A 55,376-nucleotide genomic window follows, 5' to 3' on the forward strand; every position below is an offset into this window, starting at 1 on the left:
CGCCCGGGTAGCGGAAGTCCGCGCTCCTGACCTCCAGACGACCGCGCCGGACCGCCGGCCTCACCGGGTCCACCGGAGGGGCGACGGACGGGCGGGTGTCGAGCACCTCGCGGACGCGCTCGGCGCCCGCCTCGGCCCGGGGCAGGTTCATGAGCAGGAAGAGGACCATCATCACGGACATCGAGGTCTGGAGCAGATAGCCGAGGAAGGCGACGAGCCCGCCCGGCTGGAGGGCGCCGGAGTCGATGCGGTGGGCGCCGACGTACACGAGGGCGACGGTCGTCAGCTGCCAGACGATGAGCACGGTGGGAAACATCAGGGCCTGGAGGCGGCCGGCCCGCAGCCCGACGGAGAGGAGTTCGTCGTTGGCGGCGGCGAACCGTTCCCGCTCGTGCCGGTCGCGGACGAAGGCGCGGACCACCCGGACGCCGGTGATCTGCTCGCGCAGCACCCGGTTGGCTCCGTCGACGCGCTCCTGCATGCCCCGGAAGAGCGGCCTCATGCGCAGCACGACGGCCCCGACGGCCCCGGTCATCACAGGCACGAAGAGCAGCAGGACCAGGGCGAGCGGCACGTCCTGGCGCAGGGCCATGGCGATGCCGCCGAAGCAGAGGAGGGGCGCGGCGACCAGCATCGTCAGGACGAGGACGGTGAAGGTCTGGATCTGCTGGACGTCGTTGGTGGTGCGGGTGATGAGGGAGGCGGCGCCGAAGCGGCCCCGCTCCCGGGCCGAGAAGTCCTGGACGTGCCGGAAGACCTCGGAGCGCAGGTCGCGGGCGACGCCCATGGCGATCCGGGCGCCGGTGCAGGTGGCGGCGGCAGCGGCCACCGCCTGGAGCAGGGTGACGGCGATCATCGCGGCGCCGCCGTGGAGGACCCGGTCGGTGTCCCCGCGCAGGACGCCCTGGTCGATGATCCCGGCGTTGAGGGTGGGCAGGGCGAGGGAGGCCAGTGTCTGGACGAGCTGGAGGCCGACGAGGAGGGCGAGGAGGCGCCGGTGGGGCCGGAGGCGGGGCGCGAGAAGTCGCAGCAGCATGGTGGCGGCTCCTCACTTGCCGTACGGGTGGACGGACTTGGCGTTCTTGAGGGCGCTGCCCCACCAGGCGAGCTGATCGAGGAGGGCCTTGGCGGCGATCTCGGCGCCGGCCGGGTCCTTGTGGCGGCCGTCCTCGTCGAACTGCCCGTGGGCGTGGTGGAAGGAGACGGTGTCGCGGACGGTCACGGCGTGCATCTCGGCGTAGACCTGGCGCAGTTGCTCGACGGCGCGCAGGCCGCCGGAGATGCCGCCGTAGGAGACGAAGCCGACGGGCTTGGCCTGCCATTCGGTGTAGTGCCGGTCGATCAGGTTCTTGAGCGAGGCGGGGAAGGAGTGGTTGTACTCGGGGGTGATGACGACGAAGGCGTCGGCCGCTTCCAGCACCGGGGTGACCTTGGTGAGTTCGGCGCGGACGGCCGGGGAGGGCCGGTGGGTGAGGGTGGTGGGGAGGTCGACCTCGGCGAGGTCGACGAGGGTGACGGCGAAGTCCTCGCGCTCGGCGAGGCGGGAGCGGAACCAGTCGGTGACGACGGGGGCGAAGCGGCCTTCGCGGTCGCTGGCGACGACGAGGGCGAGCGTGAGGGGCTGGGCCTGGGTGGAGTTCGTGATGTCCATGCCGAGGATCGTGGTACCTCAAGTTTGGTTGAGGTCAAGCGCCGATCGCGGGAACTTCCCCTGGACGTACGGTGAGCGCATGACGACTCCCCCTCCGCACATCGAGATCGACGGCGCCCCCGCGGCCGACCCGGGGCTGCTGGCCGCCGTCATGACCGGCTTCGGGCACTTCACGGCCATGCAGGTGCGGGACGGCCGGGTGAAGGGGCTCGGCCTCCACCTCGCCCGCCTCGACCGCTCCACCCGGGAGCTGTTCGGCCGGGGGCTGGACGGCGAGGAGGTCCGCGCGCTGGCCGCCGGAGCCCTGGAGCGGGCCGGACGGCGGGACGCCTCGCTGCGGGTGTACGTGTACCCGGGCGTCCGCGTCGCGGTGACGGTCGCCGCGCCGGCCCCGGACGGCCCCGGCGCCCCGCAGCGGCTGACGACCGCCGAGTACTGGCGCCCCGCGCCGCACATCAAGCACCTGGGCGGTTTCGGCCAGAGCTACCACCGCGAGGCGGCCGTGCGGGCCGGCTTCGACGAGGCCCTGCTGACCTCCCCGTACGGTGAGATCGCCGAGGGCGCGATCACCAACATCGCCTTCTGGGACGGCACTTCTCTGGTCTGGCCGTCGGCGCCCTGCCTCGAAGGGATCACGATGGCCCTGCTGGCGCCCCGGCTGGGCTCGGTCAGGCGCCCGGTCACCCTGGCGGACCTGACGGGGTACCGGGCCGCCCTGGTGACCAACTCCCGGGGCATCGCGCCCGTGACGGCGATCGACGAGGTCGTGTTCGCGGTGGACGAGGAGCTGATGGGGCGGGTGTACGCGGCGTACGACGCGGTGGAGCGGGACGAACTCCGGCCCTGACGCGCCACGGAGCCCCTCGGCACACACAACGCCCCTCCCCGCCACGCCGGTTCGGCACATCCCCCGCTGGTAACACCGTTACCAGTCAGATACGGTGTTACCCATGAGCACGCCCTACCAGGATGCCCAGCGCCTCGGCCAGAACGCCGTGCGCACCACGATCCTCGACCGCGCCATCGCCCTGCTCGTCGCCGAAGGCCCCGCTGCCCTGACCGTCCGGCGGATCTCCACCGACATCGGCGCGTCGACCAAGGTCATCTACACGATGTTCGGCGGGAAGGAGGGACTGATCGACGCGCTGTACCGGGAGGGCTTCGCCCGGCTGCGCCGCGCCCAGGAGGGCATCCCGCGCGGCGACGACCCGCTGGCCCACCTCACCGCGCTCGGCACGGCCTACCGGCGGCACGCCCTGGCCGAACCGGCCTACTACCGGGTGATGTTCGAGCAGCCCGTGCCGGGCTACCGGCCCAGCCCGGAGGCCCTCGCCGTCGCCGGGACCGCCTTCGAGACCTCGGCCGCCGCCATCGCCGCCTGCATGGACGCCGGGGTCCTCCGGCCGGGCGACGCCCATGAGGTCTCCAAGATCTTCTGGGCCGCCTCGCACGGCGCGGTGAGCCTGGAGATCGCCGGACACTTCGACCCGGAGGAGGCCGGCCCGCGCTACGACGCGCTGATGGCGGCGGTGGCACGGGCGTTCGCCCCGGAGCGGGAGCCCACAGCACCGAAGCCCACAGCACCGAAGCCCACGGACCCGGGCCCGACGCGCCCGGAGTCGGGACCCGCGCGCCCGGAACCGGAGCCCACCCGCCCCGAGCCGGGACCCACGGACCCGCAGCCGGCACCCGCGACCGCCGGAGCCGCCCGATGACGACCACCCGCCGCAACCGCTACCTCTCCGGAAGCTTCGCCCCCGTCACCGAGGAGGTCACCGCCCACGACCTGCCGGTCACCGGGCGGATCCCCGCCCACCTCACCGGCCGCTACTTACGGAACGGCCCCAACCCCCTCGGCGTCGAGGACGCCGCCGCCCACATCTGGACCCTCGGAGCGGGCATGGTGCACGGCGTCCGCATCCGGGACGGGCGCGCCGAGTGGTACCGCAACCGCTGGGTCCGCTCCGGCTCCGTCGCCGACCGGCTGGGCGAGCCGCGCCGCGGCACCCCGGTCGACGAGCGCCTCGACGTCTCCCCGAACGTGCAGGTCGCGGGGCTCGCGGGCCGCACCTTCGCCCTCGTCGAGGGAGGCATCCGCCCGTACGAGCTCGGCTACGAGCTGGACACGGTGGGCCCCTGCGACCTGGGGGCGACCCCCGAGGGGTACAGCGCCAACGCCCACTCCCTCTTCGACCCGCACACCGGCGAACTGCACTCGCTCGCCTTCCTCTACGGCTCCGACGACATCCAGCACATCGTGATGGACGCCACCGGGACGGTACGGCGCACCAGGACCGTCCGGGTGCCCGGCAACCCGTACATGCACGACTTCGCGCTGACCGAGCACCACGTCCTGCTCTTCGACTCGCCCGTGGTGTTCAGCCCCGCCCATCTGGCCACGGGCGTGCCCTTCACCTGGGACGAGGGGCGCGGGGCACGGGTGGGCGTGCTCCCCCGCGACGGCGGCGGGGCGGTCCGCTGGTTCGGCCTCGCGCCCGGCCTGGTGGGGCACACCCTCAACGCGTACGAGACAGGCACCGGGGAGATCGTCGTCGATGTCGTCCGGCACGGCGAGGGCTTCGACATCAGGGACGTGGGCGCGAGCCGCCCGACCCTGGACCGCTGGACGCTCGGCCTCGCGCGGGGGACCGTACGGGAGGACCGGCTCGACGACCGCGTCCAGGAGTTCCCGCGCGTCGCCTCCCTGAGCACGGGCCGCCCCTATCGGTACGGGTACACCGCCGCCGTCGAGCTGTACGCCGCTCCCGCCGGCCCTGGGGACGACCGGCCGGAGGAGGGATTCAGCAACGCCCTCCTCAAGCACGACCTGGAGCGCGGCACCACGGAGGCGCACGAGTTCGGGCGGTACGGGACCGTCGGCGAGGGGGTGTTCGTGCCCGCCGAGTCGCCGGGGGCCGAGGACGACGGGTACGTGATGGCGTACGTCTTCGCGCCGGAGCGGGCCGCGACCGATCTGGTGATCCTGTCCGCCCGCGACTTCTCCGGCGCACCGGTCGCCCGGATCCATCTGCCGGTCCGGGTCCCGCTGGGGCTGCACGGGAACTGGGTCCCTGACCCCGTCACCCGTTCGGCACCGGGTGTCAGCTGACGCCACGAAACCCGGCCTGACCTGCGCAGACACCGGGGATCCAGTCGACACACCGTATCGGACGGCCCAATCCTGATGCCTCATCAGCAGGCGCGGGGCACGCGGCGGCTCTTATCTCGGTCTCAGAAGGTCGTTTCCGGGAAGTCCCTCCCGGGAGGACCGCACGGCATGACCGCTCGCGCGCCCCGGAGGCCCCCCATGCGCACCACTGTCCGTCTGTTCACCGGTACCGCGCTGGCGGTCGCCGCGCTGGGGGCGGTCGCCGCTCCCGGCGCGTACGCCAACAACAACCGTCCGGAGTCGCTCGAAGTCTTCCCCTCCTCCGCCTCACCGGGTACCACCGTCACCGTCAACACCCTCGCCTGCGGGGAGCACGGTCATGGTGTCGGGGACGCGAACTCGCTCGGCGCGGGCGAGTTCCAGCTGAACCCGAGCACCCACAAAGAGGTCGTCGTCGGTCAGTTCAACGTGCCGGAGCACGCCAAGCCCGGCACCTACGGCATCAGTGTGGCCTGCGACAACGGCAGGACGGCCCGGGGCGACCTGACCGTCAAGCACCGGAGTCCGAGCGGCCACGTCCAGACCGGTGTCGGGGGCAGTGTGGGCCCCGACACCGCCCAGGTCACGGCAGGTGCGGCGGTGCTGGCCGCGGCTGCCGTGGGCGGGGTCTGGCTTCTGCGCCGCCGGGCGAGCGGCGCGCAGGGGCACTGAGACCCCGCCCGCCCTGCCCCCGCCGAGCGCCCGAACACGGCCCGGCGGGGGCAGGGCCACATCACCACCGGCCCGTGAGGACACGAAGGAAACCAGGTGAGCAACAGGACGAAGGGCTGGGGCATAGCCATGGCCGCCTGCGTCGGGTTCTGGCTCGTCCAGAACGGCTCGCAGCAGGTCACCCCGCCCGTTCCGTCGGCCGCGCAGGCCTTCGCCGCCGGGCCGAGCGTGCACACCGACGCCGCCGCCGACCCGCTGCCGCCGTCGCCGCCCGTCCGGCTGCGCATCCCGGAGACAGACGTGGACACCCCGATGATGCGGCTCGGTCTGGCCCCGGACGGCTCGCTCGACGTGCCGCCTGCGCGGGACCGGAACATGGCCGGCTGGTACGGGGACGGCACCACGCCCGGTGCGAAGGGCACGGCGATCGTCGCGGGTCATGTCGACAACGCCGACGGGCCGGCCGTCTTCTACACGCTCGGCGCGCTGAAGAAGGGCCACCGGATCGAGGTGGACCGGCAGGACGGGCGTACGGCGGTGTTCACCGTCGACGCGGTCGAGGTCTACGAGAACCGGGCGTTCCCGGACCGGAAGGTGTACGACGAGGCCGGCCGGGCCGAGATCCGGGTGATCACCTGCGGCGGCGGCTTCTCGAAGAAGAACGGCTACCAGGGGAACGTCGTCGCCTTCGGGCACCTCATCGGGGTCCGATAGGCCGCGGAGGTCACGCCCACTGGTCGAAGGCGAGCTTCGCGACCAGCGACAGCACGACCACCAGCAGCACCCCACGCACGAACTCGGCGCCCTTGCTGAGCGCCATCCGCGCCCCCACGGTCCCGCCCACCAGGTTGAAGACCGCCATGACGGCGGCGAGCTGCCAGTACACGCTGCCCTGGTAGGCGAACATGGCGAGCGCGCCCGCGTTGGTGCAGACGTTGACGATCTTCGCGGTGGCCGAGGCCGTCACCAGGTCGAGGTGGAGCACGGCGGTCAGCGCGAGGACCAGGAAGGTGCCGGTGCCGGGCCCGAACAGGCCGTCGTAGAAGCCGATCCCGCCGCCCACGACGACGATCGCGGTGACGATCCTGGCCCGGGTCAGCGGCGCCCGCTCCTCCCCCTCGGCCTTCGCTCCGAACGAGGGCCGCAGCATCACGAAGGCCGCCACCGCGAGCAGCACCACCATGATGACCGGGCGCAGCACCTCGCTGCTGATCCCGGCCGCGAAGAAGGCGCCGACCATGGAGCCGGTGAGGGCGGCGAGCCCGATGCGGAACGCCGTCCAGACCTGCACGGGCGCCTTCCGTACGTAGGTGACGGCGGCCCCGGTGGTGCCGACGATCGCGACGGCCTTGTTGGTGCCGAGGATCTGCGCGGCCGGGACGTGCGGGAGCCCGAGCAGCAGGGCGGGCAGGAGGAGCAGCCCGCCGCCGCCGACCACGGCGTCGATCCAGCCCGCCACGAGCGCGGCGAGGCAGAGCAGGACAAGGGTGGTCAGTGAGATCTCGGGCATGTCCGAGAGCCTAGGGAGACGGTCGTTGCCCCGTCCATCAATCCCTGGAGAGTTGAGCTACGTCTGAGCTTGCGGCGCCCGGTTCCCGGTCGGGGGCCGGCGGGGCGGCCGGGCTGACCGAGGCCGTGAGGAAGGTCGCGGCCAGCGCCCCGGCGCCGATCAGCGCGGCGGCGAGCCGGCGCCGCGCCTGGCGGACGGTGGAAGCGCGGGGTACGCCGTGTCTGGGGACGCGGGGTGCGCCGTGTCTAGCCATGGTCGAAGTCCTCGCTGTGGATGCGGGAGGCCGGCACCCCGGCCCGGATCAGATGGGCGGTGGCGGCCCGTGCCATCGCGGGCGGCCCGCACAGGTACACGTCGTGGGCGGCGAGTCCGGGCACGAGGTTGCGCAGCGCGCGGGGCGCGAGCGGGTCGAAGGAGTCGTCGGAGGGGCCGAGGAGGAAGTGGAGCGCGGCCTGCCGTTCGCGGGCGATGGCCTCCAGTTCCGTGCGGAGGACGAGTCCGGCCGCGTCCGAGGCCCGGTAGAGCAGGGTCACGTCGCCGGGCCCGCCGGGCAGGGTCTCGAAGAGGGCGCGCAGCGGGGTGATGCCGACGCCGCCGGCGAGCAGCAGGACCTTGCGGCGGGTGCGGCGGTGGGCGGTGAGCGCGCCGAACGGTCCGGCGGCCAGGACCCGGGTGCCGGGGCGGAGCCGCCGGATGCGGCGGGTGTGGTCGCCGAGCGCCTTGACGGTGATCCGCAGGGTGTCGTCGCGGACGGGCGCGGAGAGGGAGAAGGGCAGGGCCGTCGACCAGAGTCCGCGCCGCAGGAAGCGCCAGCGGAAGAACTGGCCGGGTTCGGCCTGGAGCCGGGCCACTCCCCTGCCCCGGACGAGGACGGAGACGACTCCGGGGCCCTCGTCGCGGACCTCGACGACCCGCAGTTCGTGGCGGAGGGCGGCGCGGACGGGGACGACGACCCGGTACCAGAGCAGGAGGACGGCGACGGTGCCGTGGGCCATCGACCAGAGCCAGCGGGTGAGGAGGCTGTCGGCGAGGTCGGGTCCGGCGAGCTGGTGGACGAAGCCGAGGGCGGCGGCGAGGAGCCCGCCGAGGTGCACCGCCCGCCAGGTCTCGTGACCGACGCGCCGCCGTACACCCCGGGCGGAGGTGACGCCGACGGCGACGAACAGGAGGGTGCCGGCGGTGGCGGCGGCGATGGCCCCGTATCCGAGGAGGCCCCCGGTGGCGGTGACGAGGTCGGTACGGGTGTGCACGGCGTAGCCGATGAGGGCGAGGAGCGCGTGGGCGCCGATCAGGCCGAGGACGTACCGGCCGCCGAGGGCGTGCCAGCGGGCGAGCCGGTCGGCGCCGACGCCGTGTTCGACGGCGGGGACGCGGGCCATGAGGAGCAGGAGGACCAGGACGCCGTAGCCGGCGAGGAGGCCGGTGAGGTGGGCGCCGGTGGCGAAGAAGGCGTCGAGCCGGGCGGAGGGCCTGGCCTGGAGGCCCCAGAGCAGGGCGACGGCTCCGGCCCCGGCGAGGATGCCGGTCCGCAGCCGGTCGGGGGCGAGGCGGAGGACGGGGGCGGGGGCGTGGTCTGCCTCTGCCGGAGGGGCGGGCGCCGGGGCGGCGGCCGGCCGGCCGGGCAGGGGCACATAGAGCGGGTGGGGGCGGGCCTCGGAGGTCACATCCGGCACCCTAGGGTCCCCCGTATACGGGAATCCGCAGCTCAGGCCCTCCGGCCCGATCCTTAAGGCGGGCTTGAGCCGAGCCTGACCACGGGTTAACCCTCGACCCTGTCCTCGACCCTGTCCTCGACACGTTCCTCGGCCCGACCGGCGGCCCGACCGGCGGCCCCGGACTGCGGTCCGGCCGCCCTCGCCCTCCCCGCGCCCTCACAGCCCTCCGGGCCGGGCACGGAGATCAGCGTTCCGTACGGGAAACAGCCGGGATGCCGCCGGGTAACACCGGCCGCGCACGCTTCCCGTCATGAGTACACGGATCGTGGTGGTCGGGGGCGGAACGGCGGGCGCCCGGCTCGCCCAGCGGCTCCCCGTCACCCTCCTCGGAGAGGAGCGGCACGCCCCGTACAACAGGGTGCTGCTCGCCGAAGTCCTCGCCGGGCGGTACGCCCCCGAGGTGATCGCCCTGCCCGGGACCCGGGAGCCCGCGCGGCTCGGGGCGCGGGCGGTGCGGATCGACCGGGCGGCGAGGACGGTGGAGTGCGCGGACGGCTCCCTCGTCGGTTACGACCGGCTGGTCCTGGCCACCGGCTCCAATCCGGTGCTGCCGCCGCTGCGCGGGGTGCGCGGGGCGGAACTGCCGGAGGGCGTCCACCCCTTCCGTACCCTCGACGACTGTCTGGAGCTGCGATCCGCCGTCCGGCCGGGAGTACGGGCGGTGGTCATCGGCGGCGGTCTCCTCGGCGTCTCGGCGGCCCGCGCCCTCGCCGCGCTCGGCGCGGACGTGGTCCTGGCCCAGCAGGGCGAACGGCTGATGGATCGTCAACTCGACGTCCATGCCTCGGCCCTGCTCCACGGCCATGTCACGGCGCTCGGCGTCGAGGTGCACACCGAGTGCCGCGTCAGTGGCCTCCGGCAGCGCGACGGGGCCGTCACGGCCGTCGAACTCGCCGACGGTTTCGTCCTCGACGCCCAGGTGGTCGTCCTCGCCTGCGGGGTGCGCCCCCGCGTCGCCCTCGCCCGTGAGGCGGGCCTCGACATCGCCACCGGCATCGTCGTCGACGACGAACTCCGCACCTCCGACCCGTACATCCACGCGGTCGGCGACTGCGCGGAGCACGGGGGACGGAGTTACGGCCTCGCCGGCCCGGCGCTCGAACAGGCCGACGTGCTGGCGGACCTGCTCACGGCCGAACTCCCGGGCGCGCGCTACACCGGCACCCGCGCCCTCACCCGGCTCACCCTCGGCGGTGCCCGGCCACTCGACCTCGCCGCCTTCGGCGAGGTCACGGCGCTGCCGGGCGACGAGGTCGTCCAGCTCACCGACGCCACGCGCAGCGCGTACCGCAAGGTCGTCGTCCGCGGTGACCGGCTCGTCGGGGGCCTCCTCCTCGGCGATCTGGCCGCGGTCGGGACGCTCGCCCGCGCCTGGGAGGGCGACGAGGCCCTGCCCGACGACGCGCCCCTGCTCCATCTGCTCACCCACGACGGAGGCTCCTCATGACCACCCCCACCATCGTCCTGGTCGGCCACGGGATGGTCGGCCAGCGGTTCCTCGAGGCGCTCGCGGACCGTGGCGTCACCGCGCGGGCCCGGATCGTGGTCCTCTGCGAGGAGCCCCGCCCGGCCTACGACCGCGTACGGCTGACCTCGTACTTCTCCGGGAAGACCCCGGACGACCTGTCGATGGTCGAGGCCGGCTTCCTGGAGAAGCACTCCATCGAGCTGTACGTGGGCGACCCGGCCGATGCGGTGGACCGGGAGGCCCGTACGGTCACGGCCCGCTCGGGGCGGGTCTTCGCGTACGACACGCTGGTCCTGGCCACCGGCTCGTACCCGTTCGTGCCGCCCGTCCCCGGCAAGGACTCCCGCGGCTGTTTCGTCTACCGCACGATCGAGGACCTGCTCGCGATCGAGGAGTACGCGCGGACGGCGACGACCGGCGCGGTCGTCGGCGGCGGACTGCTCGGCCTGGAGGCGGCGGGCGCGCTCAGCGGGCTCGGACTGGACACCCACGTCGTGGAGTTCGCGCCGCGCCTGATGCCGGTGCAGGTCGACGAGGGCGGCGGCGCGGCCCTGCTCCGTACGATCGAGCGGATGGGCCTGACCGTGCACACCGGCACGGGCACCCAGGAGGTGGTGGCGGCGGACGGCGCCGTGACCGGGATGAAGCTCTCGGACGGCTCCGAACTGCCCACGGACATGGTCGTGTTCTCCGCCGGGGTACGGCCCCGGGACCAGCTGGCCCGGGACTGCGGGCTCACGGTCGGGGAGCGCGGCGGTGTCGCGGTCGACGAGCGGTGCCGCACCTCCGACCCGGCGGTCTTCGCGATCGGCGAGTGCGCGCTCGCCTCGGACGGGCGGGTGTACGGCCTGGTGGCGCCGGGCTACGAGATGGCGCAGACGGCGGCGGCGACGATCGCCGACGAGGAGGCCGGGGACGGCTTCACCGGTGCCGACATGTCGACGAAGCTGAAGCTGCTCGGCGTGGACGTGGCCTCCTTCGGCGACGCGCACGGCGCGGCCGAGGGCTGCCTCGACGTCGTGTACTCCGACTCCCGCTCGGGCGTCTACAAGAAGCTGGTGATCTCCGGCGACGGGGTGCTGCTCGGCGGTGTACTGGTCGGCGACGCCGAGCAGTACGGGCTCCTGCGTCCGCTCACCGGTTCCGTGCCGCCCGTCTCCCCCGAGCAGCTGGTGCTCCCGGCCGGCGCGGGCGCCCCGGTCACGCTCGGCCCCTCGGCGCTCCCGGACGACGCGGTGATCTGCTCCTGCCACAACGTGACCAAGCACGCGATCGGACAGTGCTCCTCGCTACCCGAGGCGAAGAGGTGCACCAAGGCCGGTACGGGCTGCGGCAGTTGCGTGAAGACGATCGAGAAGCTGCTGCCGGCCGCCGCGGACGAGGGACTCTGCGGCTGCTTCCCGCACACCCGGAGCGAGCTGTACGAGATCGCCCGCACCCTGCGGCTGACCTCCTTCGCCGCACTGCTCGACTCGCACGGGCGGGAGGGGGCACGGGGCGGCGAGGGCTGCGAGGTCTGCAAGCCGACCGTCGGCTCGATCCTGGCCTCCCTGGCCCCGGCACTCGGCATCGACGGCTACATCCTGGACGGCGAGCAGGCCGCCCTCCAGGACACCAACGACCACTTCCTCGCCAACATGCAGCGCAACGGCTCCTATTCGGTCGTGCCGCGCATCCCCGGCGGCGAGATCACCCCGGAGAGACTGATCGTGATCGGTGAGGTGGCCCGGGACTTCGGCCTCTACACGAAGATCACCGGCGGCCAGCGGATCGACCTCTTCGGTGCCCGCGTCGACCAACTACCCGCCATCTGGACGAGGCTGGTGGACGCGGGCTTCGAGTCGGGGCACGCGTACGGCAAGGCGCTGCGCACCATCAAGTCCTGCGTCGGGCAGACCTGGTGCCGCTACGGCGTCCAGGACTCGGTGCGGACGGCGATCCGCCTCGAGCTGCGCTACCGGGGGCTGCGCGCCCCGCACAAGCTCAAGTCGGCGGTCTCGGGCTGCGCCCGCGAGTGCGCCGAGGCCCAGTCGAAGGACTTCGGGATCATCGCGACGGCGAACGGCTGGAACCTCTACGTCGGCGGGAACGGCGGCGCGACCCCGCGCCACGCGGACCTGCTCGCCCAGGACCTCTCGGACGCCGAACTGGTGCGCCTGATCGACCGGTTCCTGATGTTCTACATCCGGACAGCGGACCGCCTTGAGCGGACGTCGACCTGGCTGGAACGCCTGGAGGGCGGGCTCGACCACCTCAAGGACGTGGTGGTGCACGACTCGCTCGGGCTCTGCGACGAACTGGAGGCCCTGATGGCGGCGCACGTCGCCGGCTACCGGGACGAGTGGGCGCAGACCCTGGACGACCCGGAGCGGCTGCGGCGCTTCGTCTCCTTCGTGAACGCGCCGGAGGCGCCGGACCCCACGGTCCGGTTCGTCCCGGAGCGCGACCAGATCAAGCCGGACCTCACGGTCCTGACGCTCGGCAGGACGAACAGCGCGCTGGAAGGGGCCACTTCCCGATGACGACGACCCTCGAACTCTCACCGTCCCCCGACGCCTGGCTGGCGGTCTGCGAGGAGTCCCGGCTGACCCCCGGCCGGGGGGTGGCGGCGCTGCTGCCGGACGGCGGGCAGGCGGCGGTCTTCCGGGACCGCTCGGGCCGGACCTACGCGATCGACAACCGCGATCCGTTCACGGGGGCGCAGGTGCTCTCCCGGGGGCTCGTCGGCTCCTCGGACGGGCGGCCGTTCGTGGCCTCGCCGCTCCTGAAGCAGCGCTTCGACCTGGAGACGGGCCGGTGCCTGGACGACGACGGGGTGACGGTGGCGGTGTATCCGGTGCGGTCGGTCTAGCGCGGCCCCCGAGCGCCCCCCGAAGCGGTCCCGCGGTCGCCACGGGCTCTCTTGACCGATCGTTCCAGTTGGTCGTACGGTCCTCTCGTGGCCAGGACCAAGGGATTCGACCCCGACGCCGCACTCCAGGCAGCCCTCGAACTGTTCTGGGCGCGCGGCTACGAGGCGACAGCGATGTCGGACCTCGTGGAGCACCTCGGCATCGGCCGGGCCAGCCTCTACGCGACCTTCGGCAACAAGCACGAGCTGTACCTGAAGGCGATGGACCGCTACCTGGAGACCCGCGACCCGCGGATCGTCGAGGAGCTGTCCACACCGGGCCCGGCCCTGCCGGCCGTCCGCGCGCTGGTCCGCCGCTTCGCCACCGAGGCGATGACCGACGGGGAGCGGCTGAGCGGCTGTTTCGTCACCAACTCGGCGGCGGAGCTGGGACCGCACGACACGGCGGTCGCCCGCCGGGTCGAGCTCAGCTGGGAACTGGTCGAGACACTCCTCCACGGGGCGCTCACCCGGGCCCGCGCCGGGGGCGAACTCCCGGCCGACCGGGACCCCCGGGCGGTCGCCCGGATGCTGCTCGTGCTGATGCAGGGCATCCGGGTGGTCGGCAAGGTGTCGAGCGACCCGGCCAGGGTCCGCGACGCGGCGGAACAGGCCCTGGGCCTGCTGGACTGAGGACGGACGCCCGCGGGGGGCGCCCTTTCTTCGGACCTCATTATGGAACGTACGGTCAAGTTCAAACGCTCCCCCGCACGTCACGAACACGGGCCCGAACGCACCACCCGCACCACCCACTGACCATCACAGGGGAGTCACCCATGTCCGCACGCTTCACCGACCGCGTCGCCCTCGTCACCGGGGCCGGTTCCGGTCTCGGCCGGGCCATCGCACTCGCCTTCGCCGCCGAGGGCGCGAAGGTCGTCGTCGCCGGCCGTACGGAAGGGCCTCTGAAGGAGACGGTGGCCCTGATCGAGGCCGCCGGGGGCACGGCCGCGGCCGTCACCGCCGACGTGTCCGGCGCGGCGTCCACCCGGGAGCTGGTCCGGCGCACGGTCGAGCTGTTCGGCGGTCTCGACGTGGCCGTGAACAACGCCGGGGTCTTCCGGGGCGGGTACAGCGCCGCCGACTTCCCCCTGGACGACTGGCGGACGCTGCTCGACGTCAACGTGACGGGGGTGCTGCACGCCCTCCAGGCCGAGGTGGCGCACATGCGGGCGCACGGCGGCGGGGCCATCGTGAACATCGCGTCGAACCTGGGCCCGCACGTCCGCATCCCCGGCGTCTTCGGCTACCAGGTGTCGAAGGCGGCCGTGTCGGCGCTGACCAGGGCCGCGGCCCTGGACCACATCGCCGACGGGGTCCGCATCAACGCGGTGAGCCCCGGCGCCTCGGAGTCCACGATGTCGCTGCGGCCCGGCGAGACGGAGGCCGAGCGGGAGGTACGGATGAAGGAGGAGTCGCCGCTCGGCAGGATCTCCTCCGCCGCGGAGGTGGCGGCGGCCGTGCTGTACCTCGCGTCGGACGACGCGGGCTCCGCCGTCGGCACGGACCTGGTGATCGACGGCGGCGTCTCCGCCTGAGTACGTGGCCGGGGGCCCTGCCCCCGGCCCGGTCGCAGCCCGGTCCGGCTCCGGGGGCTCAGCCCTGGGCCGCCGCCGGGTCCATCCAGAAGATCTCCCAGTGGTGGCCGTCCAGGTCGGTGAACGAGCGGCCGTACATGAAGCCCAGCTCCATCGGCTCCTTCGCCGGGGTGCCACCGGCCGCGAGCGCGGCGTCGGCCAGCTCGTCGACCTTCTCGCGGCTCTCGGCGCTCAGCGTGACCAGCACCTCGGTGGCCTTGGTCGCGTCGGAGATCTCCTTGCCGGGGGCCATGAAGGACTGGAACTTGGGCTCTTCGAGCAGCATCGCGAAGATCGTGTCGCTGATGACCACACAGCCGGTGGTCTCGTCGCTGAACTGCTGGTTGATGGAGTAGCCGAGCTTCTCGAAGAAGGCCTTGCTGGCGGAGACGTCCTTCACGGGCAGGTTCACGAAGATCATCTGCGGGGCCATGATGTGCTCTCTTCCCTCGTGCGGTGCTGTCGAGAGGTAGGACGGGCCCGCCCCTCGGAACTCATCGCTCTCCCGGGGATTCTTTTCGCTCAGGCGACGGAGCGCAGCTCCAGGGCCGCCAGCGGGACGAACCCGCCGCCCGTGCCGCCGGTGCCCGCGCCGGTCCCGGCGAGCCGCCGCAGCAGGGCGAGGGCGATCCGTTCGCCCTGCGCCTTGGCCCGCTCGGCCCGGGGCCCGGAGTGCAGCCCGTCGACGGTGGCCCGCCAGAGCTGCACCCAGCGGCCGAAGTGGGCGGCGGTGAGGGGCCGCGCGGCGTGCAGGGCGGCGTGCGGGGCGAAGGCGTCGCGCCGGTACTCGGCGGTACGGAGGAGGGCCCGCTCCCAGAAGTCCACGATGTGCGGCAGATGGGCCTCCAGGTCGGTCCCGGCGACCTCGGTGAAGTAGGGCCCGATGAGCGGATCGGCGAAGGCGGCGCCGTAGAAGCGCCGCAGCAGCACGTCGAGGTCGTCGCGGTCGCTGATGTCCCGGGTGGCACGCATGCCCCCCAGTGTCCCCCGCCGGCACCCGCATCCCAAGGGCCGAAGGCCCCGGGCCTCAGAGCGCCGAAGGCCCCGGACGTCAGACCGACCAGCGGTGGAGCGCCCCGCCCGCCTCGTCACAGGTGAGCCAGCTGCCGTCGCCGAGGGGGTGGGCCGGGCTGTCGACGGGGCCGCCGGGATACGTGACGGTTCCGCGTATCTCCAGGGTGCGGGCGTCGAGGAGCCAGTGGCGGGGGCCCGCGTCGTCGACGTCGTACTCGACGCCGGTGGTCGCGATGACGGTGCCCGCGTCGACGAAGCCGGGCCGGTGGTCCCACGGCAGCTCGTCCTCCTCGGACTCCTCCGCCGCCGGGACCGGCCCCCGCTCGGCCAGGACCGTGCCGTCCAGGGCGTGCAGCCGCAGGTCCTCCCCGTAGTGCTCGATGGTCAGGAAGCCCTCGTGGGCCGGGTGGACGTCCGCCAGGATGCGGTCGAGCGTCTCATTGAGACCCCACACGGTCGGCCGCTCGCCGTCCCAGCGCGCCCAGTACAGCAGGACCCCGTCCTGGCCCATGCCGATACAGAGCCCCATGTGGACGCCGTCGGGGTGGGAGAGGTGGGAGGAGCCGGCGGCCGCGCTGTCGTCGAGGGGCAGCCGGGCCAGCTCGCGGCCGTCCCGCGCGTCGAGGACGGACCAGCACTCGACGTACTCCTCCCCCGGGGTCAGGGCGTGCGCCCAGACGAAACGGCCGTCGTCGGAGATCCGGCAGGAGCCGTGCTCGAAGCCGCCGCAGACCTGCTGCTCGTCCCCGGTGTGCGAGTGGGCCGGCTCAGGGCCCCAGCAGGGGTGCCGGTGCTCCCACAGCGTCGCGCCGTCCGCGCCGACGGCCCGGACCGCCCGCTGGCCGGAGAAGACCGCGAAGGTGCCGTCCGGGCTCACCGAGGCCCCGCCCCCGGCCCAGCCCGGCCAGGGCACCGGGAAGACGGTCCCCGGCGCCCGTTCCCCGGCGAACAGGTCCTCCAGGTCGTGGACCTCCAGGCCGTCGCCGTGGAACAGCAGGGCGCGGCGCGGGCCGTCGGCGCGGGTCTCGAAGGCCGTGTTCCGGAGCAGTCCCGAGGCGCCGGGCAGCCGTACCGAGCCGAGTGGACGGGCGAGGATCGGACGTGCGGAGAGCGACATGGCCTGAAGGTAGCGGCCGGCACCGACAGGCGGGTGCCCGCCCGCCGCCCGCCGCTTCCCCTTCACCGCTTGTTGATGCACAGTCAATTCCGTACTCCTAGGTTCCGGAAGCGCGCGACCCCGTCGCCCGACCGGCGTGACGGGGCGGTTCACCACCCTTCTCAGGAGTGAGACGTGGAGCGACGCACTTTCCTGCGTGGAGCGGTCATCGGCACCTCGGCCGCCGCCTTCGGTGGCAGCCTGTGGCACGGCGCGGCCTTCGCCGCCCCCGCCCAGCCCGGCGCCGGCCCCTACGGCGCGCTCGGCGCGGCGGACGCCAACGGCATCCTGCTGCCCGCCGGGTTCACCAGCCGGGTGATCGCCCGGTCCGGCCAGCCGGTCCCCGGCACCTCGTACGCCTGGCACAGCGCCCCCGACGGCGGCGCCTGCTTCGCCGACGGCACGGGCTGGATCTACGTGTCGAACTCGGAGATCAACCCGAGCGGCGGCGCGAGCGCGGTGAGGTTCGACTCGGCGGGCGCGATCACCGGCGCGTACCGCATCCTCTCCGGCACGCGCCAGAACTGCGCGGGCGGCGCCACCCCGTGGAACACCTGGCTCTCCTGCGAGGAGGTGTCCCTCGGCTACGTCTACGAGTCGAACCCCTGGGGCGGCACCGCCTACCGCCGGGACGCCATGGGCCGCTTCAAGCACGAGGCCGCCGCCGCCGACCCGGTCCGCAAGGTGATCTACCTGACCGAGGACGAGACCGACGGCTGCTTCTACCGCTTCATCCCCACCACCTGGGGCAACCTCTCCGCCGGCACCCTCCAGGTCCTCAAGGCCTCCACCGCCACCTCCGGCACCTTCACCTGGCAGAACGTGCCGGACCCGGACGGCTCCCCGGCCACCACCCGCACCCAGGTCTCCGGCGCGAAGCACTTCAACGGCGGCGAGGGCTGCTACTACTCCGACGACACCGTCTGGTTCACCACCAAGGGCGACAACCGGGTCTGGCAGGTCGACCTCGCCGCCGGCACCTACGAGCTGGCCTACGACGACTCGCTCGTCTCCGGCGGCGGCGCCCCGCTCACCGGCGTCGACAACGTCACCGGCAGCGCCTCCGGCGACCTGTTCGTCGCGGAGGACGGCGGCAACATGGAGATCTGCCTGATCACCCCGGACGACGTCGTCGCGCCGTTCCTGCGGATCAGCGGCCAGTCCGGCTCCGAGATCACCGGCCCCGCCTTCTCCCCCGACGGCAGGCGGCTGTACTTCTCCAGCCAGCGCGGCACCAGCGGCAGCTCCTCGGGCGGCATCACCTACGAGGTGACGGGGCCGTTCCGCGCGTAGCAGCGCAGGTCCACCGTCCGTTGGGCGCCGCCGAGCAGGGCGGCGCCCAACGGCGTCAGGGTGTGCAGGACCGCGTTGCCGTGGCGGAGGGTCGCGATGAGCCCGGCCTCGCGCAGCACGCCCGCGTGCTGGCTCGCCGAGGCGAGCGACACCCCGGCCCGGCGAGCCAGCTCGCTGGTCGTACCGCCGTCCCCGATCGCGTGCAGGACCGCCGAGCGGGTCTGCCCGACCAGCTTGGCGAGCGAGGAACCGCCCGGCGCGCGGACGGTCGGCGCCTCGCCGTGGGTGACGGGGTAGACGAGGACCGGCGGCAGCACGGGATCGCGCAGCACGACGGGGGTCCCCCGGCAGAAGTACGAGGGCTGGAGCAGCAGCCCCCGCCCGTCGAGGTGGACGTCCCGGTCGACCGGGTAGTCCGCCTCCAGGACGGGCGCCTTCCAGCGCAGCATCGGCGGCAGCGAGGCGAGGAGTTCCTCGGCGCCGCCGTCCAGGAGCGCGCGGCCCCGGCGGGCCCGGTCGGCCTCGACCCTGGCCCGGATGTGCGGCCAGAACGGCTCGACGGCCGCCCGGTGATAGCTCCGCAGCGCCCCCATGAGCCGGTCGAAGGGTTCCGAGCCGCCGTCGGCGAGGGCGCGCAGCGAATGCGGTACGGTCCGCCCGCCCGAGCGGTCGGCGGCGAGCAGCGAGAGTTCGCCGCGCAGCCGGCCGGCGTCGGTCGCGCGGATCGCCTGGAGTCCCTCGTCGAGCCCTTGGACGCCTTCCGCGGGCGTCAGGAAGTCGGGAAAATAGCCGCGGCTGGGAACGAGCGCGGCGAGCAGCCTCGTCTCACCGCCGAGCCGCATCCGCGTTTCGGAGCGCCATTCTCCGAAGACGACGGGTCCGCGCCGGTCCCTTAAACGATGAAAGCTCAGAATCGTTTCCCACAGAACGTCCGGCCGGGCCGCCGTCCGCACCCCCGCCAAGTCGATTCCGGTGAAATGAATCCGCAGCATGACGTCCCCACCTGTGCACTCGCAACCACCCCCGACAACGAGTATGCACAGCATCACTGCAGGTTACCAGGGTGTTTCAGCCACAGTTGAAAGGCGTCGCGGCAATCACCGGGGAACCGAAAAGCTGTACGGGTCGGGCAGGAAACCTTCAGGACCGAGGTGACGTGGTGAAGACCGTGGGGGGCTTTGCCCGTCCGGCGGCGGTCGGCGAGGTTGCGGCTCACCTGCCCGGCAACGGTAAAGGGCGCGGCCTCCGGGTGGGGATCCGGGGGTCGCGCCCGCTCCATTCTTTTCGGTACGGAACCGGGGAAGTTCAATGGCCAATAATTCGATCAGGCGCAATTGAACATTGACTCACATCAGCTCTACCGGCAAACAAACAACGGGACGGACACCTCCGCACAAAGGTGTCCGTCCCGTCTCTTTTTGTGAATCCGGTGCCGCCGCCCGCCGGTGAGGGTCGCAGAGCTGACCGACGGCGGCCCCGGAGGTCGAGCGGGGCTCGGCGCCCGCGGCTCGGAGCCGGGGCCCGGAGCCCCGTGGCTCAGCGGCTGTCGCTGCCCTTCGACTCGGCCGCCGCGCGGCCGGCCTCGAGTCGCGCCACCGGGATCCGGAAGGGCGAGCAGGAGACGTAGTCGAGACCGACCTCGTGGAAGAAGTGCACCGACTCCGGGTCGCCGCCGTGCTCGCCGCAGACACCGAGCTTGATGTCGGGGCGGGTGGCGCGGCCGGCCTGGACGGCGCTGCGCACGAGCGCGCCGACACCGTCCTTGTCGATGGTCTCGAAGGGGCTGACGCCGAAGATGCCCTTCTCCAGGTACGCGGTGAAGAACGAGGCCTCCACGTCGTCGCGGGAGAAGCCCCAGACCGTCTGGGTCAGGTCGTTGGTGCCGAAGGAGAAGAACTCCGCGGCCTCGGCGATCTGACCGGCGGTGACGGCGGCGCGCGGCAGCTCGATCATGGTGCCGAGCGCGAGCTTGAGCTCGACGCCGGTCCGGGCCTGGACCTCGGCGATGACCGTCTCGGCCTCCTCGCGGACGATCTCCAGCTCCTGGACGGTGCCGACCAGCGGGATCATGATCTCGACGCGCGGGTCGCCCTTGGCGTCGAGGCGCTGGGCGGCGGCCTCGGCGATGGCCCGCACCTGCATGGTGAACAGGCCGGGGATGACCAGGCCGAGGCGGACACCGCGCAGACCCAGCATCGGGTTCTGCTCGTGCAGCCGGTGCACGGCCTGGAGCAGGCGCAGGTCGTTCTCGTGCGGCTCCTTGCGGGACTCCGCGAGGGCGACGCGTACCGAGAGCTCGGTGATGTCGGGCAGGAACTCGTGCAGCGGCGGGTCGAGCAGCCGGACCGTGACGGGCAGCCCGTCCATGGCCTCGAAGAGCTCGACGAAGTCCGTCTGCTGGAGCGGGAGCAGGGCTTCGAGCGCCTGGTCGCGCTCGATGTCCGTGTCGGCCAGGATCAGCCGCTCGACGAACTGGCGGCGCTCGCCGAGGAACATGTGCTCGGTGCGGCAGAGGCCGATGCCCTGGGCGCCGAAGCGGCGGGCGCGGTTGGCGTCCTCGGCGTTGTCGGCGTTGGCGCGGACCCGGAGGCGGCGGACGCGGTCCGCGTAGGCCATGATCCGGTGGACGGCGGCGACCAGCTCGTCGGCGTCGTCGGCGCCGGCGTGCATCCGGCCCTCGAAGTACTCGACGACCGGGGACGGTACGACGGGTACCTCACCGAGGTAGACCTTGCCGGTGGAGCCGTCGATGGAGACGACGTCGCCCTCCTCGACGACCTGGCCGTCGGAGGTGGTCATCCGGCGGCGCTTGGTGTCGACCTCCAGCTCCTCGGCACCGCAGACACAGGTCTTGCCCATGCCGCGGGCGACGACGGCGGCGTGCGAGGTCTTGCCGCCGCGGGAGGTGAGGATGCCCTCGGCGGCGATCATGCCGTCCAGGTCGTCCGGGTTGGTCTCGCGGCGGATCAGGATGACCTTCTCGCCGGAGCGGGACCACTTCACGGCCGTGTACGAGTCGAAGACGGCCTTGCCGACGGCCGCGCCCGGGGAGGCGGCGATGCCGCGCCCGATCTGGTCGACCTTCGCGTTCTCGTCGAACTTGGGGAACATCAGCTGGGCGAGCTGAGCGCCGGTGACGCGCTGGAGCGCCTCGGCCTCGTCGATCAGGCCCTGGTCCACGAGCTGGGTCGCGATGCGGAAGGCGGCACCGGCGGTGCGCTTGCCGACGCGGGTCTGGAGCATCCAGAGCTGGCCGCGCTCGATGGTGAACTCGATGTCGCAGAGATCCTTGTAGTGGGTCTCCAGCGTGTTCATGATGTGCATGAGCTGGTCGTACGAGGTCTTGTCGATCGACTCGAGGTCGGCCAGCGGCACGGTGTTGCGGATACCGGCGACGACGTCCTCGCCCTGCGCGTTCTGCAGGTAGTCGCCGTAGACGCCGGCGTGGCCGGAGGCGGGGTCGCGGGTGAAGGCGACGCCGGTGCCGGAGTCGGGGCCGAGGTTGCCGAAGACCATCGAGCAGACGTTGACGGCGGTGCCGAGGTCGCCCGGGATGCGCTCCTGGCGGCGGTACAGCTTCGCGCGGTCGGTGTTCCAGGAGTTGAAGACGGCCTCGATGGCGAGGTCCATCTGCTCGCGCGGGTCCTGGGGGAAATCGCGGCCGGTCTCGGCCTTCACGATGCCCTTGAAGTGCTCGACGACCTTCTTGAGGTCGGCGGCGTCGAGGTCGGTGTCGCTGGCGACCTTCTTCTCGGCCTTGGCCTCGTCGAGGGCCTCCTCGAACAGCTCGCCGTCGACGTCCAGGACGGTCTTGCCGAACATCTGGATGAGGCGGCGGTACGAGTCCCAGGCGAAGCGCTCGTTGTCGGCCTGGCGGGCGAGTCCGGTGACGGACTCGTCGGAGAGGCCGATGTTGAGGACCGTGTCCATCATGCCCGGCATGGAGAACTTGGCTCCGGAGCGGACGGAGACGAGCAGCGGGTCGTCGGCCTGGCCGAGCTTCTTGCCCATCTGCCGCTCGAGGGCGTCGAGGTGCGCGCTGACCTCGTCGCGGAGCTCCACGGGCTCCGAACCGCTCTCGAGGTAGACCTTGCACGCCTCGGTGGTGATCGTGAAGCCGGGGGGGACCGGCAGACCGAGGTTGGTCATCTCGGCCAGGTTCGCGCCCTTGCCACCGAGCAGGTCCTTCAGGTCCCTGTTGCCCTCGGTGAAGTCGTACACGAACTTCTGATCATTGTTTTCCGACACGGGTCCCGACTCCTCGATGACTCGGTTGGCTGCCCTGACGGCGAGGAACATACCCAGATCGAAGGCTTCTGGGGAGGTACGCCTAGCGGACACGTGGTCTTAACCACCCGTCCGCCAGCACTTCGAAAGTTACCGAGGCGAAGCTTCCGCTTTCAGACCCCGAAGGCAGAAGGGGCCGAATCGACGGGATTTCGCTCATCCGAGCACACCCTTCGCCCACTTGCGTTCAACCCTTGAACGCAAAAAGGGTGGCACCCAGTGCCACCCTTTCAGGCAGTGCAGCCGCTCGTAACCTGCTCATCTGAGCGCCACCCCCCTCAAGGGTGGTGAGGATCACTCCCCCGGAAAGGCCTGATCTCAGCCGCCGGACGTGTCCAGCTCGGCGTCCTCGCTCACCCCGGAGCAGTCGTAGGGGTCCTTCAACCAGCCCTCCGGCAGGACAACTCGGTTGTTTCCGGACGTACGACCCCGAGGGCCGTCCGCACCCACCGGCCACGGCTGGTCCAGGTCCAGCTCGCTCAACTGAGCGCTCAGTTCGTCCAAGGACGAGGTGATCGCCAGCTTCTTGCGCATCTCGGAACCCACCGAGAAGCCCTTGAGGTACCAGGCCACATGCTTGCGGAAGTCGATGACACCGCGTGCCTCGTCGCCCAGCCACTCGCCGAGCAGCCGCGCGTGCCGCACCATCGCGTCCGCGACCTCCCGCAGACCGGGCGCCGCGTACGCCTTCGTGCCCTCGAAGCCCGCCACCAGGTCCGCGAAGAGCCACGGGCGTCCCAGACAGCCGCGCCCGACGACGACGCCGTCACAGCCCGTCTCCCGCATCATCCGCAGGGCGTCGTCGGCCGACCAGATGTCGCCGTTGCCGAGCACCGGGATCTCCGGCACGTGCTCCTTGAGGCGCGCGATGGCGTCCCAGTCGGCCGTACCGCCGTAGTGCTGGGCGGCCGTCCGCCCGTGCAGCGCGATCGCCGTGACGCCCTCCTCCACCGCGATCCGGCCCGCGTCGAGGAAGGTGATGTGGTCGTCGTCGATGCCCTTGCGCATCTTCATGGTGACCGGCAGGTCGCCCGCGTTGGTCACGGCCTCGTTGAGGATCGCGCGCAGCAGCGGCCGCTTGTAGGGAAGGGCCGAGCCGCCGCCCTTCCGCGTCACCTTGGGGACCGGGCAGCCGAAGTTCAGGTCGATGTGGTCGGCCAGGTCCTCGTCGACGATCATCCGCACGGCCTTGCCGACGGTGACCGGGTCCACCCCGTACAGCTGGATCGAGCGCGGCTGCTCGGTCGCGTCGAAGCGGATGAGCTGCATGGTCTTCTCGTTGCGCTCGACCAGGGCGCGGGTCGTGATCATCTCGCTCACGAACAGCCCCTTGCCGCTGCTGGCTGCATCCTTCGGGGGACGACCCCCGAGCCCCCGAACGCCTTCGGCGTATTCGCGGCAGAGGGTACGGAAGGGGGCGTTGGTGATGCCGGCCATGGGGGCGAGCACCACCGGCGGCTGCACGATGTGCGGCCCGATGGCGAGGGGGGAGAACGCGGTCATGGGGACATTGTCGCGTACTGCGGCGGTCATTAGTTAGCCGTACTATCCGAACATGCCCGAGCTCACACGCTCGCCGCTCCCCCGGCGCCGGCAACTCCTCGTCCTGGCGATCTGCTGCATGAGCCTGCTGATCGTCAGCCTGGACAACACCGCGCTCAACGTCGCCCTGCCCACCCTGCGGCGCGACCTCGGCGCCTCCGTCACCGGCCTGCAGTGGGTCATCGACGCGTACACCCTGGTCCTCGCCTCGCTGCTCATGCTCGCCGGCTCCACCGCCGACCGCATCGGCCGCCGCAAGGTCTTCGTCACCGGCCTCGTCGTCTTCGCGCTCGGCTCGCTGCTCTGCTCCCTCGCACCGAACCTGGAGGCGCTGATCGCCTTCCGGGCCGTCCAGGCCGTGGGCGGCTCGATGCTGAACCCGGTCGCCATGTCGATCATCACCAACACCTTCACCGAACCCGCAGCACGCGCGCGTGCCATCGGCGTCTGGGGCGGGGTCGTCGGCGTCTCCATGGCCGCGGGCCCCCTGGTGGGCGGTCTGCTCGTCGAGTCGGTCGGCTGGCGGGCGATCTTCTGGGTCAACCTGCCGGTCGCCGGCCTCGCGCTGCTCCTCACCCTGCGGTTCGTCCCCGAGTCCCGCGCGCCCCGGCCCCGGCGCCCCGACCCGGTCGGGCAGCTCCTGGTGGCGGCGCTCCTCGGCTCCCTCACGTACGCGATCATCGAGACCGACCCGCTCTTCGCCGGCATCGCGGCCGGGGCGCTCGCCGGGCTCCTCCTGTACGAGCCGAGGCGCCGCGAACCCCTCATCGACCTGCGGTTCTTCCGCAGCGCGCCGTTCAGCGGTGCCACGGTGGTCGCGGTCTGCGCCTTCGCGGGGTTCGGCGGCTTCCTCTTCCTGAACACGCTGTACCTCCAGGACGTGCGCGGCCTCTCGCCGCTCCAGGCCGGTCTGTACATGCTGCCGATGGCGGGCATGACCTTCGTCTTCGCCCCGCTGTCGGGACGGCTCACGGGCGCGCGTGGACCCAGGCTCCCGCTGCTCCTCGCGGGCACGGCGATGGCGACGGGGGCGCTGCTCTTCGCGGCCTTCGGGGCCGAGACGAGCGATCCGCTGCTCTTCGCCGGATACGTGGTGTTCGGCATCGGCTTCGGCCTGGTGAACGCCCCCATCACCAACACGGCGGTCTCGGGCATGCCCCGCGCGCAGGCCGGGGTGGCGTCGGCGGTGGCCTCGACGAGCCGCCAGGTGGGGCAGACGCTCGGGGTGGCGGTGGTGGGCGCGGTCCTGGCGGCCGGGGTGGGGACGGGGGCGTCCCCGGACGCCTTCGTGGCGGCGGCGCGGCCGGCCCACTGGGTGGTGACGGCCTGCGGACTGGCCGTCCTGGCGGTCGGGGCGCTGACGAGCGGCAGCTGGGCGAGGCGCACGGCGGAACGGACGGCGAGGTGCCTGGCGGAGGAGGGAGAAGGGGGCGGGGTGGCGTCGGAGAGGGCCACGTCGCGGTGAAGGGGGCCGGTGCGGCGTGCGCCCCGGGCAGGAGGAAGGGCCCGGGGCGGGCCGGGAGGCGCCCGGGCAGGGCGAAGGGGCCCGGGGCGGCGTGCGCCCCGGGCCCCTTCGTGGTTGCTACTGCCGACCGGTGTCGGCGTCGGCGGGCTCGGCCGCCCGCGTGGTGTCCGCGGCGTCGGTGCTCTCCGCTGCCGCCTGCGCGCGCTCGCGCATCTTCTTCAGCAGCTCCTGCTTGCGGTCGTCGGCGGAGCTTCGGGCCGCGTTACGGCCCTGGCCGGTGCCGTGCTGGTCGGCGCGGGACAGCTTCTTGCGCTGTCCGCCCACGCCGAGGAGGTTGTTGTTGCGGGTCTTGGACACGGTGTTCTCCCGTCAGTGAGGTGGGCTTCGATCGGGCTCGGCCTGGCGCCGAAGGCGCTCACTCGTAGATCTGGAAGAACGAATACATGCCGGCGACGCTACCCCCGGCACGCGTCCGTCTGCACCCGGTTTTCCCCGCGCCGTCCCGGTACTCACCGCTGCCGGGACCGCGCGGGGACGGCACTTGAAGATCATTTGGCGCGGAATTTCCCGTTCCTTGTCTGGGACATGACTAGCGTTCTCCCGCACCGCGCCCGACATCACCACCAGGGGGAACCATGTCCGAAGCCGTGTCCGCACCCGGCGGGCCACCGGCCGCACCGGCCGACGGACGACCGGGTCGGCCCGCCCGCTCCGGAGGCTCCGCCGCTCTCGGCTGGATCCTGACCATCGGCCTCAACGTCGTCGCGCCGATCGTCACGTACAACACCCTGACCGAGAACCACGGTTGGTCCGAGTTCACCGCCCTGCTCGCCGGAAGTGCCTGGCCGGTCCTGGACAGCGCAGTCATGGTCGCCTGGCGGCGCAAGGTCGACGAGTTCGCCGTCGTCACCCTGGTCTTCCTGGTGATCACGGCCCTGGTCTCGCTGATCGGCGCGCACACCGCCCGCGCGCTGCTCATCAAGGACTCGGGCGTGACAGGGCTGTTCGGGCTGCTCTGTCTGGTCACGCTGCTGGCGCCGCGACCGCTGATGTTCTACTTCGGCCGCAAGTTCGCGACCGACGGCACTCCGGCCAGCACGGCCTGGTGGAACGGCATGTGGCAGTTCGAGGGCTTCCGCTCCACGATGCGCACGATGACGCTGGTGTGGGGCGTGGCGTACGTGACCGAGGCGCTGGTGCGGATCGGTCTGGCGTACACGCTGAGCACCTCGACCATGGTGACGCTCAGCCCGCTCATGATCTACGGCGTGCTCGGCGTCCTGGGCGTGTGGACGGCCTGGTTCGGCAAGCGCCGCGCGGCCGAGGGCGCGAGGCGCCAGGCGGAGGCCCAGGCGGCAGCGGCGGCGGGAGCGGGCACGGGGGCGGAAGCCCCGGTCTGACCGGCGCGGCCCCCCGACCCCACGGGAAAGCCCCCGGTTCCGTCGTCCGGAACCGGGGGCTTCCGCGTGCCGCGCGAGCGGGTCAGCAGCCGATCAGGCGGCTGCCCAGGTAGCTCTGGATCTGGTCCAGGGAGACGCGCTCCTGCTTCATGGTGTCGCGCTCGCGCACGGTCACCGCGTTGTCGTCGAGGGTGTCGAAGTCGACGGTCACGCAGAACGGGGTGCCGATCTCGTCCTGGCGACGGTAGCGGCGGCCGATGGCGCCGGCGTCGTCGAACTCGATGTTCCAGTTCTGGCGCAGGTCCGCCGCCAGGCCCTTGGCCTTCGGGGAGAGCTGCGCGTTGCGGGACAGCGGCAGGACCGCGGCCTTGATCGGCGCCAGGCGCCGGTCGAGGCGCAGGACGACGCGCTTCTCCATGACGCCCTTGGCGTTCGGGGCCTCGTCCTCGGTGTACGCGTCGAGCAGGAACGCCAGCATCGCGCGGCCGACACCGGCGGCGGGCTCGATGACGTACGGCGTCCAGCGCTCGCCGGACTCCTGGTCCAGGTAGGTCAGGTTGGCGCCCGAGGCCTTGGAGTGGGCGTTCAGGTCGTAGTCGGTGCGGTTGGCGACGCCTTCCAGCTCGCCCCACTCGCTGCCGCCGAAGGAGAAGCGGTACTCGATGTCGGCGGTGCGCTTCGAGTAGTGGGAGAGCTTCTCCTGCGGGTGCTCGAACCAGCGCATGTTCTCCTCGCGCAGGCCCAGGCCGGTGTACCAGTTCCAGCGCTGCTGCATCCAGTACTCCTGCCACTCCTCGTCCTCGCCCGGCTTGACGAAGAACTCCATCTCCATCTGCTCGAACTCACGGGTGCGGAAGATGAAGTTGCCCGGAGTGATCTCGTTCCGGAAGGACTTGCCCACCTGCGCGATGCCGAACGGGGGCTTCTTGCGCGAGGTCTGCAGCACCTGGCCGAAGTTGGTGAAGATGCCCTGCGCGGTCTCGGGACGCAGGTAGGCGACGGAACCTGAGTCCTGGGTCGGGCCGAGGTGGGTGGAGAGCAGGCCGGAGAACTGCTTGGGCTCGGTGAAGGTGCCCTTGTTGCCGCAGTTGGGGCAGTTGAGGTCGACGAGGCCGTTCTCGGGGAGGCGGCCGTGCTTCTCCTCGTACGCCTCCTCCAGGTGGTCGGCGCGGTAGCGCTTGTGGCAGGAGGTGCACTCGGTGAGCGGGTCGGTGAAGGTGGCGACGTGGCCGGAGGCCTCCCAGACCTCGGTGGCCAGGATGACCGACGAGTCGATGCCGACCACGTCCTCGCGCGCGGTGACCATGTAACGCCACCACTGACGCTTCAGGTTCTCCTTGAGCTCGACACCCAGCGGTCCGTAGTCCCAGGCGGCCTTCTGGCCGCCGTAGATCTCACTGCACGGGTAGACGAAGCCACGGCGCTTGCTCAGGCTGACGATGGTGTCGATCTTCTCGGCGGCCACGGTGCTCTCTTCATTACGACGACGAAGTGCGAATGCCTCAGGTTACCGGCGCCCGCACCCCCCGTATCAAATCGGTTCGGCGACGAGGGCCCGCGAGGAGCGCGTGGGGGGTGCGCGCGGGAGCGCGTGGGGCGGGCCACAGCTACGACAATTGACAATCGTTTCCATCTTTGTTGAAAATGGGTGTCATGAACGTACGCCGCCTCATACCCCGTTCCGCGCTCGCCGGAGCCGTCGCCCTCGGTGCCGTCACCCTCTCCGCCTGCGGCGGAACCTCCGGTGCGGCCGACAAGGGCAGCGACGGCAAGCTGGACGTGGTGGCGTCCTTCTACCCCATGCAGTACCTGGCCGAGCAGATAGGCGGCGCGCACGTCGCCGTCGACACGCTCACCAAGCCCGGCGTCGAACCCCACGACCTGGAGCTCAAGCCGAAGCAGATCGGCGAGCTCGGCGAGGCCGACGTCGTCCTCTACCTCAAGGGCATCCAGCCCGCCGTCGACGACGCGATCGCCCAGGCCGGCGTCAAGAACACCGTCGACGCGGCCACCCTCACCACGCTGGAGAAGCACGGCACCGAGGTCGGCCACGACCACGGCTCCGAGGAGGCCGGTCAGGACCACGGCTCCGAGGCCGGCGGGGACCCGCACATCTGGCTCGACCCCGTGAAGTACGCCGAGGTCGCCAAGGGAGTCGGCGCCGCGCTGGAGAAGGCGGACCCGGACCACGCCGCCGACTACGAGAAGAACACCGCCGTCCTGGTGAAGAAGCTCGGCGACCTGGACACCGCCTTCGAGACCGGCCTGAAGAACACCGCGACGAAGACCTTCGTCACCACCCACTCCGCCTTCGGCTACCTCGCCGAGCGGTACGGCCTGGACCAGGAGGGCATCTCCGGCGTCGACCCCGAGTCCGAGCCGAGCCCCGCCCGGATCAAGGAGATCCAGGACATCGCGAAGAAGGACAAGGTCACCACCGTGTTCTTCGAGACCCTCGCGAGCGACAAGACCGCGAAGACCCTCGCCGGCGACACCGGTCTCAGGACCGACGTGCTCGACCCGCTGGAGGGAATCACGGACAAGTCGAAGGGCGACGACTACATCGAGGTCATGCAGTCCAACCTCACCGCGCTGCAGAAGGCCCTCGGCGCCAAGTGATCACCGCATCCCAGGAGGTACGAGCGATGGAACCGGAACCCGTCATTTCCGTCCGCGGAGCCTCGGCGGCCCTCGGCGCCCGGCCCGTCCTCCGGGGCGTCGACCTCACCGTGCGCCGCGGCGAGGTCGTCGCGCTGCTCGGCGCCAACGGCTCCGGCAAGTCCACCGCGGTCCGCTCGGTCATCGGCCAGGTGCCGCTGACGGGCGGCACGATCGAGCTGTTCGGCACCGACCGGAAGCGGTTCCGCGACTGGGCCCGGGTCGGCTACGTGCCGCAGCGCACCACCGCCGCCGGCGGCGTGCCCGCCACGATCCGCGAGGTCGTCTCCTCGGGTCGGCTGTCCCGCAAGAGGCTCGGCTGGCTGTCCCGGCAGGACCGGGCCGCCGTCGAGCGGGCCATCGACCTCGTCGGCCTCGCCGACCGGGCCGGGGACTCCGTCTCCGCGCTCTCCGGCGGCCAGCACCAGCGGGTCCTGATCGCCCGCGCGCTCGCCTCCGAACCCGAACTCCTGATCATGGACGAGCCGATGGCGGGCGTGGACCTCGCGAGCCAGGAGATCCTGGCCGCGACCCTGCGCGAGCAGGTCGCGGGCGGCACCTCGGTCCTCCTCGTCCTGCACGAGCTGGGCCCCCTGGAGCCGCTGATCGACCGGGCGATCGTGCTCCGCGACGGCTGCGTCGTCCACGACGGCCCGCCGCCCGAGGCCGTCGGCCAGCACGCCCTGCCCGGCCACGACCACGTACATCCGCACGCGGCCGGCGAGCCGCTCCGCACGGGACTGCTGAGCTGATCATGGACTTCCTCGAACCGGCCTTCATGCAGCGGGCGCTCCTCGCGGCCGTCCTCGTCGGCATCACCGCCCCCGCCGTCGGCATCTACCTGGTGCAGCGCCGCCAGGCACTGATGGGCGACGGCATCGGCCATGTCGCCATGACCGGCGTCGGCCTCGGCTTCCTCCTGAACTCCAGCCCGGTCTGGATGGCGACCCTGGTCGCCGTCGTCGGCTCGGTGGCGATGGAGCTGATCAGGGCGTACGGGAAGACCCGCGGCGACCTGGCGCTCGCGCTGCTCTTCTACGGCGGCATGGCGGGCGGCGTCCTGCTGATCAACCTCTCGCCGACCGGCTCCAACGCCAACCTCAGCTCGTATCTCTTCGGCTCGCTCTCCACGGTGTCCACCGAGGACATCACCGCGATCGGCATCCTGGCGGCCTTCGTCGTCCTGGTCACCGTCGGTCTGCGCCGGCAGCTCTTCGCCGTCAGCCAGGACGAGGAGTTCGCCCGGGTCACGGGTCTGCCGGTGCGCGCCCTCAACCTGCTGATCGCGGTCACGGCGGCGGTGACCGTCACGGTCGCCATGCGGGTCGTGGGCCTGCTCCTGGTCAGCGCGCTGATGGTGGTGCCGGTGGCGGCGGCCCAGCAGCTGTCGAAGTCCTTCCGCGCGACCTTCGTCCTCGCGGTGGCGACCGGCATCGTGGTCACCCTGGCCGGCACGGTCACCTCGTACTACCAGGACGTACCGCCCGGCGCGACGATCGTCCTGTACGCGATCGGGGTCTTCATCGTCCTGACCCTCCTCGCCACCCCGCTCGCGAAACGGCGGGCGCGGGCGGCGGAGGTGGCCGCGGCCGGGTGCGACGTACCGGTTCCGGCCACCCGGCGGCCGACGGACGACGTGAAGGTCTGATCCGGTCAGGCCTCGGCACCACGGGGGACTGGCAGAATGGCGGGGGCAGACAAGCATTCAAGGAGGCCCCCGTGGTGACGGCAGGACCCCCCGTACAAGGCCGTTCGACCAAGCAGCGGGCCGCCGTGTCGGCGGCGCTGAACGAGGTGGACGAGTTCCGCAGCGCCCAGGAGCTGCACGACATGCTCAAGCACCGCGGCGACTCGGTCGGCCTCACCACCGTCTACCGCACGCTCCAGTCCCTGGCGGACGCGGGCGAGGTCGACGCGCTGCGCACGAGCGAGGGCGAGACGGTGTACCGCCGCTGCTCGACCGGCGACCACCACCACCACCTGGTCTGCCGCGTCTGCGGCAAGGCCGTGGAGGTGGAGGGCCCGATGGTGGAGCAGTGGGCCGAGACGATCGCCTCGGAGCACGGCTTCGTGAACGTGGCGCACACGGTGGAGATCTTCGGGACGTGCGCGGACTGCGCGGAGAAGTGACCCGAGCGGTGACCTGAGAGGTGACCCGAGAGGTGACCTGACATACGAGGGGCCGCACCGAATCGCTTCGGTGCGGCCCCTCGTCGTCTCAGGCGTGAGTGATGTTCCGGTCCAGGATCGCCCGCAGCCGGTCGGCGTCGGCCGGGCCGGCGAGCCCGTGCTTGGGCAGGTACGCGAAGCCGGTGCCGGACTGCTGGGCCGTGAGCAGCACGAAGAGCCGGGGTGTCTCCACGTACCGCGGCAGCAGCCCCCACCGGATCGTGGTCTCCGTGTCCCGGGAGGTCCACCGGGCCCCGTCCTCGCCGACGACGGCCGTGGCGTCGCCCTGGGACCTGATCAGCCGGAAGACGATCCGGGCCGTCAGCCAGGGCAGCGACTCCGCACAGCCCACGGCGAGGAGGCCGAGCGCCAGCAACAGGGCCGTCGTACCCGGTTCCGGCGAGGGCGGCAGCAGGGCCAGGCCGGCGACCAGGAAGGCGAGCACGCCGCCGCCCCAGGCCGTCCACCGCAGCAGCCGCCACCAGACGGTCGCCCGCAGCCGGACCCGTACGGCCTCCTTCACGTCGCCGAGGTCGGGCGAATAGGCGAGTACGAGCTGTTCGTCCATGGTGATCCCCCCGGGTTCCGCTCAGGCCTTGTCGAGTACGGCCATGTCGGCCGGGTCGACGCCGCCGAAGCGGCGGTCGCGCTGGGCGAACTCGACGCAGGCCCGCCACAGGTCGCGCCGGTCGAAGTCGGGCCACAGCACGTCCTGGAAGACCATCTCGGCGTACGCGCTCTGCCAGATCAGGTAGTTGGAGGTGCGCTGCTCGCCGCTGGGCCGCAGGAAGAGGTCCACGTCCGGCATGTCCGGGTAGTACAGGTACTTCTGGATCGTCTTCTCGGTGATCTTCGCCGGGTCGAGCCGGCCCGCCTTGACGTCCTCGGCCATCGCCTGCGCCGCGTCCGTCAGCTCGGCGCGACCGCCGTAGTTCATGCAGAAGTACAGCGTCAGCTTGGTGTTGTCCTTGGTCTGCTCCTGGGCGACCTGGAGCTCCTTGGCCACCGACTTCCACAGCTTCGGCATGCGGCCCACCCAGCGCACCCGGACGCCGAGCGAGTCGAGCTGGTCGCGGGACTTGCGGATGAAGTCGCGGTTGAAGTTCATCAGGAAGCGGACCTCTTCGGGCGAGCGCTTCCAGTTCTCGGTGGAGAAGGCGTACAGCGAGATCGACCCCACGCCCATCTCGATCGCGCCCTGGAGCACGTCGAGGACCTGCTCGGCGCCGACCTTGTGTCCCTCGGTGCGCGGCAGCCCGCGCTCCTTCGCCCAGCGGCCGTTGCCGTCCATGACGATCGCGACGTGTTCCGGGACCAGCTCCGACTGGAGCTTCGGCGGGCGGGCGCCGGACGGGTGCGGCTCGGGGGTGCTGTACTCCCGACGCTGGCGCCCGAGAAGTCGTGCGATGGCCATGGCGATGGATCTCCTAGCTCTTCTCTACGTACCGCAGGGAGCGCAGGCCGCGCTCCAGGTGCCAGTGCAGATAGGCGGACACGAGCCCACTGCCCTCCCTGACGTGACGCGGCTCGCACGCGTCCGCCGTCTCCCAGTCGCCGGTGAGCAGCGCGCTGAGCAGGCCGATGGCCTCCGCAGAGGGTACGACGCTTCCGGGCACCCGGCAGTCGCCGCAGATGACGCCGCCGGCCGCGACCGAGAAGAACCGGTTCGGCCCGTGCATTCCGCATTTCGCACAGTCCTCGAAGCTCGGCGCGTAGCCGTTCACGGCGAGGGAGCGCAGGAGGAAGGCGTCCAGGATGAGGTGGGGGGCGTGCTCGCCCCTGGCGAGGGTCCGCAGACCGCCGACGAGCAGCAGGTACTGCTGCACGGCGGGCTCGCCCTCGTGGTCGGTGAACCGTTCCGCCGTCTCCAGCATCGCGGTGCCGGCGGTGTACCGGGCGTAGTCGGTGACGATCCCGCCGCCGTAGGGGGCGATCGTCTCGCTCTGGGTGCAGAGCGGCAGCCCGCGGCCGACCAGCTCACTCCCCCGGGCGAAGAACTGCACGTCCACGTGCGAGAACGGTTCGAGTCGCGCGCCGAACTTCGACTTGGTCCGCCGGACGCCCCGCGCGACGGCGCGTACGCGTCCGTGACCGCGCGTGAGGATCGTGATGATGCGGTCCGCTTCACCCAGCTTCTGGGTGCGCAGCACGATGCCGTCGTCGCGGAACAGACTCATGGGCCCATTCTCGCGTACGGGAGGAAGGACCCTGACCGGGAGTCGGAGGCCGGGCGCTTCCCCGCCCGCGTCAGGGCACCTCGCCCCGGCTCCGCGCGTTCACATGCGCGGTGGCCGCGCTCAGCCGCTCGGCCGAGGTGGCCTCCCGTACGTCCTCGGGCTCCACGTCCCACTCGCGCCCGCCGCCCAGCGACCGGATCTGGACGTAGGGGCCCTCGTGGCCCATGACCCTTCCGACCCGCCCGGTGCGGATCTCCACGACGTACGACCCGATGGGCAGCGTCATGACCTGCTCTCCTCCTCCGGCAGTAGGGCGGCGGCGAGGAGCCGGGCCGTTTCCACCGTGCAGCGTCCCAATTCGACGAGCGGCCTCGGGGTCTCCGCGGAGAGCGTGACGGCGTCGAGCCCGAGCGAGGGAAGCGTGATTCCCGCCCTGGCGAGCGCCTCGCGCAATTCCGTCACGGCCTCTTGTGCGGCTTCGAGTGTCCCCGTGGTCGTCTTCATGATGTCTTCCTTCACCAACGTATGCCTTTCTGAATCCATTTCCCGCTTCGCCTCACCAGGGTGGCGGTGGATCCGTAGAATCGACAGATGCGCAGGTCGCACAACTGCGGCGTAGCATCAGGGAGTTAGTTCATGGCCAAAGGCGGGCGGCGGGGCGGGGCTCCCCAGGGGAACAGGCTGCACGGGTGTTCGTTTCGGGTGCGCACATCGGCCTGTTCGAGCAGGGAATTCGAAAGCCGCGGTGGGATGTGGTGATGAGAATCGAGGAGTCCTGCAAACCGGCGGTATTTTCGAACGAGCCCTATTTCCATCGGGAACGCTCCCCGATGATCCGGCGGCGGTGAAGCGCACACGGCCCGGACCCTCGTCGCTCTACAGAATCACCCGGTCACTTGGCACCAGGATCCCGGGCGTTGCGTGACGGAGGCCCGGGAGAGCGCGGAGGCACTCGAAGCCCACGCCAAGGCCTTCGGCCCGGTCCTGGCCGACCTCGGCCAGGCGGGCATCCGGCCCACGATCATCCCGGCGCACAACGTCGTCGTCGGCCAGGGCCCGAATTGCCAGACAGGCCCCGGCCAGGGGCGGGCGGGATCACCGCGGTCACCGAGACGCCCACCGGCTGACCGGACACCGCCTGATCGCCCGTACGACACACAGGTGGACTTATGGAAGTCATAAGTCCACCTTATGGATTCATAGACCAGGGGCGGGTACCGGTCCGCGTCCGGCATTATTTAGGGTGGCCTAAGTGTCGGCGGCTTCGCCGCCACCTCGCTTGCGAAGGGAAACCCAGTCATGCCCCGCCCCCTCCGGGTCGCGATCGTCGGCGCCGGCCCCGCCGGAATCTACGCCGCCGATGCGCTGCTGAAGTCCGAGGCCGCCGCCGAGCCGGGTGTGTCCATCGACCTCTTCGAGCGGATGCCGGCCCCCTTCGGTCTCATCCGCTACGGCGTGGCCCCCGACCACCCCCGAATCAAGGGCATCGTCAACGCCCTCCACCAGGTCCTCGACAAGCCGCAGGTCCGCCTCTTCGGCAACATCGACTACGGCACCGACGTGCACCTCGACGACCTGCGCGCCTTCTACGACGCGGTGATCTTCTCGACCGGCGCCATGGCCGACCGCCCGCTGGGCATCCCGGGCGTGGAGCTGGACGGCTCCTACGGCGCCGCCGACTTCGCCTCCTGGTACGACGGCCACCCCGACGTCCCGCGCACCTGGCCGCTCGAAGCGGAGAAGGTCGCCGTCCTCGGCGTCGGCAACGTGGCGCTCGACATCGCCCGCATCCTCGCCAAGACCGCCGAGGAGCTGCTGCCGACGGAGATCCCGGCCAACGTCCACGACGGCCTCAAGGCCAACAAGGCCGTCGAGATCCACGTCTTCGGGCGCCGCGGGCCGGCCCAGGCGAAGTTCAGCCCCATGGAACTGCGCGAGCTGGACCACTCCCCCACGATCGAGGTCATCGTCAACCCCGAGGACATCGACTACGACGAGGGCTCGATCGCCGAGCGGCGCAGGAACAAGCAGACCGACATGGTCGCCAAGACCCTGGAGAACTGGGCGATCCGCGATGTCGGCGACCGCCCGCACAAGCTCTTCCTGCACTTCTTCGAGTCGCCCGTCGAGATCCTCGGCGAGGACGGCCGGGTCGTCGGCCTGCGCACCGAGCGCACCGAGCTGGACGGCACCGGGAACGTGAAGGGCACCGGCACGACCACCGACTGGGACGTCCAGTCCGTCTACCGCGCCGTCGGCTACCTCTCCGACGAACTGCCCAAGCTGCCCTGGGACACCACCACCGGCACCGTCCCGGACCAGGGCGGCCGGGTCGTCGAGGAGACCGGCGAGCACATGGCCTCCACCTACTGCACCGGCTGGATCCGGCGCGGCCCGGTCGGCCTCATCGGGCACACCAAGGGCGACGCCAACGAGACCGTGGCGAACCTCCTGGACGACTTCGCGAACGGGCGGCTGCTCACCCCGGACGCCCCGGAGGAGGACGCCGTCGTGTCGTTCCTGGAGAGCCGGGGCCTCACGTACACGACGTGGGAGGGCTGGTACGCCCTGGACGCCGCCGAGAAGGCACTCGGCGAGCAGCAGGGCCGCGAGCGCGTGAAGATCGTCGAGCGCGAGGACATGCTGCGCGCGAGCGGCGCGATCGAGTAGGTCCTTCACGACGAGCCCACGCCCCTTCCCGGTCCTACCCTGAAAAGGACCGGGAAGGGGCGTGAGCCATGTCCGCACCCACCATGCACGGCCCGCCCGCGGCCGACGCGGTCGCACGCGCTCGTGACGCGGCCTCCCGTGAGGCCTGGGCCGAGGCGTACACGCTGCTCCACGCGCACGACCGCCACCCGTCGCGCGGCCTGACCGCCGACGACCTCTCCGTCCTCGCCGACGCCGCCTGGTGGTCCGGACACGTCGAGGAGTCCGTCACCGCCCGGCTGCGGGCGCACGCCGCCCATGTCGCCGCCGGGGACCACCGGGGCGCCGGGCTGGCCGCCTGGTGGCTGTCGGAGGAGTACCGGGGCCTCGGACGGCCCGCGGCGGCTGCGGGCTGGCTGCACCGGGCGGGGCACCATCTGGAGGACCTGCCGGACTGCCCCGAGCAGTGCTATCTCGCCTGGACGGCGGCCGAGGAGGCCGAGGCCCGGGGCGACCCCGGGGCCGCGCTCGGCTCGGCCCGCCGTGTGACGGATCTGGCCCTGCGCTCCGGCAGCCCCGATCTGCTGGCCCTCGGCCTCCAGGCCGAGTCGGGCGCGCTGCTCTCGGCCGGCCGCAGGACCGAGGCGCTCGCCCTCCTGGACGAGGCGATGCGGATGGTGGCGGCGGGAGAACTGAGCGGCATGTTCACGGGCCGCCTGTACGAGCTGAGCCTCGCCCGGTGCATGGAGACGGCGGCCCTCGGCCGGGCGGCGGAGTGGACGAACGCGGCGATGGAGTGGTGCGCGCCGCCGTGGTCGGGCCGCCGGCCGGAGGAGGACGGCCTCCCGACGGACAGCCGCACGGCGGACGGCCTTCCGGCCAACCGCTTCCCGGCCGACGGCCTCCCGGCCGACGCGCCCGTGCCGCCCATGGCCGTGCCCGCCGGCGAGAACCCCTTCCGGGGGGTCTGCCGGGCCCGTCGGGCCGAGGTGCTCGACCTCCTCGGCGCCTGGGCGCTCGCCGAGGCCGAGGCACGCCAGGCCTGCCGGGAAGTGCCCGTGGACCGGCTGGAGGCCGCCGCCGCCGCGTGCTACACCGCCGGTGAGATCCAGCGGCGCCAGGGCCGTACGGACGCCGCCGCCGTCTCGTACGGGCACGCCCACGACCTGGGCCGCGTCCCGCAGCCGGGCCTCGCCCTGCTGCGCCTCGCGCAGGGCCGGACCGACGCGGCCGTCGCGGGCGTCGAACTCGCCCTGGCCCACCACGCCACGGCCGGCCGTGACCTGATGGGCCGGGCCCGGCTGCTCGCCGCCCGCACCGAAGTGGCGCTCGCCGTCGACGACATGCCAGGGGCGGCTGAGGCGGCGGCCGAACTGGACGCCCTCGCCGACGACGTACCGCTGCCGCGTGCCCTCGCCGACACGGCGCTCGGCTCGGTCGCACCGCCCCGGGAGGCCCGGGAGGTGCTGCGGAGGGCACTCGCGGGCTGGCGGGAGCTGCGTGTGCCGTACGAGGCCGCCCGGGTACGGACGCTGCTCGCGGTCGCCCACCGGGCGATGGGCGACGAAGCGGAGGCGCGCAGGGAGCTGGGCACCGCGCGGGCCCTGTTCGAACGGCTCGGAGCCGTACCGGACGCCCGGCGCGCGACGATGCTCGGCGCCGCCGGAGCGGTACGGCGCTGAGGGCCGGGCCCTACGAAACGGTCCTGGCCGAGGCCAGGAGCCGGGTCACGTCGTCGGGGGTGAGCGCGAGCGCGTTGCCGACGGTGCCGAGGACCTCGCGCTCGCACGGGCTGTAGGCGCCGTCCGCGAGGGCGATCCGGGCGGCCTGGACGAGGATCGACTCCCGCCCCGAGGGTGCCAGGTGCGGGGTGAGCGGCTCCAGGGCCTCGTGCAGCTCGATCGCGAGGAGCGCCCCCTCGGGGTTCACCTCGGGCATGAACCGCCCGGTGTCGGCCTCCAGGGCCTCCACGAGGTCGACGAGCTGGACGGCCGTGCAGTCCGCGAAGCCGGCGGACCGGACCGCGTGGACGGCCCGGTCCAGGACCTCGCGGGAGTCGGTGCCGCCGGCCGCGAGCACGGCCAGGGCGACGGTGTGCACCGCGTCCCGCAGCATCGCGGAGAAACGGCTCGTCGTCGGGTGGTCGAGCACCTCCGTGCCGAAGTGGGTGTGACAGGCCGCGCACTCGACGACGGGCCCCGTACAGCCCCGGGGCAGGACGGGGACCCCGAGGACGGCGAACCTGCGGCGGCCGGTGCGCCGCCGGTAGTTGCGGTCGCCCCCGCACTCCTCGCAGAAGAACTCGCCGTCTCCGACGGTGTTCCAGGAGGTACGGATTCCGCAGACGCCCACTTTCCCACCACGTGAATTCCGGGCAGACCGCACACGCACCTCCTCAACGGCCCGGCTGCACTGCCGGCGTTGGCGTGATGTTAGCCACATCCTTGATGTGGCGTCAGCACCCCGTCAGGAGTTCACTCAGGAGTTGGCCGAGACACGACACGCTTCCGGAATCGGTCAGGAGGCGCGGCGACGGCGCTTTGCGAAGGCCAGGAAGCCTCCGCCGACGAGGACGGCGGCCACGGCGGCGCCGATCACGCCCGGTCCGATGGCCGAACCGGTCGTCGCGAGATCACCCTCCGGGGTGGCGGACGGCGCCGGGGTCGGCGTCGTCGCCGGGGCAGTGGTGGCCTCACCCGGACCGGCCGGGGTGGACGGGGAGGCGGAGCCGCCCGGCGTCGACGGCGTCGCGGTGGGGGTGGAGCCCCCCTCGCTGGGGGTGGGCTCGGGGGTGGCCGGCGGGGTGGGGACGGGGGTGTCGGTCGGCTTCGGGGTCTCCGGGGTGACGACCGGGCCCGGCGTCTTCTCCCCCGGCAGGCAGCCGGTGAAGTTCATCTGGTGGGTCTCGGCGCCGGGGACGGTGACGAGCTCCTCGGCGACGACCGAGCCGTTGACGTGGCCGGGGCCGATGTTCTTCCCGCCCATCTCGACCTTGGCGTTCGGCGCGAAGATCGTGCCGGGCCACGAGGTGTAGTTCTTCTTCACGCTCTCGGCCTGCGGGAAGTTCCACAGCAGCTTGGAGCGGATCTGCCGGTACTCGTCGCGCGGCACCGCGTAGTCGTCGACGACCGGGGCGCCGCCGTCGAGGTTCTCGTAGTAGACGCCGTAGGTGGCCGAGGTGCTCATGTCGTACGAGGTGCCGAGCACGTTCACCAGGGTCGAGGAGCCGACCGGGACGTCCAGGGTGATCGCGCGGAACTTCTCCAGGTCGGCGGCGTTCACGGCGAAGACGTTGAGCTTCGGGTCGGTGCCCGTGAGGAAGATGCCGTCACCGGAGGAGGCGACCGCGCCGTTGGGCTCCGTGGCGGCCCAGCCGGTGGACAGCGCCCGCAGGTTCGTGAACTCCTTGCCGAAGTCGACCGGGGAGGCGCCCTGAGCGACCTTGTCCCCGTCGACACCGAAGCCCTGGCCCGGGGTGGAGCGGTCGACGACCTTGCCGGCTATGCCGGTGCCGTTGTCCAGGACGACCTGGTTCGCGTAGAGCGTGCCGCCGACGACGAGGCTGCGACCGCCCGGCAGCTTGGCGAGGTCGGCGCCGGTGAGCTTGTGGCCGATCGAGAAGCCGGAGGGCTGCTTCGGGTCGCCGAAGTACGCGTCGCCGCCGACCGCGACCGCACCCTCGGAGTCCGAGTGGCGGGTGGAGTCCTTCTCGACGAACTCGGCGTACAGACCGGCCGTGCCCAGCGGTTGCGCCACGCACTCGGTGGTGGTGGCGGAAGCGGCGGGGGCCCAGGCGAGGGCGGCACCGGTCACCGCGAGAACGGTGGCCACGGCAGCGGTCGTACGCATGCGGAACTCCAGGTCAGGGAGGTGCGAAGGGGGCGCGTGGGGGGGTGTCCGAGGGGACGCGTTGACCTTCCGCCATTCCCTGATGTGCCGTCAACTCATCCGATATGCCATTGATTCCGGCATAGCGGGATGATCTTCCTTAAGCGAACCTGAAGCAGTGATGCAGCTCACACGGCGGCTCGCATGGCAGCTCATATACGAGACCGCCCCGCCCCTTCGGAAAGGGGCGGGGCGGCAGGGGTCCGAGCGGGTCGGCCTGCTTCGCGCGGGGTCAGCGGGCGGAGCGGTTGACCGCCGAGATGACCGCCTTCAGGGAGGCGCGGGTCGTGTTGGCGTCGATGCCGATGCCCCACAGGACCTGGCCGTCGATGGCGCACTCGATGTACGAGGCGGCCTGCGCGGAGGCACCCTCGCTCATCGTGTGCTCCTGGTAGTCCAGCAGGCGGGCATCCACGCCGATGCCCTGCAGCGCGGCGAAGAAGGCCGAGATCGGACCGTTGCCGGAGCCCGTCAGGACGGTGTCGGCGCCGTCCACGACCGCCTCGACGGTCAGCGTGTCCGTGCCGTCGGTGTCGGAGGTGGTCTGGCCGGAGCGCAGCTGGATCCGTCCCCAGCGAGCCGCGGCGTCCTCCGGGTTCGGCAGGTACTCGTCCTGGAAGACGGCCCAGATCGCGGCCGGCGTGACCTCGCCGCCCTCGGTGTCCGTCTTCTGCTGGATGATCTTCGAGAACTCGATCTGCATCCGGCGGGGCAGGTCCAGCTTGTGGTCGTTCTTCAGGACGTAGGCGATGCCGCCCTTGCCGGACTGCGAGTTGACCCGGATGACGGCCTCGTAGGAGCGGCCGACGTCCTTCGGGTCGATCGGCAGGTACGGCACCGCCCACTCGATCTCGTCGACGGTCCTGCCCGCGGCGGCCGCGTCGGCCTCCATCGCGTCGAAGCCCTTCTTGATGGCGTCCTGGTGGGAGCCGGAGAAGGCGGTGTAGACCAGGTCGCCCGCGTAGGGGTGGCGCGGGTGGACCTCCATCTGGTTGCAGTACTCGCTGGTCCGGCGGATCTCGTCGATCTGCGAGAAGTCGATCTGCGGATCGACGCCCTGGCTGAACAGGTTCATGCCCAGGGTCACCAGGTCGACGTTGCCGGTGCGCTCGCCCTGGCCGAACAGGCAGCCCTCGATGCGGTCGGCGCCGGCCATGATCGCCAGCTCGGCCGCCGCCACCGCCGTACCGCGGTCGTTGTGGGGGTGGACCGACAGGCAGACGTGCTCGCGGCGGGTCAGGTTCCGGGACATCCACTCGAAGCGGTCCGCGTGCGTGGACGGCGTCGAACGCTCCACGGTGGCGGGCAGGTTCAGGATGATCTCGCGGCCCGGACCGGGCTGCCAGACGTCACAGACCGCCTCGCAGACCTCCAGGGCGAAGTCCAGCTCGGTGTCGGTGAAGATCTCGGGGCTGTACTGGTAGCCGAAGGTCGTCCGCTCGTCGAGCAGCTTCTCCGCGTACTCCATGACCAGCCGCGTGCCGTCCACGGCGATCTGCTTGATCTGCTCCTTCGAGCCGCGGAAGACGACCCGGCGGAAGGTGGGCGCGGTCGCGTTGTACAGGTGGACGGTGGCGCGCCCGGCGCCGACCAGGGACTCCACGGTCCGCTCGATCAGGTCCTCGCGGGCCTGGGTCAGTACGGAGATGGTGACGTCCTCCGGGATCGCGCCGTCCTCGATGATCGAGCGCACGAACGCGAAGTCGGTCTCGCCGGAGGACGGGAAGCCGACCTCGATCTCCTTGTAGCCCATGCGGACCAGCAGGTCGAACATCTCGCGCTTGCGCGCCGGGGACATCGGGTCGATCAGCGCCTGGTTGCCGTCACGCAGGTCGGTGGACAGCCAGCGGGGCGCCGTGGTGATGCGCTGCTCGGGCCAGGTGCGGTCGGGGATCTCCACGGCCTCGTACCGGCCGTACTTGTGGATCGGCATCCCGGACGGCTTCTGCAGCTGCGTCGCGTTGGTGACCGGCGTGGGGCGGCTGACGAACGGGGACTGGGTCATCGCGTTGGGCTCCTCGGGTCCAGCAAGAAGGACGGCCGACTGTCGAACGCAACACCAGGTCCCGCGGGGAGGGGGTCGGCCTACGACTACAGGCCCTCGCCGCGGCAGCTAAGGAGAAGCAGCCCGAAACGCATGATGGCGGCAGCCTAGCCCAGGACGACGGAGACGGACGTCCTGTTTCAGTATGCGGGACGGCCTCCGCGTCAATGCCGAACAGTGACGCATCACTCCATTTCGCCAATCCTCGTCTCATCCCGTGACACGCGCCTCACTCAGTGCCACATTGCGGAGATGACTCCCCACACGCCTGTCTTCTGCTCGATCGTCCCCCCGCACCTCCTGGAGCACCTCGCGCGCTCCTCGAACGCGGCCGTCGCGGCGACCGCCCGCCGCACCCTCGTCGCGGACGCCTCGGCCCGTACCTTCCGGGTCCTGCCGCTGCCCGGCACCGCGCCCACCCCCGCCGGGACCGGCCGGCCGCACCGCACCGTCCACGACTGCGAGCGGGGCACGGTCCTGCCCGGCGTCAAGGTCCGCGGCGAGGGCGAGGAGGCCACCGGTGACGCCACCGTCAACCGGGCGTACGCGGGCCTCGGCGCCACCTTCGAGCTCTTCATGAACGCCTTCGGGCACGACTCGATCGACGGCTCCGGGCTGCCGCTGATCGCCTCCGTCCACTACGACGAGAACTACGGCAACGCCTTCTGGAACGGCGAGCAGATGGTGTTCGGCGACGGCGACAACGAGATCTTCCTCGACTTCACCCTCCCCGTGGACGTCATCGGCCACGAGCTGGCCCACGGCTTCACCCAGTACTCGGCGAACCTGGAGTACTTCAGCCAGTCCGGCGCGCTCAACGAGTCCGTCTCCGACGTCTTCGGCTCGCTCGTGAAGCAGTACGCCCTCGGCCAGACCGCCGGGCAGGCCGACTGGCTCATCGGCGAGGGCCTCTTCCACCCGAACGTGGAGGGGACGGCGCTGCGCTCCATGAAGGCCCCGGGCACCGCGTACGACGACGACGTCCTCGGCAAGGACCCGCAGCCCGGCCACATGGACGACTACGTGCGCACCGGCCGCGACAACGGCGGGGTGCACATCAACTCCGGCATCCCCAACCACGCCTTCTACCTGGCCGCGACCGAGCTGGGCGGCAGCGCCTGGGAGCGGACCGGGCAGATCTGGTACGACGTGATGACCGGCGGGACGCTCACCCCCGAGGCCCGCTTCTCCGAGTTCGCGGCGGCCACCGTGGCGGCGGCGAAGGCGCGGTACGGCGAAGGGGAGGAGATCCAGGCCGTTCTGAAGGCCTGGTCCGCGGTGGGGGTGCCCACCGACTGACCGGCTGGTAGACAGGGCCCATGCGGATTCGAGTGCGGCGCACGGGCGGTTTCGCGGGCATCGAGCGGTCGGCGGAGGTGGACACCTCCGGCCGGCCGGACGCGGACGGCTGGCACACCCTGGCCGGGACCGTCCTCGACGAGGGCGGCGACGAGGGCCGGGGCGTGCCGGACGGCTTCGCCTACGAGATCACCGTCGACGGCGTCACGGTCCGCTGCCGCGACCCGCGCCTCTCGGACGCGCAGAGGACCCTCATCACGAGGGTCCTCAAGGAAGGCGCGTAGAAGCTCTCAGGGACCCAGCTTGCGCAGCTGCTTCGGGACCCTCTTCACCGCCGTCCTCCTGCCGGACGGGTGGCGGGTCTCCCTAGAACCCCAGCTTCCGCAGCTGCTTCGGGTCGCGCTGCCAGTCCTTCGCGACCTTCACGTGGAGGTCCAGGAAGACCGGGGTGCCGAGCAGCGCCTCGATGTGCTTGCGGGACTTCATGCCGACCTCCTTGAGGCGGCTGCCCTTCGGGCCGATGATGATGCCCTTCTGGCTGGGGCGCTCGATGTACACGTTGGCGTGGATGTCGAGCAGCGGCCGGTCAGCCGGGCGGTTCTCGCGCGGGATCATCTCCTCGACGACCACGGCGATGGAGTGCGGCAGCTCGTCCCGTACGCCTTCGAGCGCGGCCTCGCGGATCAGCTCCGCGACCATGACCTGCTCGGGCTCGTCCGTGAGGTCGCCCTCCGGGTAGAGCGGCGGGGACTCCGGGAGCAGCGGGATCAGCAGGTCGGCGACGAGCTGGACCTGCTTGTTGCCGACGGCCGAGACGGGCACGATCTGCGCCCACTCGAAACCCAGCTCCTTGCCGAGCTGGTCGACGGCGATCAGCTGTTCGGCGAGCGTCTTGGAGTCGACCAGGTCGGTCTTGGTGATGATCGCGACCTTGGGGGTCTTCTTGATCCCGGCCAGTTCCTTGGCGATGAACTTGTCACCGGGGCCGAGCTTCTGGTCGGCGGGCAGGCAGAAGCCGATCACGTCGACCTCGGCCCAGGTGGTGCGCACCACGTCGTTGAGCCGCTCGCCCAGGAGGGTGCGCGGCTTGTGGAGCCCGGGGGTGTCGACCAGGATCAGCTGCGCCTCGGGGCGGTGCACGATGCCGCGCACCGTGTGCCGGGTGGTCTGCGGCCGGTTCGAGGTGATGGCCACCTTCTGGCCGACCAGAGCGTTCGTGAGAGTGGACTTGCCCGCGTTGGGGCGGCCTACGAAGCAGGCGAAGCCGGCCCGGTGGACGGCTTCGGTTTCTTGGTTGCGAGCGCTCATGGGGGCCATTGTCCCCGATGAGCGCCCGCCTCACGCACTCAGTGGGTACTCGCGTCCGTACCCGCGTCCGCCGGGGCCGCCCGGAGGCGCCGTACCCGCAGGGCGAAGACGCCCGCCGCACCCCCGACGAGCAGGGTTCCGGCGGCGAGCCAGGGCAGTGCCAGGAAGGACACCGTGCCGGTCTCCTTCACGTCCTTCGCGGTCGCGGTGAGGGTGACGTCACCCCAGTCGAGCTGCGGCGAGCCGGCCCACCGCTCGGTGAGCCTGATCTTCTGCCGGGGCAGCAGCTCGGCCGGCACCTTCGCCAGGTCGCGGTCGAGGAGGGTGCGGCCGAAGAGCCCTTCCGCCTTGAGGACGACCTTGGGGCTGAGGGTGACGTTGCCCCGGTTGTACAGGGTGTACGAGACGACGGCGCTGCTCCTCCGGGTGCCGGGGACCAGCGGCCGGTCCTGGTCGAGGGTGACGTCCTCGACGGCGAGGGCGGGCACGGTCGGCCCGTTGATCCGGAGGTAGACGCGGGCGGCGACGGCCCGCTGGACGCCGACGGCGACGGAGCCCTTCGCGCCGGGGCTGATCCGCTCGTCGAGGGCGACGAGGGCGCCCGGGTGGTCGCCGGGGTCGGCGTCGGCGGGCACGGTCAGCGTGTACGGGACGGTGACGGCGGAGCCGGGCGGGACGGTGATCCGGGTCCGCTCGGGCTTGATCCAGGCGCCCGCGCCGGTCTGCTTCTCCCGCTGGGTGCGGACGGCGAAGCCGCCGTCCCGGTCGGTGTTGTAGGCGTCGGCCCCGTAGAGCCGGAAGGTGAGCGGCGCGGCGGTCTTGTTGGCGACGGTGACCCGGTCGGTGACCGTGGAGCCGGGGTCGGCGGTGAGGAAGAAGTACGGGCGGCTGCCGAGTTTCGCGGCGGCCGGGTAGACGGCCCACTCGCCGTTCTCGGCGGCCCGCGCGACCGGCGCGAGGCCCAGGAGGACGAGGAGGGCGCTCAGGAGGAGGACGTACGGCTTGACGCGCACGGTGCGGAACCCCCGGGGTGCGGATCGGAGCGGGCCGGCCGGGTGCGCGCCCGGCCCGCTGTGCGGTCAGGACAGGGTCAGCGTGAGCACGCCCGCGTACGCGCCCGGCGCGGTGAACGCCGGGACGTCGAGGGAGAGCCCGGCGTCGACGGTGAACTCGCCGCCCGTGAGGGCGCCGTTCGGCGTGGAGGCGAGGGTCGCGCCGCCGCTGCCGACCGGGCCGGCCGAACCGGCCGCGCAGGTGCTGGGGCTGCCCGCCTTGGCGCTGCAGGCCGGGGTCCAGCTGAGGTTCCCGGCGCCGATGGCGCCGCCGGGGCCGGTGAAGTCGGTGACCTTGCCGGTCAGGGACCAGCCCGCGGGGCCGCCGCGGAAGTCCTTGACCGTCACCGTCTGGAGGGCTCCGGTGGCCGCGCCGCCCTGGCCGAAGTCGACCGCGGACAGCTGGACGGCGTCACCGGCCTGCGTCATGGACAGCTCGCCGGCCGTGACGGTCGCGGTGACCGTCTGGCTGTTCGGCGGAGCGGGGACGACGACCTTGTACGCGGCGGGTCCGGCACCCTTCTCCGGGTCCCAGGCCGCGCCCTCGTACGCCACGACCCCGGTGGTCGCCGCGTCGTTGACCTTCAGACGGGCGGCGAAGGCGCCCTCGCTGTCGGTCGTGACGGTCATCCGGTCCGCGGTCTCCGCGCCGCCGGCCCGGCCGACGACGGTGACCTCGGTGAGCGGGGTGAACTTGGCGCCGCTGACGGTCACCCGGACCCCGGGGTCACCGGAGGCGTTGTCGAGCTGGAGCGTCCGGGCGTTGGGGCTGGTGACGGGGCTCGCGACGACCGTCTCGGAGACCGGGGCGGGCGGGTTGAGCACCGTACAGGGGGTGTCCAGCTCCATCAGGTAGCTGGTGTGGATGTTGTAGTCGCCGGGCGACAGGGTGATCGATCCGGCCTCGGTGACCGTGAAGGTGCCGGTCATGGAGAAGGCCGGGAAGGAGCCCTTGCCGGGGACCGGCGGGTTCTTCTTGGGTCCGGTGACGGTCACGGCGCCGGACTGGGCGCCGCCGAGGACGACCTTTCCGCTCGGCGTCATGATGTCGGCCGGGAGGGCCAGGTCGACCGGGTTGGACGCGGCGGGCTTGGTGATCGTGTAGGTGACGGTCACCGTGTCGCCGACCTTGGGCGCCGACTTGTCGACCGTGATCGCGGACGTGGTCGTGCCCTCGATGGCCGGGATGCCGGCGATCGGCGGCGGGACGCAGCGCGTGGGGAACTGCACCTCCACGGAGGTGCTTGTCGCGCCGGCCGGGGCGGCGACGGCGCCGCCGCCGACGACCGCGAGGGCGGTGGCGCCGAGGACGGCGGTCCAGCGCCGTCTTCGGGCCGCCGCCCGGGATCGGGTGAGTGCCATGGGAGTGCCCCCTCCTGAGGAATGAGTGGGCGCCATTGACGGCCGCCGGCGAAAAGAAGTCAATGCAAGCGAAAGACATCGACTGATGACCCATCAGATAATGTCAAGATCGTCGGCTTCGGCGTTTCCCCAGGTCATCGCCCCGGAACACGACGGAGACCGGTGCCGCCCGAAGGCGACACCGGTCCGGTTGGGGCAGGGCTCAGCTGAACACGAACGGGCCGGGCGACTGCGAGGTCACCGCGTCGCAGTTCACCGTGACCCCGAAGATCACCATCTTGAGGGCGACACCCGCGAAGTACGAGTTGAGGCTGTCACCCGAGGCCACGGTCCCGCTCAGCGGACCCATGACCACGGACTGCCCGGCAGCGAGCGCCGGGTTCTTCTTCCCGGTGAAGACCCGGGTGCCGCCGCCGCCCTTGGCCAGCGTCAGGGTCGAGCTGATCGTGTCGGCGCCGACCGCGATCGGCGTCGTGACGGCGGAGGTGACGGTGATGGTCGCGGCGGTGCCGCTCTGCGTGGCCGTGAGGGTGGCGGTGCCACCGCCCCAGCTTCCGCAGTCGTACGTCGCCGTGGCCGTCCCCGGCGCCACGGCGGCGGCCGTCGGAGCGAAGGCCAGCGAGGCGGCGGCGATGCCGCCGGCGAGGACCGCGACGGTCCCTAAGGTGCTTCTGCTTCTCATGGCGAGTTCGAACCCCTTCCGATGACGAACGCAGGGGTGCGGACACTGCGTGAATGGTGGAGATCTGACGGTCCGTCGGACGAACCGGTGTTCATTGAGACGCAGACCGCCGGGGAAGGCAAGAGAAGACGCGGTGATCCTTCACAAACACACAAAGACACGGAGGGCCCGGCTCTCCGCCGGGCCCTCCGTGTCCTGATCTCGCCGCTCGGTTCAGCCCGCGGTGACCGCCGCGCGCAGCTGTCCGTCCGGGCCCGCGAGCAGCACCGGGGTCTCCGGGCCGCCGAGGTCCCGTACCGCCGCGCGGTCCTCGTCCGAGGCGGCCCCGGCGTTCGACACGACGGCCGCCGCCTCCAGCGACCGGGCGCCGCTGGCCACCGCCATGGCGACCGCGGTCCGCAGCGCGCTCAGGCGGAGCGACTCCAGCTCCACCGTGCCCGCCACGTACGTACGCCCGGTCTCGTCGCGCACCGCGGCCCCCTCGGGCACGCCGTTGCGCGCGCGGGCGCTCCGCGCCAGCGTGATGATCTTGAGGTCCTCGGCGCCGAGGTCGCCGTGCTCGCTGCTGAGTGTCATGCCCTGAGCATAGGTCGAGGCCGGGACGGGCCCGGGTCCGGTCTCAGCCCGCGACCGCCCGGCGTCTCACCACGCGACCGGTCCGTCCGCCCGGGGGATCAGCCCGCGACCGGTCCGTCCGCCCCTGTGATCAGCCCGCGACCGGGTACATCGCTCCCCGGCGGCCCTCCGGCGACACCAGCCACTCCAGCTTCTCCGCCGTGCCCGCCTCCGGCAGCGGCGTGTGCATCACGATCACCAGGTCCGGCCGGGCCGGGACCCTGAGCTGCGTCGCCTCCACGAACAGCGCGCCGACCAGCGGATGCGTCAGCTCCTTGCGGTTCTGGCCACCCGGCAGGATGTCCCGCCGCTCCCACAGCTCCACGAACTCCGGGCTCAGCTCCTTGAGCTCCTCGACCACCGCGCGGAAGCCCTCGTCGTCCGGGCACTCCGAGCAGGCCGAGCGGAACTGCGCGACGACCCTCGGCGCGAGCCCCTCCCAGTACCCCACGCGCGCGCGGTAGAGCGGATCGGTGAAGAAGTTCACCAGGCAGTTCTGCGAGATCTCCGGCCGCATCCCGAGCACGATCGACGCCGCGTCGTTGTACAGGATGGTGTTCCAGTAGGCGTCCATGATGTGCGCCGGATACGGCATCCACGCGTCGATGAGCCGCCGCAGCCCCTCGCACATGTCCCGGTCCTCCGGGGCCGTCTGCGGGGCCGGCGGGTTCAGCGCCGCCAGGACGTACAGATGGCGCCGCTCCGCCGGACTCAGCCGCAGCACCCGCGCCACCGAGTCGAGCACCTGCGGCGAGACCGTGATGTCCCGGCCCTGCTCCAGCCACTGGTACCAGGAGACCCCGACGCCCGCGAGGACCGCGACCTCCTCCCGGCGCAGCCCCGGCGTGCGGCGCCGAGCGCCGCCGTCCGGCAGCCCCGCCTCGGCCGGGCTCACCCGGGCCCGGCGGCTCATCAGGAACTCGCGCAGCTCGCCCAGCCGGTGCTGCTTCATCGTGGTGCTCTCGGGAGCGGTGGCCACGTGTGCTTCCTCCCCCTGGATGCCTGGTGGTACGACCAACAGGATAAGTTCCCGCTCCCCAGCGTTGTTCCCGGACGCCGAGGGTGGGGGCATGGCAACGACGACCTCACCCCCGACCGCCCCCACCGCCTCCGGCGCCCCGGCCGCTCCCCCGGCCCTCACCGGCCGCACCCGCCTCATCCTCTTCGTGCTCTGCGCCGCCCAGTTCATGGTCGCGCTGGACTTCTCCGTCCTGAACGTGGCCCTGCCCGTCCTAGGCGCCGACCTCGGCCTCGGCCAGTCCGCCCTCCAGTGGGCCGTCACCGCCTTCGCCCTCCCCTCGGGCGGCTTCCTGCTCCTCTTCGGACGCATCGGCGACCTCTACGGACGCAAGAAGCTGTTCCTCGCCGGGCTCGCCCTCTTCGGCGCGGCCTCGCTGCTCGCCACCTTCGCCTGGAACCCGGCCGCCTTCCTCACCGGACGCGCCCTCCAGGGCATCGGCGCCGCCGCGATCGTGCCCACCGGCATGTCCCTGCTGACCACGACCTTCCCCGAGGGCCCGCTGCGCGACCGGGCGCTCGGCATCTCCGGCACCCTGCTCTCACTCGGGTTCACCGTCGGCATGGTCCTCGGCGGCGTCATGACCGACACCCTCGGCTGGCGCTCCACCATGGGCCTGCTCGCCCTGTTCAGCGTGATCGTGCTGCCGCTGGCCCCCGGACTGCTCCCCGAGTCCCGCACCCCCGACCGGCCCCGGCTCGACGTGCCCGGCGCGGTCACCGTCACCGGCGGTCTGCTCGCCCTGATCTACGCCCTGTCGACGGCCGCCCAGCGCGGCTTCGGCGACGCCGACGTGCTGGTCACCCTGGTGGCGGGCCTGCTGCTGCTCGCGGTCTTCGTGCGGGTCGAGTCCCGGCACGCGGCCCCGCTGGTCTCCCTGCCGATGCTGCGCCGGGGCACGGTCGCCTTCGGCAACCTGGGCGGTCTGGTCACCTTCTCGATGATGTCGACCGTCGTCTTCGTCCTGACCCTGTACTTCCAGGAGACGCTGGACCTGTCGGCCTTCCAGACCGGCCTGATCTTCGGTGTGCAGGGCGTGGTGTCGGTCGTGGCCGGCATGCTCGCGCCGAAGGTGATCGGCCGGCTCGGCGCCCGCCGCACCCTCGTCGGCTCCCTCGTCGGACAGGGCGTCCTGACGGCCGGGCTGCTCGGCGTGGGCCAGGAGTCGGGCGCGGTCCTGGCGACCGTCGCCGTCTCGGTGGCCTCGATGTTCCACCTCGGCGCGATCGTCTCGTACGGACTGACCGTCACCTCCGGCGTCCCGAACGAGGAGCAGGGTCTGGCCACCGGCCTGGTGACCACCACCCAGCAGGTCGGCCTCACCGTCGGCATCCCCCTGCTCGGCGTCCTCGCCACCACCGGCGGGAACCTCTACGGCGGCGTCCGCACGGTCCTCCTGCTCGACGCGGCGATCCTGCTCGGCACCGCGCTCCTGGTCGGCGTCGGACTGCGGCGCCGGTGACTCAGGGGCGGTCGAGGCGGAGCCGTACCGCCTTCGGAAGACCGGCGACGACGAGGTCGTACGAGTCCTCGACGAGCTCCCGGACCATGCGGTCCGGGAGCTCTCCCACGCCCACCGTGTTCCAGTGGCGCTTGCTCATGTGATAGCCGGGGACGATCGCCGGATACTCCTCGCGGAGCCGTACGGCGTCGTCCGGATCGCATTTCAGATTGACCCGCAGCGGCTCGGACCCGAGCCACGAGAGCGCGAACACCTTCCCCGCGACCTTGAAGACGGAGACGTCAGGACCGAACGGGAACTCCTCCGTCGCGTCGTTGAAGTCCAGACAGAAGGCGCGCAGCTCGTCGGGGGTCATTCCGGGCTCTCCTCCGGTTCCAGCGGTTCCACGAGAACGGTGACGATCTTGTTCCGCCGACCGGCCGGGGACTCCGCCGTCAGCCGCAGCGAACGCCCGTCCGGCAGCTCCACGACCGCCTTCGCACCGGCGATCGGGACCCGGCCCAGCGCCTTCGCGAGCAGCCCGCCGACGGTCTCCACGTCCTCGTCGTCGTACTCGTCGGGCCCCAGGCCGTACAGCTCGCCGAGGTCCCCGATGTCGAGGCGCGCGGTCACCCGGCGGCGGTCCTCGCCGAGGTCCTCCACCGGCGGCAGCTCCCGGTCGTACTCGTCGGTGATCTCCCCGACGATCTCCTCGAGGATGTCCTCGATGGTGACGATGCCGGCCGTGCCGCCGTACTCGTCGATGACGACGGCGACGTGTTTGCGCTCCTGCTGCATCTCGCGCAGCAGGTCACCGGCGTTCTTGGTGTCGGGCACGAAGGCGGCCGGCCGCATCGCGGTGGACACCAGGTCCGCCTCGGAGTCCCGGTTGATGTGCGTCTTGCGGACCAGGTCCTTGAGGTACACGATGCCGACGATGTCGTCCTCGTTCTCCCCGGTGACGGGGATACGGGAGAAGCCGGAGCGCAGCGCGAGCGTGAGGGCCTGACGGATCGTCTTGTACCGCTCGATGCAGACGAGGTCGGTCCGGGGCACCATCACCTCCCGCACGAGGGTGTCGCCCAGCTCGAAGACGGAGTGCACCATGCGGCGCTCCTCGTCCTCGATCAGCGACTCCTGCTCGGCGAGGTCCACCATGGCCCGCAGCTCCGCCTCGGAGGCGAACGGGCCCTTGCGGAAGCCCTTGCCGGGGGTCAGCGCGTTGCCGATGAGGATCAGCAGCTGCGGGATCGGGCCCATGACCCTGGCGAGCGGCAGCAGTACGTACGCGGCGGCCGTCGCCGTGTTCAGCGGGTGCTGGCGGCCGATCGTGCGCGGCGAGACGCCCACGGCCACGTACGAGACCAGGACCATCACGGCGATCGCGACGAGCAGCGCCTCCCAGGTCTCCGGGAAGGCCTCCAGACAGACGTAGGTGACGAGGACGCCGGCGGCCATCTCGCAGGCGACGCGGACGAGCAGCGCCACGTTGAGGTAGCGGGTCGGGTCGGCGGCGACCTGGGCGAGCTTCGCGGCCCCGCGCCGCCCCGACCGTACGGCCTCGGCGGCGCGGAAGCTGGAGACGCGGGCGAGACCGGCCTCGGCGCACGCGGCCAGCCAGGCCACGACGACCAGGGCGACCGCCCCGAGGACGAGCGAAACGTCCATCGGGGTCAGGAGACGGTCGGCGCGGGGGACGGGCCGGTCAGGCCCTTCTCCTCGCGCCAGCCGTCGACGATCGCCGCCTGGAGGCCGAACATCTCGGCCTTCTCCTCGGGCTCCTCGTGGTCGTAGCCGAGGAGGTGGAGCACACCGTGGACGGTGAGCAGCTGGAGCTCCTCGTCCATGGAGTGCTCCGTCGGCGCGTCCTTGCCCTGCTGGGTGGCGACCTCGGGGCAGAGCACGATGTCGCCGAGGAGACCCTGCGGGGGCTCCTCGTCGTCCTTCGCCGGCGGGCGCAGCTCGTCCATCGGGAAGGACATGACGTCCGTCGGGCCCGGCAGGTCCATCCACTGGATGTGGAGCTGCTCCATGGCCTCCGTGTCCACCACGATCACCGAGAGCTCGGAGAGCGGGTGGATGCGCATGCGCGCGAGCGCGTAGCGGGCGATGTCGAGGATCGCCTGCTCGTCGACCTCGGTACCGGACTCGTTGTTGACGTCGATCGACATGGTGCTCTTGTACTTCTCTCGTCTAATGTCTCAGCCCGTTGCGGCTGTCGTACTGCTCGTACGCGTCGACGATACGGCCGACGAGCTTGTGCCGGACGACATCCTGCGACGTGAGCGTCGAGAAGTGGACGTCCTGGACGCCTTCCAGGATGTCGCGCACCTGCCGCAGACCGCTCTTCGTCCCGTTCGGCAGGTCGACCTGGGTGACGTCACCGGTGATGACGATCTTCGAGTCGAAGCCGAGGCGGGTGAGGAACATCTTCATCTGCTCGGGGTTCGTGTTCTGCGCCTCGTCGAGGATGATGAACGCGTCGTTCAACGTCCGGCCGCGCATGTAGGCCAGCGGCGCGACCTCGATCGTCCCGCTCGCCATGAGCTTGGGGATCGAGTCCGGGTCGAGCATGTCGTGCAGCGCGTCGTAGAGCGGGCGCAGGTACGGGTCGATCTTCTCGTAGAGCGTGCCGGGCAGGAAGCCGAGGCGCTCGCCCGCCTCGACGGCCGGGCGGGTCAGGATGATCCGGGTGACCTGCTTGGACTGCAGGGCCTGGACCGCCTTGGCCATGGCCAGATAGGTCTTTCCGGTACCGGCGGGGCCGATGCCGAAGACGATCGTGTGCTTGTCGATCGCGTCGACGTACCGCTTCTGGTTGAGCGTCTTGGGGCGGATCGTGCGGCCCCGGTTGGAGAGGATGTTCTGGGTGAGCACCTCGGACGGCGTCTCGACGGCCGCGTCCCCGGTCTCCTCCCGCAGCATGGCGATGGAGCGTTCCACCGCGTCCTCCGTCATCGGCTGACCGGTGCGGAGCACCAGCATCATCTCGTCGAACAGGCGCTGGATCAGCGCGACATCCGCCGCGTCGCCGACCGCGCTGACCTGGTTGCCCCTGACATGGATGTCGGTCCCGGGGAACGACCGCTCGATGACGCGGAGCAGCGAATCGCCTGAGCCGAGGATGGTCACCATCGGGTGCTTGGCGGGGACGGTGAAGTGGGCGCGGGCCTGGTCGGGCGCTCCGTCGCGGGACGCCCCGTCATGGGTTGTGGGTGTCTGAGTCATGGGCCGGCACTAAGCCTGCGCATACCTCCCGTTGCAGGGTTCTCGCCGCTCGACAACCTCTGGATCTCCAAGCCTACGACTCGGCACCGACAGGCCGTAGGGATTTACGGGGCGGCCGCCCGGAAGCCGATCGTCGGCACCGCCCTGCGCAGCGGCCAGGGGCGGGCGGGGGCGGGCAGGAGGCGCTCCAGGAAGGCGTAGCGGTCGCGCAGGGTCTCGGGGTCCTGCATGGCGTGCCCCTGGACGTGCTGCCACCAGGCGGCGATCTCGCCCCAGGTCGGGGCGGAGAGGGAGCCGCCGAACTCCTGGACGGAGAGGGCTGCGGTGAGGCCGGCGAAGGCGAGGCGGTCGGCGAGCGGCCAGTCGGCGAGGGTGCCGGTGACGAATCCGGCGACGAAGACGTCCCCGGCGCCGGTCGGGTCGAGGGCGGAGACCTGGATGGCGGGGACCTCGGCGGTCTCACCGGTGGCGCCGTCGACGGCGTAGGCGCCCTCGGAACCGAGGGTGACGACGGCGTAGCGGACCTTGTCCGCGAGGGCGCGGGCGGCGGCTCGGGGGCAGTCGGTGCGGGTGTAGCGCATCGCCTCGGTGGCGTTGGGCAGGAAGGCCTCGCAGTGGGCGAGGTCGGTGAGCCCGGCGAGGTCCCAGTGGCCGGTGTCGTCCCAGCCGACGTCGGCGAAGACCTTGGCGCCGCCGCGGGCGGCCCGGGCGACCCACTCCTCGGAGCGGCCGGGGACCAGGGAGGCGACGGCCGCGCGCGCGTGGGGCGGGTAGGCGGGCAGGGCGCCGTCCAGGTGGGGGGCCTCGTGGCCGTGGGAGACCATCGTCCGCTCGCCCTCGTAGGCCATGGAGACAGTGACCGGGGAGTGCCAGCCGGGGACGGTGCGGGAGAGCGACAGGTCGATGCCCTCGCCCTGTTCGAGGGCGTCCCAGCAGTACTCGCCGTAGTGGTCGTCGCCGAAGGCGGCGGCGAGCGAGGTGCGCAGGCCGAGCCGGGC

The 55,376-nt window shown here is 71.8% G+C and carries 53 protein-coding genes (2 of these 53 only partly in view); 22 read left to right on the top strand and 31 right to left on the bottom strand.

The window, feature by feature from the left end; all coding sequences use genetic code 11:
• Together ABT154_RS16500 and ABT154_RS16505 are read right to left on the bottom strand one after the other, a co-directional pair.
• Positions 1 to 1,036 carry the 5' portion of an ABC transporter ATP-binding protein gene (locus ABT154_RS16500; protein WP_351857521.1) on the bottom strand. The gene continues 698 nt to the left of window position 1, outside the view, so the window shows 1,036 of its 1,734 coding nt (coding positions 1-1,036); the start codon lies at positions 1,034 to 1,036; the stop codon falls past the left edge of the window.
• A 12-nt stretch (positions 1,037 to 1,048) separates the two neighbouring features.
• A complete protein-coding gene (locus ABT154_RS16505; RefSeq protein WP_351857522.1) occupies positions 1,049 to 1,651 on the bottom strand; it encodes an NADPH-dependent FMN reductase in 603 nt (200 codons plus the stop codon).
• Positions 1,652 to 1,730: 79 nt separating this feature from the next.
• Between ABT154_RS16505 and ABT154_RS16510 the strand changes: the two genes are divergently transcribed.
• From ABT154_RS16510 to ABT154_RS16530, 5 genes are all read left to right on the top strand, one after another.
• The gene (locus ABT154_RS16510; RefSeq protein WP_351857523.1) at positions 1,731 to 2,498 is read left to right on the top strand and encodes an aminotransferase class IV; all 768 of its coding nucleotides are present in this window, start codon (positions 1,731 to 1,733) and stop codon (positions 2,496 to 2,498) included.
• 103 nt (positions 2,499 to 2,601) lie between these two features.
• Positions 2,602 to 3,366, top strand: coding sequence for a TetR/AcrR family transcriptional regulator (locus ABT154_RS16515; RefSeq protein ID WP_351857524.1), 765 nt, complete (start codon positions 2,602 to 2,604; stop codon positions 3,364 to 3,366).
• Positions 3,363 to 4,760 carry a carotenoid oxygenase family protein gene (locus ABT154_RS16520; RefSeq protein ID WP_351857525.1) on the top strand — a complete coding sequence of 466 codons (1,398 nt, stop codon included), beginning with the start codon at positions 3,363 to 3,365 and terminating at the stop codon, positions 4,758 to 4,760. Before ABT154_RS16515 ends, ABT154_RS16520 begins: the two co-directional genes overlap by 4 nt.
• Positions 4,761 to 4,958: 198 nt before the next feature.
• On the top strand, positions 4,959 to 5,471 hold the full coding sequence (locus ABT154_RS16525) for a GVDTG sorting domain-containing protein (protein WP_351857526.1): 513 nt from the start codon (positions 4,959 to 4,961) through the stop codon (positions 5,469 to 5,471).
• A gap of 129 nt (positions 5,472 to 5,600) precedes the next feature.
• Complete coding sequence (locus ABT154_RS16530; protein WP_502969523.1) at positions 5,601 to 6,185, top strand: class F sortase; 585 nt, start codon at positions 5,601 to 5,603, stop codon at positions 6,183 to 6,185.
• Positions 6,186 to 6,195: 10 nt separating this feature from the next.
• Here ABT154_RS16530 and ABT154_RS16535 read toward each other — a convergent pair whose 3' ends face one another.
• Together ABT154_RS16535 and ABT154_RS16540 are read right to left on the bottom strand one after the other, a co-directional pair.
• A complete protein-coding gene (locus ABT154_RS16535) occupies positions 6,196 to 6,981 on the bottom strand; it encodes a sulfite exporter TauE/SafE family protein (RefSeq protein ID WP_351857528.1) in 786 nt (261 codons plus the stop codon).
• Positions 6,982 to 7,226: 245 nt separating this feature from the next.
• The gene (locus tag ABT154_RS16540) at positions 7,227 to 8,645 is read right to left on the bottom strand and encodes a ferredoxin reductase family protein (protein ID WP_351857529.1); all 1,419 of its coding nucleotides are present in this window, start codon (positions 8,643 to 8,645) and stop codon (positions 7,227 to 7,229) included.
• 301 nt (positions 8,646 to 8,946) lie between these two features.
• Between ABT154_RS16540 and ABT154_RS16545 the strand changes: the two genes are divergently transcribed.
• The 5 genes from ABT154_RS16545 to ABT154_RS16565 all read left to right on the top strand — a co-directional run bounded on the left by ABT154_RS16545 (position 8,947) and on the right by ABT154_RS16565 (position 14,592).
• On the top strand, positions 8,947 to 10,143 hold the full coding sequence (locus tag ABT154_RS16545) for an NAD(P)/FAD-dependent oxidoreductase (RefSeq protein ID WP_351857530.1): 1,197 nt from the start codon (positions 8,947 to 8,949) through the stop codon (positions 10,141 to 10,143).
• Positions 10,140 to 12,686, top strand: a complete 2,547-nt coding sequence (gene nirB / locus ABT154_RS16550; RefSeq protein WP_351857531.1) for a nitrite reductase large subunit NirB — start codon at positions 10,140 to 10,142, stop codon at positions 12,684 to 12,686. Before ABT154_RS16545 ends, nirB begins: the two co-directional genes overlap by 4 nt.
• The gene (nirD, locus tag ABT154_RS16555; protein WP_351857532.1) at positions 12,683 to 13,015 is read left to right on the top strand and encodes a nitrite reductase small subunit NirD; all 333 of its coding nucleotides are present in this window, start codon (positions 12,683 to 12,685) and stop codon (positions 13,013 to 13,015) included. The genes nirB and nirD overlap by 4 nt, the downstream gene beginning before the upstream one ends.
• A gap of 87 nt (positions 13,016 to 13,102) precedes the next feature.
• Complete coding sequence (locus tag ABT154_RS16560; RefSeq protein WP_351857533.1) at positions 13,103 to 13,687, top strand: TetR/AcrR family transcriptional regulator; 585 nt, start codon at positions 13,103 to 13,105, stop codon at positions 13,685 to 13,687.
• 143 nt (positions 13,688 to 13,830) lie between these two features.
• Positions 13,831 to 14,592, top strand: a complete 762-nt coding sequence (locus tag ABT154_RS16565) for an SDR family NAD(P)-dependent oxidoreductase (protein WP_351857534.1) — start codon at positions 13,831 to 13,833, stop codon at positions 14,590 to 14,592.
• 58 nt (positions 14,593 to 14,650) lie between these two features.
• On the opposite strand, the gene ABT154_RS16570 is transcribed toward ABT154_RS16565, so the two are convergent.
• The 3 genes from ABT154_RS16570 to ABT154_RS16580 all read right to left on the bottom strand — a co-directional run bounded on the left by ABT154_RS16570 (position 14,651) and on the right by ABT154_RS16580 (position 16,762).
• Positions 14,651 to 15,064 (bottom strand): VOC family protein, encoded by a 414-nt coding sequence (locus ABT154_RS16570; RefSeq protein ID WP_351857535.1) that lies wholly within the window; start codon positions 15,062 to 15,064, stop codon positions 14,651 to 14,653.
• An 89-nt stretch (positions 15,065 to 15,153) separates the two neighbouring features.
• Positions 15,154 to 15,603, bottom strand: a complete 450-nt coding sequence (locus ABT154_RS16575) for a group III truncated hemoglobin (protein ID WP_351857536.1) — start codon at positions 15,601 to 15,603, stop codon at positions 15,154 to 15,156.
• Positions 15,604 to 15,682: 79 nt separating this feature from the next.
• Positions 15,683 to 16,762 (bottom strand): hypothetical protein, encoded by a 1,080-nt coding sequence (locus ABT154_RS16580; RefSeq protein WP_351857537.1) that lies wholly within the window; start codon positions 16,760 to 16,762, stop codon positions 15,683 to 15,685.
• A 174-nt stretch (positions 16,763 to 16,936) separates the two neighbouring features.
• On the opposite strand from ABT154_RS16580, the gene ABT154_RS16585 reads away from it, so the two are divergent.
• Positions 16,937 to 18,094: an alkaline phosphatase PhoX gene (locus ABT154_RS16585; protein ID WP_351857538.1), complete on the top strand. Its 1,158-nt coding sequence runs from the start codon at positions 16,937 to 16,939 to the stop codon at positions 18,092 to 18,094.
• Here ABT154_RS16585 and ABT154_RS16590 read toward each other — a convergent pair.
• From ABT154_RS16590 to dusB, 3 genes are all read right to left on the bottom strand, one after another.
• A complete protein-coding gene (locus ABT154_RS16590; protein WP_351857539.1) occupies positions 18,064 to 19,086 on the bottom strand; it encodes an ArsR/SmtB family transcription factor in 1,023 nt (340 codons plus the stop codon). The two genes, ABT154_RS16585 and ABT154_RS16590, sit on opposite strands and share 31 nt — an antisense overlap.
• 544 nt (positions 19,087 to 19,630) lie before the next feature.
• A complete protein-coding gene (ppdK, locus tag ABT154_RS16595) occupies positions 19,631 to 22,342 on the bottom strand; it encodes a pyruvate, phosphate dikinase (RefSeq protein WP_351857540.1) in 2,712 nt (903 codons plus the stop codon).
• 357 nt (positions 22,343 to 22,699) lie between these two features.
• Complete coding sequence (dusB, locus tag ABT154_RS16600) at positions 22,700 to 23,884, bottom strand: tRNA dihydrouridine synthase DusB (protein ID WP_351857541.1); 1,185 nt, start codon at positions 23,882 to 23,884, stop codon at positions 22,700 to 22,702.
• Between the two features lie 52 nt (positions 23,885 to 23,936).
• Between dusB and ABT154_RS16605 the strand changes: the two genes are divergently transcribed.
• Positions 23,937 to 25,388 (top strand): MFS transporter, encoded by a 1,452-nt coding sequence (locus ABT154_RS16605; RefSeq protein WP_351857542.1) that lies wholly within the window; start codon positions 23,937 to 23,939, stop codon positions 25,386 to 25,388.
• Positions 25,389 to 25,505: 117 nt separating this feature from the next.
• Here ABT154_RS16605 and ABT154_RS16610 read toward each other — a convergent pair whose 3' ends face one another.
• A complete protein-coding gene (locus ABT154_RS16610; protein ID WP_351857543.1) occupies positions 25,506 to 25,745 on the bottom strand; it encodes a DUF6243 family protein in 240 nt (79 codons plus the stop codon).
• A 278-nt stretch (positions 25,746 to 26,023) separates the two neighbouring features.
• Here ABT154_RS16610 and ABT154_RS16615 point away from each other — a divergent pair, with 278 nt between their 5' ends.
• A complete protein-coding gene (locus ABT154_RS16615) occupies positions 26,024 to 26,788 on the top strand; it encodes a VC0807 family protein (RefSeq protein ID WP_351857544.1) in 765 nt (254 codons plus the stop codon).
• An 82-nt stretch (positions 26,789 to 26,870) separates the two neighbouring features.
• Here ABT154_RS16615 and ABT154_RS16620 read toward each other — a convergent pair whose 3' ends face one another.
• Entirely contained in the window at positions 26,871 to 28,253 is a 1,383-nt protein-coding gene (locus ABT154_RS16620) for a glycine--tRNA ligase (RefSeq protein ID WP_351857545.1), read from the bottom strand.
• Between the two features lie 188 nt (positions 28,254 to 28,441).
• Here ABT154_RS16620 and ABT154_RS16625 point away from each other — a divergent pair, with 188 nt between their 5' ends.
• The 4 genes from ABT154_RS16625 to ABT154_RS16640 all read left to right on the top strand — a co-directional run bounded on the left by ABT154_RS16625 (position 28,442) and on the right by ABT154_RS16640 (position 31,576).
• The gene (locus tag ABT154_RS16625) at positions 28,442 to 29,407 is read left to right on the top strand and encodes a metal ABC transporter substrate-binding protein (RefSeq protein ID WP_351857546.1); all 966 of its coding nucleotides are present in this window, start codon (positions 28,442 to 28,444) and stop codon (positions 29,405 to 29,407) included.
• A 26-nt stretch (positions 29,408 to 29,433) separates the two neighbouring features.
• Positions 29,434 to 30,198 carry a metal ABC transporter ATP-binding protein gene (locus ABT154_RS16630; protein ID WP_351857547.1) on the top strand — a complete coding sequence of 255 codons (765 nt, stop codon included), beginning with the start codon at positions 29,434 to 29,436 and terminating at the stop codon, positions 30,196 to 30,198.
• A 2-nt stretch (positions 30,199 to 30,200) separates the two neighbouring features.
• A complete protein-coding gene (locus tag ABT154_RS16635) occupies positions 30,201 to 31,094 on the top strand; it encodes a metal ABC transporter permease (RefSeq protein ID WP_351857548.1) in 894 nt (297 codons plus the stop codon).
• A gap of 71 nt (positions 31,095 to 31,165) precedes the next feature.
• Positions 31,166 to 31,576, top strand: coding sequence for a Fur family transcriptional regulator (locus ABT154_RS16640; RefSeq protein ID WP_317874157.1), 411 nt, complete (start codon positions 31,166 to 31,168; stop codon positions 31,574 to 31,576).
• A gap of 88 nt (positions 31,577 to 31,664) precedes the next feature.
• On the opposite strand, the gene ABT154_RS16645 is transcribed toward ABT154_RS16640, so the two are convergent.
• The 5 genes from ABT154_RS16645 to ABT154_RS16665 all read right to left on the bottom strand — a co-directional run bounded on the left by ABT154_RS16645 (position 31,665) and on the right by ABT154_RS16665 (position 34,296).
• Positions 31,665 to 32,183, bottom strand: a complete 519-nt coding sequence (locus ABT154_RS16645) for a YcxB family protein (protein ID WP_351857549.1) — start codon at positions 32,181 to 32,183, stop codon at positions 31,665 to 31,667.
• A gap of 21 nt (positions 32,184 to 32,204) precedes the next feature.
• Positions 32,205 to 33,029, bottom strand: a complete 825-nt coding sequence (locus ABT154_RS16650) for an isoprenyl transferase (RefSeq protein ID WP_056559144.1) — start codon at positions 33,027 to 33,029, stop codon at positions 32,205 to 32,207.
• Between the two features lie 13 nt (positions 33,030 to 33,042).
• Positions 33,043 to 33,792, bottom strand: a complete 750-nt coding sequence (gene recO / locus ABT154_RS16655) for a DNA repair protein RecO (RefSeq protein ID WP_351857550.1) — start codon at positions 33,790 to 33,792, stop codon at positions 33,043 to 33,045.
• A gap of 70 nt (positions 33,793 to 33,862) precedes the next feature.
• Positions 33,863 to 34,078 (bottom strand): hypothetical protein, encoded by a 216-nt coding sequence (locus tag ABT154_RS16660; RefSeq protein WP_351857551.1) that lies wholly within the window; start codon positions 34,076 to 34,078, stop codon positions 33,863 to 33,865.
• Entirely contained in the window at positions 34,075 to 34,296 is a 222-nt protein-coding gene (locus tag ABT154_RS16665) for a hypothetical protein (protein ID WP_351857552.1), read from the bottom strand. Before ABT154_RS16665 ends, ABT154_RS16660 begins: the two co-directional genes overlap by 4 nt.
• A gap of 795 nt (positions 34,297 to 35,091) precedes the next feature.
• Between ABT154_RS16665 and ABT154_RS16675 the strand changes: the two genes are divergently transcribed.
• The gene (locus ABT154_RS16675; RefSeq protein ID WP_351857553.1) at positions 35,092 to 36,462 is read left to right on the top strand and encodes an FAD-dependent oxidoreductase; all 1,371 of its coding nucleotides are present in this window, start codon (positions 35,092 to 35,094) and stop codon (positions 36,460 to 36,462) included.
• A gap of 68 nt (positions 36,463 to 36,530) precedes the next feature.
• The gene (locus tag ABT154_RS16680) at positions 36,531 to 38,123 is read left to right on the top strand and encodes an ATP-binding protein (RefSeq protein ID WP_351857554.1); all 1,593 of its coding nucleotides are present in this window, start codon (positions 36,531 to 36,533) and stop codon (positions 38,121 to 38,123) included.
• A 10-nt stretch (positions 38,124 to 38,133) separates the two neighbouring features.
• Here the strand turns inward: ABT154_RS16680 and ABT154_RS16685 are convergent, their stop codons facing one another.
• The 3 genes from ABT154_RS16685 to leuA form a co-directional block, all read right to left on the bottom strand.
• The gene (locus tag ABT154_RS16685) at positions 38,134 to 38,826 is read right to left on the bottom strand and encodes a TerB family tellurite resistance protein (protein ID WP_351857555.1); all 693 of its coding nucleotides are present in this window, start codon (positions 38,824 to 38,826) and stop codon (positions 38,134 to 38,136) included.
• Positions 38,827 to 38,958: 132 nt separating this feature from the next.
• Positions 38,959 to 40,290 (bottom strand): choice-of-anchor A family protein, encoded by a 1,332-nt coding sequence (locus ABT154_RS16690; RefSeq protein ID WP_351857556.1) that lies wholly within the window; start codon positions 40,288 to 40,290, stop codon positions 38,959 to 38,961.
• Between the two features lie 271 nt (positions 40,291 to 40,561).
• Complete coding sequence (gene leuA, locus ABT154_RS16695; RefSeq protein WP_351857557.1) at positions 40,562 to 42,334, bottom strand: 2-isopropylmalate synthase; 1,773 nt, start codon at positions 42,332 to 42,334, stop codon at positions 40,562 to 40,564.
• Between the two features lie 291 nt (positions 42,335 to 42,625).
• On the opposite strand from leuA, the gene ABT154_RS16700 reads away from it, so the two are divergent.
• Both ABT154_RS16700 and ABT154_RS16705 read left to right on the top strand, forming a co-directional pair.
• Positions 42,626 to 43,672: a M4 family metallopeptidase gene (locus ABT154_RS16700; RefSeq protein WP_351857558.1), complete on the top strand. Its 1,047-nt coding sequence runs from the start codon at positions 42,626 to 42,628 to the stop codon at positions 43,670 to 43,672.
• Between the two features lie 20 nt (positions 43,673 to 43,692).
• Complete coding sequence (locus tag ABT154_RS16705) at positions 43,693 to 43,956, top strand: protealysin inhibitor emfourin (RefSeq protein ID WP_351857559.1); 264 nt, start codon at positions 43,693 to 43,695, stop codon at positions 43,954 to 43,956.
• Between the two features lie 82 nt (positions 43,957 to 44,038).
• Here the strand turns inward: ABT154_RS16705 and era are convergent, their stop codons facing one another.
• The 6 genes from era to ABT154_RS16735 all read right to left on the bottom strand — a co-directional run bounded on the left by era (position 44,039) and on the right by ABT154_RS16735 (position 49,643).
• A complete protein-coding gene (gene era / locus ABT154_RS16710; protein WP_374115426.1) occupies positions 44,039 to 44,989 on the bottom strand; it encodes a GTPase Era in 951 nt (316 codons plus the stop codon).
• Positions 44,990 to 45,018: 29 nt separating this feature from the next.
• The gene (locus ABT154_RS16715) at positions 45,019 to 45,993 is read right to left on the bottom strand and encodes a WxL protein peptidoglycan domain-containing protein (RefSeq protein ID WP_351857560.1); all 975 of its coding nucleotides are present in this window, start codon (positions 45,991 to 45,993) and stop codon (positions 45,019 to 45,021) included.
• 66 nt (positions 45,994 to 46,059) lie between these two features.
• Positions 46,060 to 47,394, bottom strand: coding sequence for a beta-xylosidase (locus tag ABT154_RS16720; protein ID WP_351857561.1), 1,335 nt, complete (start codon positions 47,392 to 47,394; stop codon positions 46,060 to 46,062).
• A 202-nt stretch (positions 47,395 to 47,596) separates the two neighbouring features.
• Positions 47,597 to 48,076, bottom strand: a complete 480-nt coding sequence (locus ABT154_RS16725) for a hypothetical protein (protein ID WP_351857562.1) — start codon at positions 48,074 to 48,076, stop codon at positions 47,597 to 47,599.
• 213 nt (positions 48,077 to 48,289) lie between these two features.
• Positions 48,290 to 48,652 (bottom strand): cytidine deaminase-like protein, encoded by a 363-nt coding sequence (locus ABT154_RS16730; RefSeq protein WP_351857563.1) that lies wholly within the window; start codon positions 48,650 to 48,652, stop codon positions 48,290 to 48,292.
• A 130-nt stretch (positions 48,653 to 48,782) separates the two neighbouring features.
• On the bottom strand, positions 48,783 to 49,643 hold the full coding sequence (locus tag ABT154_RS16735) for a helix-turn-helix transcriptional regulator (RefSeq protein ID WP_351857598.1): 861 nt from the start codon (positions 49,641 to 49,643) through the stop codon (positions 48,783 to 48,785).
• Positions 49,644 to 49,761: 118 nt separating this feature from the next.
• Here ABT154_RS16735 and ABT154_RS16740 point away from each other — a divergent pair, with 118 nt between their 5' ends.
• Positions 49,762 to 51,171, top strand: a complete 1,410-nt coding sequence (locus ABT154_RS16740; protein ID WP_351857564.1) for an MFS transporter — start codon at positions 49,762 to 49,764, stop codon at positions 51,169 to 51,171.
• Between the two features lies 1 nt (position 51,172).
• Here the strand turns inward: ABT154_RS16740 and ABT154_RS16745 are convergent, their stop codons facing one another.
• From ABT154_RS16745 to ABT154_RS16765, 5 genes are all read right to left on the bottom strand, one after another.
• Positions 51,173 to 51,526 (bottom strand): MmcQ/YjbR family DNA-binding protein, encoded by a 354-nt coding sequence (locus ABT154_RS16745; protein ID WP_351857565.1) that lies wholly within the window; start codon positions 51,524 to 51,526, stop codon positions 51,173 to 51,175.
• Positions 51,523 to 52,818 (bottom strand): hemolysin family protein, encoded by a 1,296-nt coding sequence (locus ABT154_RS16750; RefSeq protein WP_351857566.1) that lies wholly within the window; start codon positions 52,816 to 52,818, stop codon positions 51,523 to 51,525. The genes ABT154_RS16745 and ABT154_RS16750 overlap by 4 nt, the downstream gene beginning before the upstream one ends.
• Before the next feature lie 5 nt (positions 52,819 to 52,823).
• Entirely contained in the window at positions 52,824 to 53,321 is a 498-nt protein-coding gene (gene ybeY / locus ABT154_RS16755) for an rRNA maturation RNase YbeY (RefSeq protein ID WP_351857567.1), read from the bottom strand.
• A gap of 22 nt (positions 53,322 to 53,343) precedes the next feature.
• Positions 53,344 to 54,378, bottom strand: coding sequence for a PhoH family protein (locus ABT154_RS16760; protein ID WP_351857568.1), 1,035 nt, complete (start codon positions 54,376 to 54,378; stop codon positions 53,344 to 53,346).
• A 104-nt stretch (positions 54,379 to 54,482) separates the two neighbouring features.
• On the bottom strand, positions 54,483 to 55,376 hold the 3' portion of the coding sequence (locus ABT154_RS16765) for a carbohydrate kinase family protein (protein ID WP_351857569.1). Its footprint extends 225 nt past the window's final position; the window shows 894 of its 1,119 coding nt (coding positions 226-1,119); its start codon lies off the right edge, out of view — the gene reads right to left on this strand; the stop codon is at positions 54,483 to 54,485.

Source organism: Streptomyces sp. NPDC001728, from assembly GCF_040297565.1.
Taxonomy (GTDB): domain Bacteria; phylum Actinomycetota; class Actinomycetes; order Streptomycetales; family Streptomycetaceae; genus Streptomyces.

Bases quoted from the DNA above. Each gene is read 5' to 3' on its own strand.
- nirB (WP_351857531.1), top strand. From the start codon at position 10,140: ATGACCACCCCCACCATCGTCCTGGTCGGCCACGGGATGGTCGGCCAG.
- ABT154_RS16665 (WP_351857552.1), bottom strand. From the start codon at position 34,296: ATGAAGACGACCACGGGGACACTCGAAGCCGCACAAGAGGCCGTGACG.
- ABT154_RS16735 (WP_351857598.1), bottom strand. From the start codon at position 49,643: ATGAAGCAGCACCGGCTGGGCGAGCTGCGCGAGTTCCTGATGAGCCGC.
- ABT154_RS16565 (WP_351857534.1), top strand. From the start codon at position 13,831: ATGTCCGCACGCTTCACCGACCGCGTCGCCCTCGTCACCGGGGCCGGT.
- ABT154_RS16510 (WP_351857523.1), top strand. From the start codon at position 1,731: ATGACGACTCCCCCTCCGCACATCGAGATCGACGGCGCCCCCGCGGCC.
- ybeY (WP_351857567.1), bottom strand. From the start codon at position 53,321: ATGTCGATCGACGTCAACAACGAGTCCGGTACCGAGGTCGACGAGCAG.
- ABT154_RS16545 (WP_351857530.1), top strand. From the start codon at position 8,947: ATGAGTACACGGATCGTGGTGGTCGGGGGCGGAACGGCGGGCGCCCGG.
- ABT154_RS16505 (WP_351857522.1), bottom strand. From the start codon at position 1,651: ATGGACATCACGAACTCCACCCAGGCCCAGCCCCTCACGCTCGCCCTC.
- ABT154_RS16650 (WP_056559144.1), bottom strand. From the start codon at position 33,029: ATGGCCATCGCACGACTTCTCGGGCGCCAGCGTCGGGAGTACAGCACC.
- ABT154_RS16590 (WP_351857539.1), bottom strand. From the start codon at position 19,086: ATGCTGCGGATTCATTTCACCGGAATCGACTTGGCGGGGGTGCGGACG.
- ABT154_RS16605 (WP_351857542.1), top strand. From the start codon at position 23,937: ATGCCCGAGCTCACACGCTCGCCGCTCCCCCGGCGCCGGCAACTCCTC.
- recO (WP_351857550.1), bottom strand. From the start codon at position 33,792: ATGAGTCTGTTCCGCGACGACGGCATCGTGCTGCGCACCCAGAAGCTG.
- ABT154_RS16575 (WP_351857536.1), bottom strand. From the start codon at position 15,603: ATGCGTGCCACCCGGGACATCAGCGACCGCGACGACCTCGACGTGCTG.
- ABT154_RS16750 (WP_351857566.1), bottom strand. From the start codon at position 52,818: ATGGACGTTTCGCTCGTCCTCGGGGCGGTCGCCCTGGTCGTCGTGGCC.
- ABT154_RS16690 (WP_351857556.1), bottom strand. From the start codon at position 40,290: ATGCGTACGACCGCTGCCGTGGCCACCGTTCTCGCGGTGACCGGTGCC.
- ABT154_RS16515 (WP_351857524.1), top strand. From the start codon at position 2,602: ATGAGCACGCCCTACCAGGATGCCCAGCGCCTCGGCCAGAACGCCGTG.
- ABT154_RS16570 (WP_351857535.1), bottom strand. From the start codon at position 15,064: ATGGCCCCGCAGATGATCTTCGTGAACCTGCCCGTGAAGGACGTCTCC.
- ABT154_RS16615 (WP_351857544.1), top strand. From the start codon at position 26,024: ATGTCCGAAGCCGTGTCCGCACCCGGCGGGCCACCGGCCGCACCGGCC.
- ABT154_RS16745 (WP_351857565.1), bottom strand. From the start codon at position 51,526: ATGACCCCCGACGAGCTGCGCGCCTTCTGTCTGGACTTCAACGACGCG.
- ABT154_RS16740 (WP_351857564.1), top strand. From the start codon at position 49,762: ATGGCAACGACGACCTCACCCCCGACCGCCCCCACCGCCTCCGGCGCC.
- ABT154_RS16525 (WP_351857526.1), top strand. From the start codon at position 4,959: ATGCGCACCACTGTCCGTCTGTTCACCGGTACCGCGCTGGCGGTCGCC.
- era (WP_374115426.1), bottom strand. From the start codon at position 44,989: ATGGCCCCCATGAGCGCTCGCAACCAAGAAACCGAAGCCGTCCACCGG.
- ABT154_RS16630 (WP_351857547.1), top strand. From the start codon at position 29,434: ATGGAACCGGAACCCGTCATTTCCGTCCGCGGAGCCTCGGCGGCCCTC.
- nirD (WP_351857532.1), top strand. From the start codon at position 12,683: ATGACGACGACCCTCGAACTCTCACCGTCCCCCGACGCCTGGCTGGCG.
- ABT154_RS16535 (WP_351857528.1), bottom strand. From the start codon at position 6,981: ATGCCCGAGATCTCACTGACCACCCTTGTCCTGCTCTGCCTCGCCGCG.
- leuA (WP_351857557.1), bottom strand. From the start codon at position 42,334: ATGACCCAGTCCCCGTTCGTCAGCCGCCCCACGCCGGTCACCAACGCG.
- ABT154_RS16625 (WP_351857546.1), top strand. From the start codon at position 28,442: ATGAACGTACGCCGCCTCATACCCCGTTCCGCGCTCGCCGGAGCCGTC.
- ABT154_RS16730 (WP_351857563.1), bottom strand. From the start codon at position 48,652: ATGACACTCAGCAGCGAGCACGGCGACCTCGGCGCCGAGGACCTCAAG.
- ABT154_RS16760 (WP_351857568.1), bottom strand. From the start codon at position 54,378: ATGACTCAGACACCCACAACCCATGACGGGGCGTCCCGCGACGGAGCG.
- ABT154_RS16700 (WP_351857558.1), top strand. From the start codon at position 42,626: ATGACTCCCCACACGCCTGTCTTCTGCTCGATCGTCCCCCCGCACCTC.
- ABT154_RS16675 (WP_351857553.1), top strand. From the start codon at position 35,092: ATGCCCCGCCCCCTCCGGGTCGCGATCGTCGGCGCCGGCCCCGCCGGA.
- ABT154_RS16645 (WP_351857549.1), bottom strand. From the start codon at position 32,183: ATGGACGAACAGCTCGTACTCGCCTATTCGCCCGACCTCGGCGACGTG.
- ABT154_RS16705 (WP_351857559.1), top strand. From the start codon at position 43,693: ATGCGGATTCGAGTGCGGCGCACGGGCGGTTTCGCGGGCATCGAGCGG.
- ABT154_RS16520 (WP_351857525.1), top strand. From the start codon at position 3,363: ATGACGACCACCCGCCGCAACCGCTACCTCTCCGGAAGCTTCGCCCCC.
- ABT154_RS16720 (WP_351857561.1), bottom strand. From the start codon at position 47,394: ATGGCACTCACCCGATCCCGGGCGGCGGCCCGAAGACGGCGCTGGACC.
- ABT154_RS16680 (WP_351857554.1), top strand. From the start codon at position 36,531: ATGTCCGCACCCACCATGCACGGCCCGCCCGCGGCCGACGCGGTCGCA.
- ABT154_RS16580 (WP_351857537.1), bottom strand. From the start codon at position 16,762: ATGTCGCTCTCCGCACGTCCGATCCTCGCCCGTCCACTCGGCTCGGTA.
- ABT154_RS16725 (WP_351857562.1), bottom strand. From the start codon at position 48,076: ATGAGAAGCAGAAGCACCTTAGGGACCGTCGCGGTCCTCGCCGGCGGC.
- ABT154_RS16530 (WP_502969523.1), top strand. From the start codon at position 5,601: ATGGCCGCCTGCGTCGGGTTCTGGCTCGTCCAGAACGGCTCGCAGCAG.
- ABT154_RS16635 (WP_351857548.1), top strand. From the start codon at position 30,201: ATGGACTTCCTCGAACCGGCCTTCATGCAGCGGGCGCTCCTCGCGGCC.
- dusB (WP_351857541.1), bottom strand. From the start codon at position 23,884: ATGACCGCGTTCTCCCCCCTCGCCATCGGGCCGCACATCGTGCAGCCG.
- ABT154_RS16660 (WP_351857551.1), bottom strand. From the start codon at position 34,078: ATGACGCTGCCCATCGGGTCGTACGTCGTGGAGATCCGCACCGGGCGG.